The organism is Spirosoma radiotolerans (assembly GCF_000974425.1).
GTDB classification, from domain to species: Bacteria; Bacteroidota; Bacteroidia; order Cytophagales; family Spirosomataceae; genus Spirosoma; species Spirosoma radiotolerans.
This window is the reverse complement of sequence record NZ_CP010429.1, coordinates 4445172-4502842: the sequence shown is the minus strand read 5'-3', so window position 1 is coordinate 4502842 and position 57671 is coordinate 4445172. Positions and strand designations below refer to the sequence as shown.

Below are 57671 nucleotides of genomic sequence, written 5' to 3'. Positions count from 1 at the left end.
AGCTCCGAGTCAATGGTGCCTTCGGGAATGGCTCCACAGTTGATGGCAATAAATTGACCGTGCTTGCGGGCGCTCAGGCTGTGAATAATCTTGGAAAAAGACTCTTTACCACTGCCACTCTCGCCCGTGATGAGCACAGTCAGATCGGTCGCGGCTACCTGCATCGCCACGTTGATAGCGTAGTTGAGGCCAGCTGCATTACCAATTATACCGAAGCGTTGTTTGACGCTTTGAATTTCCTGTTGATTCATAAAAGTTTACGGTATTCGGTATTCGGTTTTCGGTGGGTTAATCATGTTAACCTGATTCACCGAAAATCGAATACCGTAAACACTAGACAACTTCTCCCCGGAGGGTTGCCGATGTGCATTCGGTTACTAACACGTTGACGTACTGGCCCTTCTGGTGATCTCCTTTCGGGAAAACGACCATTTTGTTCTGGTCGTTTCGGCCGCACAGGAAGTCGTCGGATCGTTTGGAGGAGCCTTCAATCAGCACGCGTTGTGTCTGCCCGATATGTCGTTGATTCCGTTCGGCAGAGTGCTCGAGTTGACGAGCGATAATTTCGTTCAAACGACGTTTCTTGATGTCCTCTGGAATATCGTCGGCGTATTTTTTGGCTGCCAGTGTCCCCGGCCGTTCCGAATAGGCAAACATGTAGGCGTAGTCGTAACGTACATAGTCCATGAGCGACAGCGATTCCTGGTGCTCTTCTTCCGTTTCGGTGCAGAAGCCCGAGATCATGTCGGTCGAGATGCCGCAGTCGTCACCCAGAATCTCACGGATGCGGTCGATCTTGTTGATATACCAGGGACGGTCGTAGGTCCGGTTCATCAACTTCAACACCCGGCTGTTGCCGCTTTGAGCGGGTAGGTGAATATACTTGCAGATGTTGTCGTACCGGGCCATGGTGTGTAGTACGTCATCCGTAATATCTTTTGGATGCGAGGTCGAGAACCGAACCCGAAGATCGGGGTGGATCAGGGCAACCATTTCGAGCAGGAGCGCGAAGGTGGTTGTAGTGGTAGTAGGCGCGAGGAGTGAAGAGTGAGAAGTTGCTCCTGCTACCTCTTCTACCCATTTATACGAGTCTACATTTTGCCCAAGCAGCGTCACTTCCCGATAGCCCTGATCGAAAAGGTCCTGGGCCTCACGGATAATGCTGTGTGGATCGCGGCTGCGTTCGCGGCCCCGCGTGAAGGGGACGACGCAGAAACTGCACATATTGTCGCAACCACGCATGATCGAAACAAACGCTGTTACGCCGTTGGAATTCAGTCGGATAGGAGCAATATCGGCGTAGGTTTCTTCGCGGGAAAGAAAAACATTGACGGCTTTTTGGCCTGATTCGGCTTCCTCAACCAGTTTAGGAATGTCGCGGTAAGCATCAGGACCTGCTACAATGTCCACCACTTTTTCTTCTTCGAGAAGTTTGGTTTTCAGGCGTTCGGCCATGCAGCCAAGTATCCCAACCATGAGTTCGGGTTTCTGGCGTTTCAGGCCTGTAAGGTGCTTCAGCCGGTGGCGAACCTTCTGCTCGGCATTGTCGCGGATGGCGCAGGTATTGAGGAAAATAACATCGGCCTCGTTGGCTGATGAAGTGGTTGCGTAGCCTGCATTGCGCATGACAGCCGCGACGACTTCGCTATCGGCAAAGTTCATCTGGCAACCGTAGCTTTCAATATACAGCCGTTTTTTGCCAATAGCCAACTCATCTTCCGATGTACGGGGAAGATCAATTTGTTCTTTATCGGCGGGTTGCAATATAGTCAGTTCGGGTATGAGCGTCATAATAGTGTAAAATCGATGATCAGGATCCGTTGATAATCAATGGTCGTGCTGCCTTGGTTGCCTACGGAGTTGTAAAATTACGAAGAAAGCCCCGATAATGCTGTCATTTTGGCAGTATTTGACGTTAAAATACCTTAACTGTGGGTTTTAGATGCAGCGTTCTTCAGGATGGAAAAAGTACACTGGTTGTTACACCACGGTCTGTATCCTCACGAACTGCTCCGCGCGTGAGCCAAATTGTTCCACCAGAGTGTGGTCCGTGAGGACACGGACCAGGGAATCGTAGAGACGATTTAATCACTCAGTATAAATGAGAATAATATCAATTAAAAAGGGTAGCCAATACCAAAGTTGATGACCAGCGGATTTGGTCCGCTGGTTAACTTAGCCAGCGAGAATTTCGGCAGAATGAATCGATTATCTACCGTTCCTTCTTTAGCATCATAGTATTTCCGGGCGGGGTCCCAGACCTTAATGCCTCCATCGAAACGAACGACGAAAAAGGAGAAATCAAGCCGTAATCCCACTCCTGTACCAACCGCAATCTGTGGGAAAAATGTATTGAACCGAAAAACAGAGCCCGGTCGGGAAGGGTTATCTGTCAGCGTCCAGACGTTGCCTGCGTCGACAAAAATAGCCCCGTTTACGTCTGCACCCAGGTGGAAGAGACGCCCGCGCAGTTCGGCTGAGCCTTCGAGGAGTACGTTGCCTGGCTGCTCGAATAGATAAATAAATTGACCATTACTGATGGCTGGTACCGTGGGGTCGGTTTGGTATGGAAACGCCGAACCCGGACCCAAACGCCGGGGCAACCAGGCCCGGACGCTGTTGCTTCCTCCCGCGAAAAATAATTTCTCATAGGGAACCGGCCCACCGTCCGGTCCATAGCCATAAGCCACACCCGTGTTGACGCGGAAAGCCACTGTGGTACGGTTCCGAATCGGAATGTAGTGTCGAAAATCGACATTACCCCGCAGAAACTTATAAAACTGCAAGCCGATGCCGGTTGCAGTGTCGCTCCAGCGAGAGATCGTTTTGTCCGAGACAAAGTTGAGCGTTGTTCCACCCGACTCAATAACGGTACGCAAAAAATTGGCTCGCCGGTTCTGTCCCGGAATATTCGTGTTGTATGTGTAGGCAAAACTAAAGCTTGAACTTAATGAGCGTCGAAAACTTAAATAGACAGTACTACCCTGCGCTGTTAGGTCTTTTAGCTGCTTGTTAAACGCTTCACTAATAACGGGTACACTGCCATTTCCTGCGTTAATGAGATTTATGTCAGCAATTAGAAAGCTAAACTGTTTGGTAGGTGTAGTCTGCCAGGTATAAGCCATTGTCGCCCGCAAAAGCGATCGCCGGAAGTCGGGCCGGAACGTATTGTTAAAGCTTAAACTGATTTGGGTTCGGGGTGCATAGCGGGTGAAGGCGAAGCGGAAACGTCCTGGAAAAAGAATTTGAGGGAATGTCAGGGAGCTACTAACGCCTAACTCCTGAGACGTATAAACGACCTGTTTCGGATTGTTCGGGTTAGGGACGAAGCCAGTCTGCGCTTCAAGTCCATACCGAAGCGTGGTTTCGAACGTTTCCAGGCCGCCAAACATATTACGCACCCTGAATATCAAACTGCCGAATCCACCTGGATACCCTGTACCCTGATAAAGTAACCCGGTGAACCCGCCTTCGGCAGTCGCTTCATACTTGTCTAATGGGGTGGCTGTTATCAGCGTTTTGAGTCGACGATTCGTGGTGTCAATAAAATTGAGATTGACAAATTTGAACTGGTTCAGCAGGAAGAGTTGCCGCTGAGTATCGCGATAATTGCTTTGACTGAATAGTTGATTGGGACGGAGCAGAATCTTTGAATCCAGCAAACGTACGGACAAGTTACGGCCGCTGAGTAAATACCTGACCCCGTTGCGATTGACCGTATCGAACTGGATAAAAGGCACAACCGGTAAACTTACCGCGCCCGTGGAATCTATGGGTCTATCGACTGGTGGCAGCGATTCTGCTGCGCTAATCTGCATCTCCACCTGGCCAATGTGATAAATTGGATGGGCCGACTGGCCCGGTGGATTCATGATTTGAAGCGTTACATCCACATTCCGCCGAGACGAGTCGCCCGGTTCGAGGCCGTCGCGAAAACGGCGGTCATTCCCCCGCCGAACGGTATCGACATCGGTGGCCCGAATGTATTGTCGGGAGAAGGTGTAATAGCCCTGATCGCGCAATAACGTTTCGATTCGAAGCCGCTCACCCGACATGTTGTCGAAATCAAACCGCTCGCCTACCTGGAGCTTCGATTTATCGAACGATTGGCGAACGATGGAGTCGACGCGCGGATCGGCTATTTCGTAAACGATATTTCGCAAATAAAAGCCCTCGTTTTCAGTAACCAGATAATTGACCCGAATCTGAATTCGGCGCAGCGTATCGAGCTTATAGGCCGTTTTTGCGTTGAAAAAACCTTTGTCGGAAAGGTACTTCTGCATCTTTACCACATTGGCCTGTGCGTCTTTTTCGGAGAAGTAGGAGGGGGGCTCACCCAGGTTTCGCATGACCCAGTTTCCCTCTTCGGCTTTCTGACGAAGGTGCTTTAACTGGCGGCCATAGCGCCGGTTCAGCTTCTTAAGTTCTTTGGGTTGATTGGCGACAAGCTGGCTTTGCTGTTCAAATTCATTAGTTTTGGCCTGTAAGTTGCGTAATGCTTGATCACGGTCGTATCGGCGCTGGCCGAGCTGGTACAGCCATAACTGGGTCGTAATGGGCAAGCCAAGTAGTCGTCGGTTGGGCTTTTGCGGAATCAGGCCCAACAGGTTTTCACTGGATATTTCCCGATTCCCCCGTACTGTTTGCGCGGTGAGGATGTATCCGTTCGTTTTCAACTGTTTTGAACTCAAACAGCCTGATAACGAAACGACCAGCAGCAATAGGCTTATTCGCAATGTAGCGTGTAGAGTATAGGATGCATAGCCCGCAAACCAATCAGACACCTTACATCCTAGATCATACATCTTAATCATGCTTTCTAAAAATCAACTTAAATATATTCAGTCGCTGCACCATAAAAAATATCGGCAGCAACATGGCGCGTTTCTGGTCGAAGGCGCCAAGAGCGTTCAGGAAGTATTACAGTCCGATTTTCAAACCGAACTGCTTGTAGCGACTGAAGAATTTTACAAAGAAAACGCTCGCCTGACAGACCACCAACGAACGCCCGTCGAAATCGCGTCAGTGGCCGACCTTCAGCGGGCCGGCACGCTCGAAAGTAACAATGCCGCACTGGCTGTGGTCAAAACGAAAGAGAACCGCCCGCTATTGGCTGAACCCGGTGAGATTGTCCTTATTTTAGATGATATTCGTGATCCGGGCAACCTGGGGACTATTCTCCGCATTGCCGATTGGTATGGCGTGCGTAAGGTGCTGTGCTCGGAAACGACGGCCGATGTCTATAACCCGAAAGTCATTTCGGCCAGTAAAGGGTCGTTTACGCGGGTAAGCTGGTGGTACGGCGCTATTGAAGGGGTTCTGCAACAGTCCGAGAATGCCGTGTACGGCGCTTTTCTGGATGGTGAAGACGTTCACACGCTGGATTTTGGTAGTTCGGGCTATTTGGTCATGGGAAATGAATCAAATGGTATCCGGCCCGAAACGGAGCGGTACGTAACCAAACGCGTGACGATTCCTCGCTATGGCGACGCTGAATCGCTTAACGTAGGCATTGCTACGGCTGTATTGCTGGATAACTGGCAGCGGACTGTTACAGCTAAATGAGTTTGAGGGAGATTCTAGTACCACAGAGCCATATATATTTCTCCGTGTTCTTTGTGGCTCTGTGGTACTAAAACGTAACTGAAATTCTATGTGTAAAAGAGCAGCTAAAGGACTCTATGTACCACATACTTCGTTTGCTTTTTCTGGTAGTAGGGAGTCTGGCTTTTTTGCCGACAGATGACGGATCGGTTGGGCCAGCGGTTCACAAACAGTTTCTGAACGATAAAGAAACGTTTCAGCAACAGTTGCAGCAATTAGCTGGGTATGTTGCTGCCGATGCACCTACCGATTCACTTAAGGCCGCTTTTGTCCGAAGTCGACTGGCTTACAAGCGGATAGAGTGGCTGCTGGAGTATTATCAGCCATTTCTGGCGAGTCACGTCAATGGGCCCCCGGTCATCGAAGTCGAAGGGACCGAGCCGGGGCAAACGCCCATCTTACCCACGGGGCTGCAAGTCGTTGAGCCGTTCCTGTTTCCGATTTATAATCACACCCGAAAAGCGGATTTAACTCACGAAATAACCGTGTTGCAAGCCTATGCATCGCGTCTGGAGCAGGGCATTCCCGCCGATCAGTTAACCGATACCAACCTGCTGGATGCCATGCGGCAGCAACTATTTCGACTGCTGACGGCGGGAATCACGGGCTACGATGCTCCGGAAGCCCGAACGGGGCTGTCGGAAGCCGCTTTAAGCATGTGTACACTTCAAAAGGCCTTTACCCCATACGCTAAACGCCTGTCTGCGCCCAGAGCCGCCCAACTTGACCAATGCTGGACAGCCGCCATTCGGGTATTGGAAAGGGCCTCTGATTTTACCAATTTTGATCGGGTTGGCTTTATCCGGAATCAACTTTACCCGCTTTGCCGGGCGCTGCAACAGGCCCGCCAGGAACTCGGTATTCCGGCCGCTACCACCGGCCGCTTTCTGTCGCCAACCGTAGCGACGCTGTCTGACTCGGGCGCTTTCCGGCCCGACTATCTGATTAATTTTGGTGCGTTTGCCAGCACTCCTCAGAAAGTAGCGTTGGGTAAAACACTCTTCTTTGAGCCGTTGCTGTCGGGCAACAACGCCCGGACGTGTGCGTCGTGCCACCAGCCCGAACGGGCATTTACTGATGGACGAAACAAAAGTCGATCATTCAACAGTCGGCAGCAGGTTCTTCGAAATGCACCTACGCTCATTAATGCTGGCTTGCAAAACGCTCAATTCTACGATTCACGCGCGTTCTACCTCGAAGACCAGGCTCATGATGTGCTGAGCAACGCGCACGAAATGCGTACATCGCCCGACGAAGTTGTACAAAAACTTGGAGCTAGTGCCGCCTATAGGGAAGCGTTCGCCAGCGCTTTCCCGGCCGGGTTGACCGCCCCAAACGTACGCAACGCCTTGGCGTGTTATGTCCGGAGCCTGACGGGGTTGAATGCCCGTCCAGATCGCTATTTGCGGGGAGAGCCGGTCGCGTTGACGGATCCAGAGCAGTTAGGTTTCAACTTATTTCTGGGCAAAGCCCGTTGTGCGACCTGCCATTTTTTCCCAATCTATAATGGGTTTGTGCCACCCCATTACGAAAAAACGGAGAGCGAGATTATTGGCGTACCTCGTCAACGAAAAACACAACATGCCGAACTTGACACGGATCAGGGGAAATACAATACGTACCAGAAAACCCGGCATCGGTTTGCCTTTAAAACGCCCACTGTTCGGAACGTAGCGCTGACCGCGCCGTACATGCATAACGGCGTTTATCAGACGCTGGAGCAGGTCGTTGATTTCTATAACCGGGGTGGCGGTCGGGGAATCGGTATCCAGCTTGATGAACAGACCCTGCCCGAAGCGGCACTCAATCTGACCAAAGGGGAGCAAAAGGCCTTGGTCGCTTTTTTGGCCGCATTGACGGACACAACGGGAATGACCCAACGCCCCAATCACTTGCCCGCTATCGATAGCAACACCAGCCTGAACCGCCGAAAAGTTGGTGGCCGGTATTAAGGTCGGGCCCTCAAACCAGGTGCGGGCTCGTTGCATTAGTCAATACGAGCGGCAAACTGATTATCTTTGCGGCAGATTTTCCGTAACAACCGATGAAAAAAGTCCGCAAATTCTACGATGATTACAAACCGTATATCTTCTCCGACGGTTGGTACTACGTGTTTATCGTCGTGTTTATTCTGATCATGTTTATCTTTTTTTCCTGAGTGGCTAATCGCTCGGCCGTTCTGGCCATTATAAATCCGCTGTCCGGCACGACGACCGTTGCCCAGAAAGCCCTGCTTCAGGACGCCTTCATGCGTCGGGCGGAGGAACTCGGCTTTGCGCCTGAAGCCATCTTTACCACTCATCCCAGCCATGCTACCGAACTGGCAAAAGCGGCCGTTGCTCGGGGCGTCAATCGGGTGCTGGCTATTGGGGGCGATGGCACCATCAATGAAACGGCCCAGGCGCTTCGGCGCTCGGCAACGGCGCTGGGCATTGTTCCCATTGGTTCGGGAAATGGGCTGGCGCGGCATCTGGGCATTCCACTGGTCCCCATAAAAGCCATTGAACGTGCTCTCAACGGCCGACCTGTGGTGATCGACAGCGGTGAAATCAACGAGCATCCGTTCTTCTGCACGGCCGGGCTGGGTTTCGAAGCCTATGTGGCCCATGCTTTTGCCCGGCAACCCGTACGAGGCCTGCCGACGTACATTCGCACAGCGTTTCAGGCGTTCCGACAATACAAACCCCATGCGTTTAACGTTGATAATCAGGAGCGGACTATATTTTCGTTAACGTTTGCCAACGCCGGGCAGTTTGGGAATAACGCCTGGATGGCGCCCACCGCCAACATTGCCGATGGTCGGCTGGAACAGTGCGAAATCCGCCCCTTTCCCATGCAGGCCGCCGGTATGCTTACTTGGCGGTTGTTCAATAAATCGCTCGACCAGTCAGCTTATTGGCGTGGACAGTCAATTACCAAAGCAACGGTGCAGGCTGAGGGGCCTTTATTGATTCATGCGGATGGGGAACCATTAACACTAGCGTCCGGTCAGGCTGACGTTCGGATTTTGCCGGGCAGTTTGCTGGTGTTGTTGTAACTCTCCTCAATTCATTCGTGCAACATAACGCTGAAAGCCCGATATTTGCCCCGCAAAAACCATTCTGACAACAGGCGTAAACGCGCCGGGTGTCTCTTCTTCTGATGTCTCAAAAAGTAGTTCTTGCCTTTAGCGGAGGTCTCGATACCTCCTTCTGCGTTAAATATTTGTCCGAAGATCGGGGCATGGATGTGTACTCGGTGCTGGTCGATACGGGCGGCTTCTCGGATGCCGAACTCAAAGCCATTGAGGAACGGGCGTACTCGCTGGGCGTAAAATCCCACGTAACGATCTCGAAAACGGACGACTACTACCAACAATGCCTGAAGTTCCTGGTGTTTGGTAACGTGTTGAAAAACAATACGTATCCACTCTCCGTAAGTGCCGAACGGATTTTTCAGGCTATTGCTGCCGCCGAATACGCCCGCGAAATTGGGGCGTCGGCCATTGCGCACGGAAGTACCGGTGCCGGAAACGACCAAGTGCGTTTTGATATGGCATTTCGGATTATAGCGCCCGACGCAGAAGTCATTACGCCTATTCGTGATTTGCGCCTGTCGCGCGAAGCCGAAATTGAGTACCTGAAGGCCAAAGGCGTTGATCAGGAGTGGCACAAAGCCGCTTATTCAATTAACAAGGGCTTGTGGGGCACATCGGTTGGCGGAAAAGAAACCCTGACGTCGGATCAGTTCCTGCCCGAATCAGCCTGGCCAACCCAGATAACCAAAACGGAACCAGAGACCATTACGCTCGTCTTCCAGCACGGTGAAATTAAGGAAGTAGCCGGTGAGAAGTTCGCGAATTCAGTCGATGCGATTCGGAAAGTTACCGAGCTGGCCGGTCCGTTTGGTATTGGTCGCGATATTCACGTTGGTGACACGATCATTGGTATTAAAGGTCGGGTTGGTTTCGAAGCACCGGCCCCGTTGATCCTCATCAAAGCACACCATGCACTCGAAAAACACGTGCTGGGCAAGTGGCAGCTCTACTGGAAAGAGCAACTAGCCAACTGGTATGGTACCATGCTGCACGAAGGTCAGTTTATGGACCCCGTCATGCGAAATATTGAAACCTTCCTGGCTGATACACAAGCGCATGTTTCGGGTAAAGTACACGTGCTATTGGCTCCTTATCGGTTTCAGGTGCTCGGTATTGAGTCGGATCATGACCTAATGTCGTCGAAATTTGGTTCTTATGGCGAAATGAACAACGCCTGGACCGGAGACGACGTGCGCGGCTTCTCAAAAGTTGCCTCCAATCAGGTAATGATCTATGAGAAAATCAATAATCAATAATTAGTGATCGGTAAGCCGAGAAAATATTGTGCGCCCCGAAGCGTATCGTATCCGTTGCAGCTGCTTGATGTGGTTGTTGATACGTATGCACGCGGTTATCATAAACGGCGGGAGACTGTCGAGGGTAACGCCGATGTTCCCCGATTTTTATTCATGACGTCAGGGCATCTGGGCGATGCCCTGACGTTGTCTTATCTGTTTCCACTCATTCAACGGGCACACCCGACCTGCGTCATCGATGTGGTTGCCGGAGACTGGTGCGATCCGATCCTGGCCAACAATCCATATATCCGCCGACTAATTCACCTCAATCATGCCAACACAAACCGCCGATCAATCAGTCGGTTTGCCAAGTGGCGTGATCACATTCACACGACAAAAGCGGCTATAGAACTCTTAAAAGAGGAGTCCTACACGGCCTCGATCGATGTCCGATTCTCGGATTCGCCCATGCATTTCCTGTTGCCTTCGATTAAAGTGCAGAAAGCGGTTGGGTTCGGTTCGCGGGGATTTGGTGGTTTGCTGGATGAAGAGTTCTTTTTGCCCGACGGCGAGTTTCATCACCTGGACGTCATGCTGGCTATGCTGCGCTCCATTGGCGTACACGCCGGTTTATCGGACATCGAGCCCTACTTCAATTTCCCGAAAGCTGCCCGACTGACGGTTCGGCAGAAGTTGCCCTTCCTGGATGGTCGCCCGCTGCTGGTTCTGTTCCCGGAGAGTGGGGAAATCAGCCGGTTTTTGCCCCATAGTTTTTGGCAACAACTGGTTGGAAAGTTACTCGACGAAACCGATTTTCTGCTGGTCGGTTGTGGTCAGTTGCCGCAGACAGCCCAGTTAATGGACCAGTTGGCCGACGACTACCCCGATCGGCGCGACCGGCTTCATAAAGCGGTCAACAGCCTGTCACTGTCGGAGGTGGCGGCTTTGTCGGAACTAGCAACGATTGCCTTTACGCTGGAATCGTTACCCGCCCATTTGTGTTCCATCTTTTGTCCGACCGTTTCTTTTTTCAAAAATGGCACCGGGCTACAATTTTTTCCACTGGCGAACTACCCAGATCTAGTATTTCACAACCACCAATTCAGCCGTGATTTGACCATCGACCGACCTGGTTTTACGAGCGTTTATGTTGACCAGTTTAATGAAGATGTGTCGAATCAGGCCCTGCAATGGCTACAAATGACCGTTGCGAAGAAAGCATGACAGATAAAATCTCAGTAGGTATCATTGGGGGAGCAGGTTATACGGGTGGCGAGTTGCTACGTATCCTGATTAATCACCCATTTGTGGAGGTGTCGTTTACCCACAGCAAAAGTCAGGCGGGCAAACCGGTCTGGTCGACGCATACGGACTTACTGGGCGACACCGACCTGACCTTTTCAGGTCAGGAAGTAGGTGAGTTACTGGCTCAGGAAGGGCTGGATGCTATTTTCCTTTGTTCAGGACATGGCGCTTCGGCTACCTTTATGGCCGAGCATGAGGTCTCCGACGATATTGCCGTGATTGACCTTAGCGCTGACTTTCGCGACGAGCAGGACGATTTCGTGTATGGTCTTCCGGAACTTAATCGGGAGCGGATTCAGGAAGCGATGCGCATTGCCAACCCCGGTTGTTTTGCCAGCAGTATCCAACTGGCCCTTTTGCCCCTGGCGAAAGCCGGAAAAATTACGGCCGATGTACAGGTGAGTGCCATTACGGGCAGCACGGGAGCGGGTCAGGCACTGGTACCGACAACGGGCTTTACGTGGCGCAATAACAACGTATCGATTTATAAAGCCTTCACCCACCAGCACCTGGCCGAAATTCGACAGAGCTTAACCCAACTTGATCCCGACTTCAGTCACGCGATCAATTTTGTGCCTTACCGGGGTGATTTCACGCGCGGCATTATGGCCAACGTATATACGCCCTTTGCCGGAACTCTGGACGAAGCCAAAGCGTTGTACCGCACCTACTACGAAGCGCACCCGTTTACGCACCTTAGCGATGCGCCAGTGGATATAAAGCAGGTGGTCAATACCAACAAATGCCTCCTTCATCTGGAAGTGCACGATGGACAATTGCTGATTACGAGCGTCATTGATAACCTAACGAAAGGCGCAGCAGGCCACGCTGTTCAGAACCTGAACCTTGTTTTTGGTTTACCCGAAGACACAGGCCTACGCCTTAAATCGGTGGCTTTCTAGCCCTTGTTGGAAGCCCCTTTTTGCCACTGCTTCTGCTGAGGCAGAGCCAGAGACAGGTCCAATAAACGGATGAACTAATCCCGTGTTGGGCTTGTCTTTTTAGATATGGCAAAAAAAGAAATTCCACACGCTGCCCCTGCTGATACGAAAGATCAGGTAAGCTGGCGCGAACGCTTTGCCGCTCTGGGTAACCTGCCTGCATTTTTTAAGTTAGTCTGGGAGGTTTCGCCTGGTTTGTTTCTGGGCAACGCTGCATTGCGCCTGATTCGGGCGGCCATTCCGGCGGCAACACTTTATGTCGGCAAACTAATTATTGATCAGGTCGTTGGCCTCTCTAGGCATGCAAACGACGATACCAACTATATCTGGTGGCTCGTTGGCGCTGAATTTGGGCTGGCGGTACTGTCGACGGCCCTGGCCAGGGCTGTAGCTCTGATGGATGGGTTGCTGGGCGATCTGTTTGCCAATCAGACCTCCATCCGCCTGATGGAACATGCTGCTACGCTCGATCTGGAACAGTTTGAAGACGCTACGTTTTACGACAAACTGGAACGCGCCCGACGCCAAACTACCGGCCGAACGGTGTTATTATCTGGCGTATTCGGGCAGGTTCAGGAACTGATTTCGGTAGGTTTTCTGGCGGCTGGTCTGGCGGTCTATAATCCCTGGTTATTGCTGCTGATTCTCCTGGCGGTTACGCCATCATTTATTGGTGATAATTATTTCAACCAGCGCAGCTATTCGTTGTCCCGTTCCTGGACACCCGAACGGCGCGAACTCGACTACCTGCGCTTCATTGGGGCAAGTGACGAGACGGCTAAAGAAGTCAAGATATTTGGGTTATCCGGTTTCCTGATTGATCGGTTTCGGTCTTTGTCCTGGGAATATTATCTGAAGAATAGGGTAATCGCCATTAGTAGGGCCGGGTGGGGAACGTTACTGACGGCGCTCGGTACAGCGGGTTATTATGGGGCTTACGTCTGGATTGTGATGCGGGCCGTCAGCGGTCAGATTTCATTAGGCGACCTGACGTTTCTAGCTGGGTCGTTCCGGCAGGTGCGGGCTTCTCTGGAAGGCATTCTGCTTCAGTTCAGCAGCCTGACACAGGAAGCAATTTACCTACAGGATCTGTTCGATTACTTCGCCATCAAGCCGTTGATCCATTCGCCCAAAACAACACGCGCCTTTCCAAACCCGATTCGGGAAGGATTCGTATTCGAGAACGTCGGCTTCAAATACACAAACTCCGAACGTTGGGCGCTGCGAAACCTCTCGTTTACGCTTCAGGCGGGGGAAAAATTAGCCCTTGTTGGCGAGAATGGTGCCGGTAAAACAACCCTTGTTAAATTACTGGCCCGGCTTTATGATCCGGCGGAGGGGCGCATACTACTCGATGGGTATGATTTGCGGGAATACGACCTGATGGAGCTTCGACGTAATATCGGCGTCATTTTTCAGGATTATACGCGCTTTAAAATGTCGGCCGGAATCAATATCGCCGTTGGCGATATCGACGAACGAACCAACCAGCCGCGCATCGAAACGTCGGCGCAACGCAGTCTGGCTGACACGGTCATTGCCAAACTCGCTGGTGGTTACGACCAGCAACTTGGTCGCTCGTTTGGCAAAGGCGTTGAACTGTCCGGGGGCGAGTGGCAAAAAGTCGCCCTTGGCCGGGCCTATATGCGCGATGCTCAACTAATCATACTCGACGAACCTACGGCCGCGCTCGACGCCCGTGCCGAGTATGAAGTTTTCCAACGCTTTGGCACACTGACGGATGGTAAATCATCGGTTATTATTTCTCACCGGTTCAGCACCGTCCGAATGGCCGACCGAATTTTGGTCTTAGAAAACGGCACCCTGCTCGAAATCGGAAGCCATTATGAGCTTCTGGAGAAAGATGGCCGGTACGCCGAGCTATTTGGCTTACAGGCCAGAGGATATCAATAGACGATTGACAGATGGCGCGAGGCTGGTGCCCATTATTACTTGGCCTCTGGCCGATTTATAAAAAATCAACTATCTTGACCAGCCGGAGAATAATGGGCACGAGGCTGGAGCCTCGCGCCATCTCGCAAAACCTCTAATTGACTATGAAAACATCCATGCTCTTTTTTGTTCTGCAAGCTGTAGTGGTTAAAACCTTGGCGCAGACACCCATAATTCCTTCTGCCGACATACAGATTAAAACGGCGGTGTTGGCCGCCCCGGCCGACAAGCGCGACGGAGCTACGGTGTATGGCTATTCAGATAAAAATCAATTTATCGTGTTGCGGAAGGGAACAAATGAGCTGGTGTGTCTGGCGGATGATCCAGCGCAAAAAGGATTAAGCGTGTCGTGCTACCACCGCGATCTGGATACATTTATGGAACGGGGACGGGTGCTGAAACAGGCAGGTAAAAAACCAGCCGAAATTCTGGCCACGCGCGAGCAGGAAGTGAAAGCGAAGAAACTGACAATGCCTACGCATCCGTCAACCCTGTTTTCATATACAGCAAAAGATGAAAACTATGACATGGCTACCGGTGAGGTGAAGGATGGCTACCTGCGGTATGTGGTTTATATCCCGTATGCCACTGCCGAAAGTACGGGTTTGCCGCTGAAGCCTGAAGCACCCGGTATGCCCTGGATTATGGACCCTGGTACACACCGGGCACATATCATGATCAATCCGCCCGTATCGACCACGGCTTCTCATTAACGGACAGCCTGGTGCATACCGTTGGCGGTCGAAGCGGCAGTAGGGCAGTGGGGAGAAAAAAGAGACATCGTATCTATCAGACCACAAATGAATTGCCTGTTCATGATCCGATCTAGTCAAAAGGCACTACTGACACTCGTGGTGTATTTTCTGCTTGTTGGCTCTGGTATGGTTCGAAGTCAGGCGATTGATTACTCCCGGATTAACGCATCAGGAGGTGCTCATCGACCGGCGCTGGCACCGATAAAGTCAGATTCTACCCGGAACAATAAACCCAGCCTGCTGACAATCAAGGTTTTTTCAGGTGATATTACTCAGCCGTTAACATCGGCGGTGGCAGTTATGACATCACGCGTTACCAATCGGACAGAACGTGTTGTCATCGCCAACGGGCAGCTTACACGAATATTCGAAAAGCCTGATAACCTGACTATTGAAGTGAGTGCAGCCGGGTATAGGCCCGCCCAACGTACCATGGCAATTGCTGTGTCTCCTCAGGGTAATCGGTACGAGTTCGATGCTCAGTTGGATCGGATGACCATCAGCCTCACTATGTCAGCAGTTGACAGGAGCACGAATAAAATTATTCCCGATGTTCGCTTTACCATTAGTAGTAAAATTAGTGGTATGACATCCACGACACTCACTCCCGATGCGACCACTGGTTTGTCTAAAATAGAACTACCGAGCAAGGGTACCTATGTGGTAAGTAGTATTGCCAAAGGATATGCTGACTTTGTAAAGCCGATAAAGCTGGACAGTGCACAAAATGAAGCCCGGTTTATTTTGACCGCCAGTCCGAAACCCGAGCCTGTTAAGCCGCAATCGTTACCGGAGATTTCAGTAGTCGGTAATGCAAGCCCACCAGGTCCGCCTATTGACAGGGCCAGGCCAACGGTGCCGGTAATAAGATCAACAATAGCAGGGCCCAGTGTGGCCGTCAAACAGCCCTTTGGTGTAATTGAGAAAGGAAAGCCTGTGCGGCTAAACGATATTTATTTCGATCAGAGCAGTCCCGTGCTACGCCCGGAATCTTTTACGGAGCTGGACCAACTTTCTTCCATTCTCCTGGCCAATCCGACTATGCAAATCGAGATCCGGGGCCATACGGATAACCAGGGCGATTTTGATCTGAACGTAAAGCTCTCGCGCGACCGATGTCAGGCAATCATAGACTACCTGGTTGGGAAGGGTATTCAAAAGATACGACTGAAAGCCGTTGGCCGTGGGCCCATTGACCCGATAGCCCCCAACAATACTGAAGAGAACCGCCGGAAAAACAGGCGTGTAGAGTTTGTGGTTATCTAAACCGCACAGGCGGCCCTGCGGAATTTATGTGATTTTACTGATTCGAATGAGTAGAGCGTTGAACTTTAACGTCAAAATCACCTGAATCAATAAAATCACACAAATCCTGGGTTAGCTAATCAGGCTGTTGGCTCGGGTCCCCGGAAGGCATCTTTTTTGCTCACCGCGGGCAGTTTTACGGGCTTGCCTTCTCGTGCCGACTGATAAATAGCTTCGATAATTTTCTGATCCTGAAGACCTTCTTCGCCCGGCGTAAACGGCACTTTGTTTTCCAGCAGGCACTCCGAAAAGTGATCCATCTCCGTGGAGAAATGATCTTTGTCGGCAATTTTATGCTGGATAATCTGGTTTTCGGTCCCCTGCGCCTGACTGGTTTCCAGTTGCAAACCCGTGTATGGAAAAGCCGGGTCCATTTTAATCCAGCCTGTGTCGGCCATCACTTTGTAGTTTTTATCGTCGTGGTGACCGTAACTGGTGGCGCAACTGGCCTGGACGCCACTCGGAAACTTCATGAGCCAGTTTACCTGCTCTTCGACTTCTTTAAACCGGGGGTCATCGGGTGTGCTGTGAACGTAAGCTACAACCTCTGAGGGTTCTTCGCCAAGCACAAACCGAATTGTATTCAGGCAGTATAAGCCAACATCGGGCAAGGCGCCACCGCCCGCCAATGCTTTATTGAATCGCCAGTGCTTGGGGTTATCCGAGTTCTGGCCGTTGTTGGCAATAATGCTTTTCACTTTACCAAATTGCTCTTTCTGGACCATGTCGCGCACCATCTTGTTGTGGGGCTCATACTGAATCCGGTAAGCGATCATCAATTTGCGGTCCGCTTTTTTACACGCGTCAATCATCGCCTGACATTCCTGGGCTGTGTTGGCCATCGGTTTTTCACAGAGAATATGCTTCCCGGCCTGCGCTCCCCGGATGGTGTATTCGGCGTGCATGCCGTTGGGCAGCACGATATAAATGGCCTGTACTTCTTTATTGTCACGCAGTTTGTCGTAGTCAGCGTAGCTGTAACAACTCTCTTTTTTGATGCCGTACTGGGTGGCCACTTTCTGCATTTTTTCGGGACTGCCACTGACTAAGGCCACTACTTTCGATTTGGTACAGGCCCCGAAAGCCGGTAAAATCTGGTTGAGCGTCAAGTGACCCAGGCCCACGATTGCGTACCCTATTCGCTGATCGTCGGACATGGGCGTTGGTGTAGGTCCTTCCTGCTGTTCAGTCTTGGCCTTAATTTGTTCCAGCTCAATGGGTTTGGTTGAGTCGGCGGGCACTTCGGCCGGGGGCGATGTGGCGGGTAATTTGGGCACTGGTCCGCTCGGGGTGCTGGCTGTTGACTGGGCAGCATTAGTCGCTTCAGGCTTTTTCTCGCACGATGCCAGCGCGGTACCCAGCGCACCAACAGCCAGACTACGCCCCGTTAGTTGAAGAAAGTCCTGCCGAGACAGCGCAGCGCTCTCCATTAGGTTAGTCACTAAACGATCAATCGGTTTCATAACGTTGTTTGTTTACGTCAGAAACCGATTGTCAGAAGGGGTTGTTTACCCTATTTATTTTATTGGCGAATAATCCGTCGGTTTCATGTAAACCGACTCAACTTTGGTTGTTAGTGAGCCACCCGCTTCCTTTTCCGATGCATCTTTGGCCGCAATCCATTTGGGATCTTTCCGGAACTCTTCGAAGTGGGCTTTTCCTTCGGCTTCGCTAGGGTGTGCCAGAATGTAAACTAATTTGGGCTGTGTATTCGGGTCCTTTTCTTGCGTAACCCAGTAAGCTACATTGGTCATCCCGTGTTTGCTGAATAGTTTGATCGTATGATCGCGGAATCGGGTCAACAGATTGGGTAATTTGCCGGGTGTTGCCGTATAAGTACGCAGTTCAAACGTCCGTTCCGGCGATTTCTGGCTCACTTTGATTTTTGGAGATATATCGGCCTCGGTCATGAAAATCTGATCGACATGGTCGACCAGTTTGCCATTTGCTTCCGTCTTCGCGACAACAGCCTTCCATTCGGGATCGCTACCGAAGGCTTTCCAGGAAGCATCGCGGGCTTCCTTGCTTGGATAAGCCAGAATATAGATCAATTCTTTCCGGGATGTATCGGTAGGCGTCCAGTAGCCAATGTTTTCCATGCCGTGCTTTTCGAAAATCTTGGTTGTATACTGGCGGAAACGGTCGACAATCTCCGCGTATTTTCCTGGTGTCGGGTAGTAAATACGTACTTCATAATATTTAGAGCTTGGCGCTGATTTATCCGGCGCAGGTTTGGCGGGCGTTGATGACTCCAGATTAGGCATTGCAAATGTGGCCGTACAGAAAAGCAGGCCAATTAGAAATAGTGAATACAGTTTGTCTGTCATAATATTGTAGAGAGGAAATAACAACGTGTTTCGTACCTAGAAGAGGATAAAGTCATTTTTCTAACCTCAACGACTAAGCGAAAAAAGTTTTATTCCTATCCGTTACTATAGGAACTGACCCTGAAAAACGGCTCTCTATTACAGCCTTTATTTGGTTATGAATCTATAATTTGTCCTATTTAGCTATTAAGCCGCTGAAATACCTTATTTTTGTTGGTCATCCACCGTTTTATCCCAATTTTATACGTTATGCTGAGCCGCGTTGCCAATTCTGTTTACTGGATGCATCGATATATTGAACGGGCCGAAAATTATGCCCGTTTCATGAGCGTAAACTTCAACCTAGCCCTCGATTTGCCCCCCAATGTCGATCAGCAGTGGGAGCCGTTATTAATTGCAACGGCAGATCATGATTTATTTACCAAGTATTATAAAGACCCCACACGGGAGAATGTCATTCAGTTTATGACCTTCGACAAGCGTAATCCAAACTCCATTGTGACGTGTTTGAGTTATGCCCGGGAAAACGCCCGCACCATCCGCGAAGTCATTTCGAAGGAAATGTGGGAGCATCTGAATCAGTTTTATCTGATGGTGCGCGATACGTCGCCACAGCAGCAGTGGGGCGAAATTCAAACGCAGAATTTTTTTACGGAAATTCGTAATAGTGTCCAGCTTTTTTATGGTATCATCGACGCGACCATTACGCGTAACGAAGCCTGGCATTTTGGCCGGCTGGGCCGCTTTCTGGAACGCGCCGACAAAACCTCCCGCTTCCTGGACGTAAAATACTTCACCTTATTACCACAGATCGACGCCGTCGGATCGACCATTGATCTCATGATCTGGTCGGCGGTTCTCAAGTCAGTGAGTGCCTATAACATGCACCGGCAGCAGTATCGGTCGCTGACCCCATCGAGCATTGTCGAATTTTTGATTCTGGATAAAATGTTTCCACGGGCAGTCGCGCATTGCATCCGGCAGGCTGAGTTGTCGCTTTACGAGATTTCGGGCAACAACATGGCCAATGGGTTTGGTAACTCGGCCGAGCGGACGCTCTCGAAACTTCGGACCGAAATTGAGTTTACCGAAACCGCTGATATTTTTCAATCCGGCCTGCATCAATACCTCGATAATTTTCAGACGCGGACCAATGAAATTGGCAGCGCAATCTTCGAAACATATTTTGACCTGAAGCCGATCGAAGTGTGATAAGAGGTTAAGAACGAAGGTACTATCAGCCTTTTGGCACTAGCTCATCTCCCATATATGGCTGGAGATGAGCTAGTTCGTTTTTACATGAACGAACTCATGGCCGACTCATTGGCGAGTTCTTCGGCATGTTCTTTCCCTAAATACCGATCAATGAAGTAATGGGCAATGTAGAGCAAAGGCGTGAGCACAACGGCCGACGTGGCTTTGTAGATGTAGTTGATAATGCCAACGGCCATTACCTGCGAGAGCGACCAGTTGCCAAAAACATAAAAGGCAATACCGAGCACAACAAATGAATCAACGAGTTGAGAAACAAGGGTTGAGCCGGTTGCGCGCAGCCAGATTTGTCGATTGCCCGTGATTTTTCGGAGGGAATGAAACACGTACACATCCAGGATTTGCCCGACCAGAAAGGCGGTAAGCGAGCCAATGATAATACCCAGTCCCTGCCGGAAGATCATTTGGAAGGCATTATCAATGTTGATGGGGTTCCCGGCTGCGTCTTTTGCATTCACATCGAGCCAGAATTGCGCGGGCGGGAGGTTAGTGACGGCATAAATGATCAGGAAGCTAAAGCCAACAAATCCGGCTGTCAGAAAGGAAATGCGCCGGACGCCTGCCTTGCCAAAATACTCGTTAATAATGTCGGAGGTGATAAAAACAAATGGCCAGATCACTGCACCCGCCGTGAGGTTGAAATCGAGGATAAAATCACTGAATAGATGAATTTGGGCGGGCTTGGTGCCCAATAAGGTTTCGACCGAAAAGATTTTAACGCCAATAATTTCGGCAACGAGCGCATTGGTCAGGAACACCGCACTCAGAAAAATATAAAGGTTTGTACGCTTATTGGTAAAGGAAGAAGCCATGAAGTTTACGGTTTGTAGTTTATGGTTTACGGTTTGTGGTTTACGGTTTGTCGTCTAGGGGTTGACTACAAACCATACACGACAAACCATAAACTACAAACTTTTATTCATTTTCGCTTATATACCCCGGCGGTGGCTGTTTTTTCATACCGCAGAGACAAAGCTGGAGCGCGTTGAAACAGTTTGTCCACTACGTTTTCCCGATCAATGATATAATCGGGTGGATCTTTTCGGAAATGGTCGAACACGTTAATGACCGATTCGTAGTTGTCGAGATTTTTAAGGTCGTATTTAGCCAAATCCCAGTTCAGGTAAGGCGTTGCCAACTGATTTTGACGGTAGGCGCTCAGGTCTTCGCCAATGATCAGCACGCGTTGGTTCGTAATGTTGTCTGGTAAGGGAGAAGGGCGTACCTGCAAACTGCTTAAACGCCCAAGGCCAGCCCCCGGAATGATACCCAGCGCGCCCTGGTAAAATAACAAAAGCATTAGTGAAAAAGCACTGATAAAAATGATCTCGGCCAACCAGGCTTTACGGATATTTTCGAAGTAGTAATACGCGAAATAAGCCATGGGAGGCACAAAACTCAAAAAGACCATTGGGGCCAGAAACGGCATCAGGGCGATGGTCAACACGGCGATCAGAAACCAGATTGCCATAATTTGCTGAACACGTTGCTGAAAGTTAACGTATCGGCCGGGCCGGTTAAACAGGCTCAGAAAGCCAAGTATTCCTAAACCCAGCGGAATAAAGAGCGAAGCTAAGAGCGATTTAAAATCGGATAGCGAATACTGCCGGACCCGAAAAACCGACGACAACAGGTTTCGGTTGAAATCGTCCAGACTGTCCCAGAGGTAATAAATCAATACGATAGCCGCAAAGGGAAATAAAAAGCCAAACAGCGACAACGAATACTGCCGAAACGTAGCCCCCGTGTAAAACAGCAGCGACAGAATAGCCCACAAAATAAACAGAGCCGACGGCAGGTAGAACAGGGCCGCAATGCCAATGTAAAAGCCTACTTCAAATACTTCGTCGGTTGCACCGCGACGGTCCATCTGTTTGATGAGCGTTCCGAAGGCCAGCAGCAGGAAGCTCGTTGACATCAACACGGGCGAGAGCGTCAGGCAGTCGAACGAGAGGTGCATAAACAGCATGTAAATCAGGCCGGGCCAGAACGATCGGTCCGGGTATACATCCCGATTATTCGTCAGGTAATTGAAGTAGACAATCTGAAATATTGACACGAGTGTTGCCGCTGCATGAAGCATTAGGGGCGACCGGCCGAAGACACTATGTATTCCCCAATAAACCAGCGCCGACAACGGGCTAACGCTGTCCCAGATATCCCTGTACAACAGATAGCCCTGGCTCATTTGCTCGCCAACGATCATCCAGTTCAGTTCTGGAATCAGCAGCGGAAATGGGTGAAGTAGTAGCGGCAGGCGAATAAGGACCAGCAAGCCCATCAGACTGACGTACTGGTAGGGGAAATAAGAGTGAAAAAAACGTAGCAAAGGCTAGTGATGCAGTTATCAGTGATCAGTTTCGTAGGAACCCTTGATGACAAATAGCGGCTGTGGACGCTACTAATCGGCACCTGTTCCCGGTAAAATTACAGTCAATTTCGGCAGAACGGAAAAATGAGCGGATATTTGCAGCATAGAGGCCCGAACGAATGTAAACCATTCACCCGAATGGACCGTTCAGGTAGTACCCAAGTACCGATAGTATGGAATCGAAACGACAGCAAAAAGTATCCCGGCAGTTACAGAAAGATTTGAGCGAGATCTTTCAACGGGAAGTGCCGCATTTGTTCAATGGCGCATTTATTACCGTAACCAGTGTCCGGGTATCGCCCGATTTGAGTGTCGCACGGGTATATCTTAGCTTTTTGGCGTCTAAGAACAAGCAACTTTTGCTGGAAACGATTCAGGAGAAGGGTAAAGTAATTCGGCAGCATTTGGGCGACCGCGTCCGGCACCAGCTCCGTATTGTGCCCGAACTCAACTTCTTTCTGGACGACACGGCTGAGTATGCCGACAAGATGGATAAACTTTTCTCCGGCCTTGACATTCCACCCGCCCCGGCGGAGGACGACGAAGATAATGAGTGAGAGAGCGAATGAGTGAAAGAGCGCGTTATTTATCCGCTCTTTCACTCTTTCACTTATTCACTCTTTCACTCATTAAAAAATGAACCTCCCCGCCTGGATTGCCCGTCGGTATTTTTTCTCCCGAAAAAAACGCAGTTTCATCAGCTGGCTATCTATTTTGTCGATGCTCGGCGTGGGCGTTGGCACCATGGCGCTGGTGGTGGTACTGTCGGTATTCAATGGAATGGAAGAGTTGAACCGGCAAATTTTTAAAACCTTTGAATCCGATATGACCGTAGCCCCTAAACAGGGTAAGCGGTTTATGGCTTCGCCGACGCTGCTCGCCCAACTGCGGGCAACGCCAGGTGTTAGTTTATTGACAACCATTGCGCAGGATAATGCGCTGGCCCGTTACGGCAATGCCCAGACCGTTATCCGCCTGAAAGGCGTGGATGATAATTACGTTCAACGGCAGCAGCTTGACTCCGCCATGCTTGAAGGCAAGCTACTCTTTCGTCGGAATGGGGTTAACTATGCCATTGTTGCGGATGGCGTTCGCAATGACCTGACCATTTCGCCCGTCGATATTCTAACGCCCTTGGAGATCCTGTATCCCGAAAGTGGGCAGACATTAAGTGTCTTGAATCCCGATGCATTCAACCGCGAGGCCCTGACGGTTGCTGGTGTGTTCTTCATCGAGTCGAAGTACGACAATTTTGTACTGGCGCCAATTAGTGTGGCGCGTGCCTTATTTGGCTATAAACCAAATGAAGTAACGAGTCTGGAAATCCAGCTCCGTCCGGGTACCAACGAAGAAAAAGCCAGGCAGGCTCTGCAGGAAGTAGTCGGGAAGGACTTGGTGGTTCAAAGCCGGGATGACTTGAATGTAGACCTCTACCGAGCCATCCGCGTTGAAAAGTTATTTGTAGCCCTGACCCTTTCGTTCATCATCCTGGTGGCGTCGATCAATATTTTCTTCTCACTGTCGATGCTGGTCATCGAAAAAAAAGCCGACATCCGGATTCTGTACGCGCTGGGGGCTACGAGGCAGATGGTACGCCGGATTTTTCTGACCGAAGGCGCCATCATCGCTCTGACCGGCGCATTGGCGGGCCTGGTTCTTGGGGTCGTTATTTGTCTGGCGCAGGAAAGTTACGGCTTCATCCGTATGGGCATGGCCAGCTCAATCGTTGATGCGTATCCGGTACGGCTCGATGCCAGCGACATTGTCATGACTGGCTTGCTCAGCATTGTCGTGACGGTTCTAACGTCCTGGTTTCCTGCCCAGCGAGCCGCCAATACATTGTGAGTTTGTAGTTCGTGGTTGACTAACGCCGGAGGAACTACGAACCAAAAACTACAAACTAACCACCGTCCCTTCATCTACCGAAATTACATAGGCTTTTCCGCCCTCCCGTTTAATAGCTTCGGCGACGACTTCGGGCTGTTCGGGTGCGTAGACAAACATGCAGCCGCCCCCGCCCGATCCGTTGATCTTTCCGCCTAATGCGCCCGCCGATAAGGCTGCGTCGAGCATGCGGTCAATTTTGGGCGTCGAAATGCGTAGGGCATCCCGGAGGTTGGCCTGGTGGTCGTTCAGGAGTTGGCCAAAACGAACGTGATCAAAGGTGTTCGCTGCATCGGACGAAGACCGCAGCAGACGCAGGGCATCGCGCAGAATAGCCCGGTTAGCCAGGTTACCCTTCAGCAGAATGTACTCATCTTTCGTCAGGAAGTCTTTAAATTTGGGTGCTTCGGTAGTTTCGGATGTATCCACCGAAAAGTGAGGGTCTATCGTTTTTAAATTCTTGATGATCGCCAGCATGCCAAACTTAACCCGTTGTAGAATACCGATGGTATCTTTAGGTTCCTGCGAATCGCCGAGTACAAACGTGCCCAAGGGTGGGTTAAGCGTTTCCAGTTTAATGGCCGGCTGTGATTCCAGGTAAATAACATCACCAACAGCGGTTGAATAGTGATCCATCATACCGCCAGGTTCGCCAAATTCCAGTACTTCAGCCATGTAGCCTAGTTCGGCAAGTTGTTCAGCCGAAAGTTGACGGGGTTGATCGGCGAGTTGAGTCAGTACAGTGAGCCACGTAATGAGCAGGGCCGATGAACTCGACGTGCCGGAGTTAATGGGTATGTTACCGTGCACATCCCCTTCGATGCCCTTGCTAAAGGTAAACCCCTCTCGGAGCAGCACATTTACCGCCGAGCGGAAATAATCCCGGGTTTGGGGGTAGGGGAGCGGCTCGCCGTTGAATGGAATGTTTACGGTGCTATGAATATCCGGTAGATCGAGTCGAAAGCCCCGTTGGTCTGATTGATGAGCAGCTACCTGAATTCGGCGCGAAATAGCGGCTGCGATAACGGGTAAGCCTAGATAATCCTGATGTTCACCAAAGAGGCAAATACGACCCGGTGTAGAAACGGTTATTCTGGAACTGTTCAATGGTGGAATCAAAGCGGTAAAACGTCTAATTGATGATTTTCTGACGTGCTTCGGACAGAATGTGCTTTAGTTGTTGTACTGTATCATTACCAATCCTTATCAAATGGCATTACCAGTCTGTCTTCTTGTGGCCAACAACAGCATAGTATAGAATATAACCAAACAGAGGTAACAATAAGGCGTAGGCCATTTTGGGACTAACCGCATCGGTTAAATACCCGTGCAGGAGCGGCAGTAAAGCGCCACCCGAAATACCCATAATGAGCAGAGCCGACCCAAGTTTAGTGAATTTTCCGAGCCGGTTTAAGGCAAGAGGCCATACGGCAGGCCACATCGGCGAGATGGCAAATCCAAGTAAGGCCACGCACAAAATAGAATCAAAGCCGTCAGTCAGAATAGCGCCTGTTGTCAGAATTAACGCCAGAATTGACCCCACGCGTAGCGCCATCTGTTGCGATATAAAGCGCGGGATGGCTATAATGCCAAGAATATAGCCCCCCAGTAGCCCATACAGCGTGTAGGTCGTGAAGTACTTGGCTTCGTCGTTGGAAAAGCCAAGAGCTCGTCCGTAGTTAATAATTGTATCCCCCGCTATCACTTCCGCTCCTACGTAGCAAAACAACGCCAGAACGCCCAGAATCAGGTTTGGAAACTGCCATACGCTGGTCCGCACGGTTGCGCTAACAGGCTCATCGTCCTGCTCTTCCGACACTTCCGGAAGGTTTGAGAATCGAATCAGAATAGCCAGTACGACCAGTACGCCCGTCAGAATCATGTACGGTGTCACTACTTTTTCCAGTGTGGCCGTGCCAGAAACAGCATTGGCACCCGTTAACAGCAACCCACCAAAAATAAACTGGCTGCAAATACCCGCCAATTTGTTGGCTACTCCCAGGAAACTGATGCGTTGGGCGGCACTCTCTCGAGGACCGAGAATCGTTGCATAAGGATTTGACGCTGTTTGTAATACGGTCAGACCAATGCCAATCAGGAACAAGCCTACCAGAAAAAGCGGATAGGAGAGCGCTTTAGCCGCTGGTACGAAAATAATTGTGCCGACAGCCATGACCAGCAAACCCATCGACATGCCATTTTTGAAACCGGTCCGCTTTAACAGGGCCGATGATGGAATGGCCATCAGCGTATAGGATATGAAAAAGGCAAACGCCACCAGGTTGGAACCGACGGTGCTTAGGTTGAACGCTTGCTTAAAAAACGCAATCAATACACTATTGACCCACGTGACGAAGCCAAAAACAAAGAAAAGGGCGCCAATAATCAGCAAAGGGCCGGTATAATTTTGGGTTTTAGGCGGAGCAGTTGGTGTCATTCGCTGATAGGAGGATTAAAGGCAGGGAAAGGATTTTAAAAATTTTTACAAAGTAAAATACAGAAATCGGTTTTTAGTCTATGAAGCAATATAATGTTTGTGCTTTCCTATGAATGAAAGATGAAATAATCTTAAAAGACTAAACGTACAATGTTTAATTACAAACGACTGAACGGATAGCCTTATGCATTAATAGTTATCATTCAGCCCAAAAATTGGCTTGTTCGTTTTCCATTTACCCCGGGTGAAATCAGGAATTTCAATGGGTTTGCTCCCTCCGGCAATACTCTGCTCCGATAGTGGGCTGATGGCACTCCAAACGGCAGCATCGTATACATCGATCGGCACGGGGCCTTTCGCTTTTATAGATTCGATGAACGCCCGGAGAACGAAGAAATCGATACCACCATGGCCGGCGCTTTCGGCTGTCTGCGCATGGCGTTTCCAGAGTGGGTGATCGTATTTTTCCTGATAAGCCGCGAAAGGCTCCCAGTTATGCGGCTTGGGCGAAACACCTTCCAGATAGATCATATCGTTGTCGTCCATCCAGATGCCATTCGTTCCCTGCGCTCTGAACCCGAGCGAGTAGGGCCGGGGCGAGTTGGTATCGTGAATGATCACGATATTTTCGCCATTGGCGCATTGGATGACCGTAGTGACGACATCACCAAGTTTGAAATTTACTTTTGCATTGGGGTGGTTGGGGCCACCTTTGTCGACCACATACTTATGGAGCCCCCGACTTTTTGTTGCTGTTGAGGTAAGGTGCATAAACCGATTGCCCCGGTTAATATCGAGCCAGTGCGCCACTGGACCGAGGCCATGGGTCGGATATAAATCTCCGTTTCGGTTTACCGAGTGCTGGGTGCGCCAGTGCGCTTCTGAATAGCCTTTTTCGCCAAACTCAGCACCGATCCCTGAAATCGATTTGCCATCATTGAATTTAATATTCCGCAAGTCGTGCTGGTAGCCACAGTGCGCATAAGTCATTTCGCCAAACATGCCTTTCCGAATCATGTTCAGGACAGCCAGTACATCACGCCGGTAACAAACATTTTCCAGAATCATGCAGGGTGACCCCGATTTCTCCGACGCATTCACCAAATCCCACGATTCTTTGAGCGTTACCGTTGCCGATACTTCTACGGCGGCATATTTGCCCGCGTTCATAGTAGCTACAGCCATGGGCACGTGCCATTCCCAGGGTGTGGCAATCACGACGCCATCAATATCGTCGCGTTTGAGCATGTCCTTGAAGGCTTCATCCCCTTTGCTATAGGCCACCGGTGCCTTCCGACCTGCCTTTTCAATCATGGTGGTTGTCCGGCTGATGGCTTCGGGAGCCGGGTCGCAAATAGCCACAATGTCGACATCATCGCGGTAGATAGCTTGCTCAACGTGACTGCGCCCGCGTGAGCCAACACCGATAAAAGCCAGGCGGACTTTAGAATCAGCTGGCTTTGCTCCGGTTAAAATAGCGGGAAAAACAGAGGTTGTTGCTACAGATGTGGCTGCGCCAGTGAGCGCGGCTGTACGGATAAATTGGCGCCGGGTTGGGGTCTGCATAACGAATGCGGTACGTAGAGTGGGGTTTACGTACCAAAGAACGCTGTTTCACGGCAGAAAACATACGCTATGTTAATTTTAGCTTATGCAGATTAAGTCGATGGCACGAAGCTATAGCCCCTGCCATCGATAGCTAGTAAACCCACCACCTGGACTTTGGGTATTGTGCCTCGACGACAACAGGCTCGCCAATCATTGGCGTCGTAAAGTCCAGCTTTTGTTCGGTAGCCCGTTTCGTAAACCGCTCAATAGGGTCTGTCCAGGCATGATTGGCCAGGGAGAACTTAGCCCAGTGCACAGGCAACACAGTTTTCGCTCGTAGGTCCTGGGCAGCCGTAGCAACCTCTTCCGGAAACATATGAATATTGGGCCAGTCTTTGCCATACTGACCGCATTCAAGAATGGCCAGATCGAATGGACCGTATTGATCGCCGATCGTCTTGAAATGTTTTCCATAGCCCGAATCGCCCCCCAGGTATAGCGAATAGCCATGAATTTTCATCACAAAAGCCGTCCATAGGGTTTTTCCGCGTGTAAGGCTACGCCCCGAAAAGTGGCGGGCTGGAACCGCCGTCAAGTCCAGATCCGTAGCCACATGATGACTTTCCCACCAATCGAATTCCACAATACGGTCGGCCGGAACGCCCCAGCGTTCGAGGTGAGCACCTACGCCCAGCGCTGTATAGAATTTTTTGACTTTGGGAATAAGCTTTGTGATCGTTTCATAATCGAGGTGATCGTAGTGATCGTGAGACAGGATCAACAGATCAATAGTCGGCATGTCTTCAACGCTGTACACGTTGGATCCCGCATAGGCTTTGCCAAAAAACGAAACGGGCGAAGCATAACCGCTAAAGACCGGGTCAACCAAAATGGTAGTGCCCTGCGATTTTATCAGGTAAGACGAATGCCCGAACCAGACAATTGTTGGTTTCTCATCGGGTAAGGCCTTCAGATCTGTTCGTACCGATGGCAGCGGTTTAGGTGGGACATTGTCTTTGTCTTTATTGATAAAATCGCGCATCATACCCAGGTAAGAGGTATTTTCAGACATCACCTCCGTCTTTTCCAGGTTCTGAAAAGCGCCATCTCTATAATAGGGTGAGCGTTTGATTCGCTCCAGGCGAGTGGCTGACGGGTTACTTCCGAATGGACTTTGTTGCAGGAAAAGGAAGGTAGTGGCAATCAGTCCGGTAACGATAAATAAAGTTAATAGCATAGGTTTACGTAAGCGTTTCATGGGGGCACAACCGCATCCTATATCATCTGGTTCCGTGCAGTCTAACGGAGTAGATGAGCGGGAACAATACCGGATAAGTGGATGTTATTGACCTGAAACGTTTCAGGTTTTGTTTAGCTTTTTTTAATAAACGTTGAACAAAATAAACTGAACGCTTGTTGATTGGTTAATTCATTGCATACGAAAGAGCGACTTAGCTACTCGCTCGACTGTCTGCCTGTGTTGTACACAACCTTTGTAACGACAGGTTGATCGAACCCTAATTTCAATTTGTTTCTATGATTGATTCTCGGGCAAATGCCCCACGAGTGGCGGTGTTTCGCAAGGAACATTTCAATGCTGCTCATCGTCTGAACAACCCAAACTGGTCAGACGAAAAAAACACGCGGGTATACGGCAAATGCAACAATCCTAATTATCACGGGCACAATTACGAATTAATTGTGCAGGTAACCGGCCCGATTGATCCGGAAACAGGTTATGTGATCGATATGAAACTCCTTGGTAATCTTATTCAGGAACACGTTACTGATCGCTTCGATCATAAGAACCTAAATCTGGATACCGAAGAGTTCGCTGATCTTAATCCATCGGCCGAAAACATTGCCATAGTCATCTACAACCTTTTACGCAACCAACTAAGCGAGGGCTTAGACCTTAAAATCAGACTGTATGAAACTGAACGGAACTTCGTCGAATACCCCGTCTACTAGTCAACCTACGACTGGTGGTCAACAGAACGGTCATGCGCTGGACAGTCATCGGACTGATTCAACGGGCCTGTCTGCCTGGGAAGTCGACGAATTAGTCGATGAAATTGGTGACGCTCATGGTGCATCGTCTATTGATACCCCCATGCGTCCCGATGCCTTTGCTATTGATGACGATCTTAAGATTGACCTTATCGAAGAACATTTTCGTGAAATTATGGGGATACTTGGCCTCGACCTCACCGACGATAGTTTGAAAGGGTCGCCCCGCCGGGTCGCTAAAATGTATGTAAATGAGATTTTTAGTGGCCTGAATCCAGCCAATAAACCCAAGCCTACCTTGTTCGATAATAAATTTCGATACAATGAGATGCTTGTTGAAAAAGACATCACCGTTCAGACGTATTGCGAGCACCATTTTGTGCCGATCATTGGCAAAGCGCACGTTGCCTACATCTCCAGCGGTAAAGTAATTGGCCTATCCAAACTAAATCGGGTTGTCGAATATTTCGGTAAGCGACCACAGGTTCAGGAGCGTCTGACAGTACAAATCGCCGAAGAGTTGAAGCGCGTACTTGAGACCGACGATGTGGCCGTTATTATTGACGCCAAGCATCTTTGTGTATCAACGCGCGGTGTTCATGACATTAATAGCTCGACCGTTACGGCATCATATGGCGGTAAGTTTGCTGACGAAGCGACCAAACAGGAGCTTCTCCGGTATATTGCCCAACCAAGTGTGACTATTTAGTTACCTATACGTTTGTGGTTTGTCGTTCGTAGTTGGCTGATGGATAACCACTTTTATACTAGCCAACTACGAACGACAAACCACAAACTCGTTTATGCAGGGTAAACAGATTCTTATCATTGGGGCTAGTTCAGGGATTGGTCACGCGCTGGCTCAACAACTTCAGGCTCAGGGCGCCATACTATTTACCGCTGGTCGTACAGAACCTGAAGGTATCCAGTCTACTCACATGACCTGGGACGTTACGCAAACGCCCGCCGTAGATGCGCTGAACCAACTACCCGATACCCTGCACGGTCTGGTTTATTGCCCCGGCAGTATTAACCTCAAGCCTTTCCAACGGCTCGCCCTGGATGATTACCGACGTGATTTTGAGATTAATGTGTTAGGGGCCGTAAGTGCTATTCATGCCAGTTATGCCGCCATCAAGAAGTCTAAATCGGCAAGTGTTGTCCTATTCAGTACGGTAGCCGCCAAATTGGGAATGGGAATGCACTCATCTGTGTCGGTAGCGAAGTCGGCGGTTGAAGGACTGGCTAAATCGCTGGCGGCTGAACTGGCACCCTTCAATGTTCGGGTAAATGCCATTGCGCCCTCGTTGACAGACACACCCATGGCGGGCTTCCTGCTTGGAGACGACACAAAACGGGAAGCGGCCAACAAACGTCACCCCCTAAACCGGTATGGTTCCCCTCAGGACATCGCCAGCATGGCGGCCTATCTACTCACAGATCAGGCCAGTTGGATCACTGGCCAGATTATTGGCATCGATGGCGGCATGGGGAGCTTGAAGTAGAAAGGAGCCAGGTTACTCAGATTCTATTTTTGTAATTCCTATGAAAAGTTAGGGGCAAGAAGATAGTACTATCTTCTTGCCCCTAACTTTTCATAGGAATTACCTTTACTTTTTCATCACTCCATCAACATTCCTCCAGATACCAAGTGGATTCGCGTTCTGCAAGGCAGGCGGTAATAGCTCATCAGGAAAGCTTTGATACGTTACAGGCCTGACAAAGCGCAGAATAGCGCCTGTGCCCACGGATGTCGAGCGGCTGTCGGAAGTGGCCGGGAAGGGGCCTCCGTGCGTCATGGCTTCACTAACCTCAACGCCGGTGGGGAAACCACCGAATAACACGCGTCCGGCTTTCGCCTGCAAGAGAGCAACCCAGTCAACAGAAGAAGCTTTTAACTCCTCAGCCGTGGCGTAAATTGTCGCGGTAAGTTGCCCTTCCAGCATGGTCAGGCAGTCGGCCAGTTCGGTTTCTGTTTCGCACACCACAATCAGCGACGATGGCCCGAAGACTTCTTCACTCAGAAATTCACTGCTTAGAAAAATAGGTGCCGTTGTACTGAGTACCGTGGGCCTTCCCTGCGTTTGGTTGCTATCGGCATCCGTGTCAGCTTCGGCCAGTACATGCACACCCGGGACGACTCTATTCTGTTGCACGCCTTTTTGATAGGCCTGACAGATACCCGCGTTCAGCATGGTTGCTGGAGCCGATGCCCGGATTTTTTCGGCAACTGTTTCCAGAAAAGTGGCTGTATTCGGGGAATCCAGCAGGAAAGTCAACCCCGGATTGGTGCAGAACTGTCCCACGCCAAGCGTCACCGAAGCGGCTAAACCAGCGGCTACAGCAGTCGCCGAATTGGGTCCATCGGGCTGGCTAATGGCGCCCGGAAGTACAACAACTGGATTGACGGCGCTCATTTCAGCATAGACCGGAATCGGTTCCGGCCGCCCCTGGGCTACGCGCAACAAGGCCAGCCCACCCGCCCGAGAGCCTGTAAAACCGACGGCTTTTATGGCTGGATGAGCGACGAGTTGCTGGGCTACTTCATTGTCGGCGTGGAGGAGCGAAAAAACGCCGTCCGGCATCCCCGTTTTTTCAGCCGCTGCCACAATAGCCTGTCCAACCAGCGATGAGGTGCCCGGATGAGACGGGTGCGCCTTAACGACTACCGGACAGCCAGCTGCCAGAGCCGAAGCTGTATCGCCACCCGCCACCGAGAAGGCCAGCGGAAAGTTACTGGCACCAAAAACCACAACTGGGCCAAGTGGCACCAGCATCCGGCGTAGATCCGTACGCGGCAGGGGCTGGCGATCAGGCAGAGCCGGATTGATGCGGGCATCCACCCACGAACCTTCACGCAGGAGGTTAGCAAACATGCGTAATTGCCCCGTTGTCCGGCCCCGCTCCCCCGAAATCCGGCCCGTTGGCAGACCGCTTTCGAGAACGGCCCGTTCAACGAGTTCGTCACCGAGGGCTTCCAGTTCGCTGGCAATTGTATCTAAAAATTCAGCGCGCTGGGTAGACGTTAGTTTTGCATAAACCGGGAAAGCGTCAGCCGCTTTCTCGACGGCCTGATTAGCCTGTTCCGCAGAAACATTGGCGAATTCATCCGTAAGGTTCTCGTGGCGGGCAGGGGCAAACGCGCGGAATAGGTTCCCGTCGCCCGAAATCGGTTCATGGCCAATAAAACTGACGTTGATGGATTGTTGCGTGGTTGGCATAAGGTTTCAACAATGAATTAAAGGAAACAGCGCGGACAGTTCACCATTGCGGTGAAAATCTAAGTGGCCGCCTGTTGTTTGTTGACAACACAGGATACAGCTATGTAGGTTTCCAGGGCAACGGCGAACCGTGGCAGCGGCCACTCGGCCGCGTCATATTAAATTTTAAACGGTTGGGCCGACCCGCTCCAGTAGCGCTTTGGATTTACGGATACCGTCGTACTCTTCGAGCTGGTTACCTTCGTATTCGATACCAATAATGCCTTTGAACCCGCTATCCTTCACAATTTTCATAGTGCGGTTGTAGTCGGTTTCAACACAGTTACCATTCGCGTCGAAGTCGTAGAATTTAGCCGATGCTCCTTTCGCAAAAGGCATCAGTTCAGCGGTTCCCTTGTAGCGGTCATACTCTTCGGCGCAGGTGTGGTTATCACCACGTTTGATACAGAAGTTTCCAAAGTCGGGGAGCGTACCCACGTTCTTCATGCCCACCTGCTTCATCACGCCCGAAAGCCATTGCCCATTGGAGGAGTAACTACCGTGGTTTTCAACGATGACGTTGATGTTCATCGTCTTGGCAAACTCGCCAAGTTTGCTCAAGCCATCAACGGCCGATTTAGCCACCTCTTCGGCCGTACCTTGTCCAGCGGCATTGACCCGAATGGTTTTACAACCGAGGTACTTCGCGCATTCGACCCATTTGTGGTGATTTTCAACGGCTTTTGCCCGTTCGGCGGCATCCGTTGCCCCCAGGTTTCCTTCCCCATCTATCATGATGAGGTTGTTCGTAATGCCATTATCTTTACAGCGGGCCAGCAGGTCGTTGAGGTAGGTTTTATCCTGCGCTTTGTCTTTAAAGAATTGATTTACGTACTCAACAATGCTGATATCGAACTCTTTACGGGCAATGCCGGGGAAATCTAAATTTGTGATTTTCTTGCTAAACAGGGCTTTGTGCAGCGACCACTCAGCCAGCGAAATATCGAAGAACATCTTTTTCATGGGCGCTTCGGCAAAAACAGTCGGCATGAGAGCCATGCCAGCCAGAGAGCCAGCAGCTTGTTTCAAAAACGAACGACGATCGGTGGTCATAACGGAACGGGTTTACAGAACATGAGTTTTGGGGAAGCAAACGACTGCTTACCTGACAAAGAAACAAACCAAAGATAAATTACTCATTCGATTTACGGACAGACGAATGGTTTAGCGGAAAGCGAATTGTTTTCTTCCGTAATTTGCCCACATCTCTATCACTCGACTAAATGATTACGTTCGATACCATACAAGGCGCCCACGATCGGATCAGACCCTATATTCATCGTACAGCCGTGCTGACAAATCAAACAATCAACGACCGGGCAGGCGCCGAGTTGTTTTTTAAATGCGAAAACTTTCAAAAGATTGGGGCTTTTAAGGCACGAGGGGGACTGAACGCTGTGTTGCAGGTTGCCCAGAACAACGAAGGTTCAGCTATTACAACCCACTCATCCGGCAACCACGCTCAGGCGGTGGCTTTTGCGGCCCGGCAGGTGGGTATGCCTGCTTACATTGTGATGCCCCGCACGGCTCCGCAGGTGAAAAAAGACGCTGTTCGGGGGTACGGTGCCGAGGTCATCGAGTGCGAGCCCACGCTCGACGCTCGCGAGGCTGGTGTCCGCGAAGTGATGGCCCGTACAGGTGCCGTGTTGGTTCATCCATTTGATGATGACCGGGTGATCGCTGGTCAGGCCACAGCCGCGAAAGAATTAATTGAAGATGCTGCACAAGATCGTCCGTTTGATGTTATTCTGGCACCGGTTGGTGGGGGAGGGCTCCTGAGTGGTACCGCTCTATCGACACATTACTTATCACCAACAACCCGCGTTGTTGCCGGAGAGCCTGAAGGCGCTGCCGATGCTATTCTGTCGTTTCAGACGGGGCGCGTGGAGAAAGCGCCTTACATCAACACCATTGCTGATGGATTAATGACAAGCCTCAGCGAACGGACGTTAGCCATTATTCGTACGCACGTCAGTGATATTCTGACCGTCTCTGATCCAGAAATTATTGCAGCCATGCGGTTGATCTGGGAGCGGATGAAAATCATCATTGAGCCATCCTGCGCGGTGCCGCTGGCGGCTGTACTTAAGCGCAAAGAGCAATTTGCCAGGCAGAAAATCGGCATCATACTCACCGGTGGAAACGTTGATTTAGGAAAGCTGCCGTTTTAACATGCTTACTATTCAATCCATTACAGCCGAACAGACGTACCCGCTGCGTCATTCGGTGCTTTGGCCTGACAAACCGCTCGAGTATGTAAAAGTCGACGATGATGCGGCCGGCTATCATTTTGGTGCGTTTCAGCATGAGGAGTTAATTGCGGTGATTTCCCTATTTGTTAATGGACAGGAAAGTCGCTTTCGGAAGTTTGCGACCCATCCTGATTTCCAGCGGAAAGGTGTTGGCACGTTATTGCTGAACCATGTGATTGCCGAAGCCCGACGTTTGGGTGCCACTCTGCTCTGGTGCGATGCGCGTCTGGATGCGGCCGATTTTTACCGGCGGTTCGGGATGAATGCCGTTAGCGAGGTATTTTATAAAGGCCCGATTCCATATGCAAAATTTTCGCTTACCTTGTGAGCGCCTTGTGCAAGGCATATCCTAAACCGCTATAAACGAATGAAATCACTTCTTACTCTTCTACTGGCCGGTAGCCTGTTCATGATGGCAACCGGGGCAAAAGCCCAAACGGCTTCGGCTGACTCTGTGAAGGCCTACACCGGTTCGTACACCTTTGCGAGTGGCAGTCCGATTCAAAAATATGTGATTACGACCGAGAAAGGCGATCTGTTTGGCGAAGCCGATAGCTATGGCAAAAATAAGCTGGTTAAGCAGGCAAAAGCGGATACGTATCAGTCTACCAGTTCATACGGGTCGATCATCACATTTGTTCGGGATGCGGCTACAAAAGCGGTTACAAGTCTGACTATGGCTATTCAGGGAACTGAATTAACCGCAAAGAAAGACAATCCATAACCAAACGATTGCACAGTGAGTTGACTACGGATACAATCAACTCAACCATGAAAACATCAACACTTTTCGTTACGGCCACCACACTGTTAGTCAGCGCCTGGTCGTGCAGTCAGAAAAAGAACACGGATCAAACAGGCGAGACAGTTGCTACGGTTGATACCATAATCAGCCTGCCTGCGCCATACGCCACAAAATCAAGCCAGAAATTTAGTAACATTATTGAATGGCCTGCCGGCAAAACACCTCAGGCACCAGCAGGGTTTACGGTGACTGAATACGCCCGCGATCTGCAAAGCCCACGCTGGATATACGTTGCTCCCGACGGCGATATTTTCGTTGCCGAAGCCAATACCGAACGAAAAGGTATCAAAAACGCCGTTGTCAACGCGGTTACGGGGAAAAGCAAATCAGAACGTACGGAAGCCAGCGCCAACCGTATTACGCTTTTGCGTGACACTAATAAGGACGGAAAGCCTGACCTTCGGGAATCATTCCTAACAGGTTTGAATCAGCCTTTTGGTATGCTGGTGCTGGGTAATAAATTCTATGCAGCCAATACCGACGGATTGATGCAGTATGACTATAAACCCGGTCAGACGAAGATCGGTACGGCTGGAAAAAAGATTCTGAGCTTACCGGCTGGCGGCTATAACAATCACTGGACACGAAATTTATTGGCCGGACCCGATGGTAAGAAAATATTCGTTTCTGTTGGATCAGGTAGTAACGTGGGCGAACACGGCCCTGAAAATGAAATCCGCCGGGCCAATATTCTGGAAATCAACCCCGACGGAACCGGCGAGCGTATCTACGCCAGCGGCTTACGAAATCCAGTTGGGATGGGTTGGGAGCCAACGACCAAGACGCTTTATGCGGCTGTGAACGAGCGCGACGAACTTGGCGATGACCTGGTGCCCGACTACCTCACCAGTGTGAAAGAAGGTGCTTTTTACGGATGGCCCTACTCATACTACGGCCAGAACGAAGATCCGCGCCGGAAAGGTGAACGGCCTGATCTGGTGAAGAAAGCAGTTGTACCGGATGTTCCTCTTGGAGCGCATACAGCGTCGTTGGGATTAGCCTTTTATGATAAAACGGCCTTCCCTGAAAAGTATCGCAACGGCGCCTTTGTAGGGCAGCATGGTTCCTGGAATCGATCACAATTTTCGGGCTATAAAGTCGTTTTCGTTCCTTTTCAGGGCGGAAAGCCTGGCAAGCCCGAAGATTTTCTGACGGGTTTTCTCACCGGGAAGGATAAAGATGCTTATGGTCGGCCAGTAGGGATCGCTGTCCTTCCTGATGGATCAATGCTTGTTGCTGATGACGCGGGTGGCCGAATATGGAGGATAACGGCTAGTAAGTCATAAGAAAAAGAAGAAAATAATACCTTACAAGTGGTAAGGGGCTAACGTACTATTTGCGTCAGCCCTTTACCACTTTTGACATTATAATCTATGCAGTTTCTAAAATTGATAATAAACCCGAGCCCGTAGCCCAAGTGTTGTCTTTGTCTGCCAGTTGGGGTCAGGTTTCATGGGCAGCTGCTCTGTTTGAAGAGGCAGCGTTAAGACGGGGCTGCCTTGCAAAACCCAATGCCGATTTTGCCATTCCAAACTAGCACCGAACGCAACATTCGTAAGCAGGTCAATTGATCTGGAGTTACTGAAACTAAACTCGTCGTAGCTCCGCTGGGGAATCAATAATGAGCAGTAAAAGGTCGCATTCTCAGTACTTGTTAAATTAAGCAATGTGCCAACGGATGGTGAAAATGTCAGGCTTTGGTTAAGCGGAATTCGATAGCCAAGATTGATCGGGATCTGTATACGAGTTGTGCGTGTATCAATGTTGATAATGCCGCGACGAGGATCAATATTATGGGCAAATTCTTTTCGGAAATCCCGTTTCATCCGCGAATCGAAATCAACATCGTCGATGAATCTACCGTTGTAGGTAGCCTGGCTAAGACCGATGCCTACTGACCAGTTCCTTTTTGGACCTACCAAAACCTCTGTAAAAACGCCGGCACCGAGTACTTTAGAGGCAATCTCGCCACCCACCCCAGCCCGAAAACGGCCAGCCAGGTGTTTAATTGGTTGGCTTTCCGGGGCCTGCTCTACTGCACCTGAGACCACGGTAGTACGTGCGGGCCGTATTCGTTTTGCCCGTTGGGCAAGTTGACTCGCCCAGTTGATCGTCGGCGTTGACACAGACGGCATGTCGATTAGCTCATAATTAGCCGATACAAATGCCTCAGTTGGTGCAAGGCTTGTCCTGGCGATAGCGTTGTCCTGATTATTTTCTGCCTGGGTAGCCGGATTTTTCTGAGACACACGCTGGTCAGTATATACGCCCCTCTCGTTCGTCTGCTGATTCGTACCATACTGGTCCGACAGGCGACGCTCTTTCTGGCGCTTAACCTCTGCTTTGGTTACTGTTTCTGATGAAATGCCGGGGTTTTTACTCGTTAAAGAAGAAGTAGAGGGTTTACCATACGCGTCTGTTTTCGGGTTATTGATTAAATTATCCGATTGATTAGGTTGAGCCGTTGAGCCTGATGTGTGTTCCGTTGTTGCGTATCGCTGATCCGTTGGTTTTTCTGAACGGTCAGTTGAGCGCTCGTCTTCTGGAGGAACCACGTGCGAACGCGACGGCACAGAAACATAGCGGGTGATATAAACTGTGTCCCGCTCATGTTGATGAACTGGTTTGGTATCGGTCGATGTAAGCAACTCTTCTTTGCCTCCCTGAGTCTGCTTCTCCGTTGATGGGATCGACGCCATTGGAGCGGTATCAGGAGCTGAGAGCGTCGGTTGTTTGGTGGCCATTTGTTGCGTTGGCCGCTTGCTCAACTGGCCGATTGTCTGGCGCAGGCGATTGATTTCGTTGTGCTGCCAGAAACCGTACCCCACCAGCACAACCGCGCTTACGGTAGCCGCAGCCATCAGCCAAGGCTTGGCTGTCCATAAACCACCGCTAAAGGGGTTGCCAGACGGGGGCGTGCCCGGTTGTGGGATTCCGGTTTGCAGCGATGACTGCATGCGGGCCCAGTCTTTTTCGGAAAATTCCGGCCGAATACTTTCCAGTTTTCGCCGGATAATATCGGAAAATCGGTCAGTTTTCATGATACGGAATAGAGGGTGTTTTACTGTAATGAGCTTGTTTGATGAGCACTTGTAATTTTTGCCGGGCACGGGCAAAGTTAGAACGAACAGTTGCTTCGTTATGGCTCAGGATACCCGCAATCTCGTGGAGACTGTATCCGTCGACAACGTGCATCATAAACACAGTACGGTAGGTTGGCGTCAATTGCTGGACCAGGGCGAGTATTTCCTCGGCCGCAATCTGATCCACTACGTCATCATCGAAAGCAACCTGCTCACCTGATTCCAGCGAAGCATGTTGTTCAAAACGATGGTTCTTGCGGTAGTGACTGATGGCGGTGTTGACTAAAATTGTTCGTAACCAAGCTTTAAAAGGTAACGTCTCGTCATAACTGTCCAAGTGTTGAAATGCTTTCAGGAATCCTTCGTTCAATACATCTTCTGCTTCTTCAACGCTCGATGTGTAGCGCAGACAGATACTCTTGGCATATCCAAAAAATTGCTTGAAGAGCGTTCGCTGTGCACGCGGGTCGCTGGCACGGCAGGCCCTAATGACGCTAACCAGGTCATTTTCGGCGAACGGAGATGATTTTCGAAAAAACAAAGTTCGGTCGGATTTTTACGTACACATTCCTGATTATAGTTGTAGTACGCATTTCTATGATGTAATGTTGCACCTAATAGTCAAGTTATTAACTATTTTTTTTAGCGGAGAGCAACACTTGTATTAAATAGTACGTACAGGTGTTAAATGGGTTTACTCATCCCATTTTTTGCTTGGCTAATGAACGTTTTAGTGATTGGCGACGAACATACCTACGGCTATGGGCTGTCGGAAGGAAATCTTAGTTATATCGGTCATTTTATCCGGAACATCAGCCGAGCCGGGCAGGCGGTGTCTGTTGAAGCCTACGCGCATCTGACAATGGCACAAACGATCGCTACACTGGCTCAATTGCCGCTGAATCGGTATGATCTGATTATCCTTCAACTAGACCATACACTCATTCAGACGGCTACAGCTCAAGTTGCTCATTCGTCGGGCCTTCCTATGCCCGTTCTTCCGGCTTCAGCTACCTTTTCCCGGAAACTAGCCGCCCGAAAAATCAGCGATCAGTTGAAAACGTTGGGGAATTCTTTGCTTTCGCTCGTCCTGCCTAGTCGCACTACTTCGTCAATTTCCGTATTACTTAATCAGTTAAGACCTTACCGCCATAATGTGTTGTTATTAACCCCTTTTTCGCACCTGGAGCCGATCAAAAACTGGCTGCGTAAGCGAAGTCGGGCGGTGCTGATTCAGGAAGCCGATAAACGACTGGTCAGTGTTTTCGATACGGATTCAGTCATTCGGCCGAGCGAGGAATACTTCCTGCCAAACGATCAGGAACACTTGAATGCAGTGAGCCATGAGCTTCTGGGGCGGTCCCTGTTTGACTTTTACCAGTCAGCGCCAACCATCGTTACAATTCAGGCTTTCCGCAGGGAATAAAAACAAGTAGCTGGGTTGGACAAAGTCTCCAGCATTTTTACAGTCGATTGATAATACGTTTTGGTTGATGGCCCATCATAGGCGCAGAGCTCCAGCCCAAAAAAGGGTGATTTGCCTAAACAAATCACCCTTTTTACGTCATGCAAGTATACTCGTTAAGCGTGCAATTCCAGTTCCTCTGGTTTTGCTTTGTCATCCGTTTTAATTGTCTCTGGCTGAACGTCTTTCCGGCGTGTCATGTACGTATAAATCACTGGAACCACGTAGAGGGTAAGCACGAGTGAGAACATTAAGCCACCCACGATAACAATACCGAGTGGAATACGGCTTTTAGAAGCCGATCCTAAGGCAAGAGCCAGCGGCAACGCACCAAAGGCGGCTACAAGCGTTGTCATCAGAATCGGGCGCAGGCGAAGGGCCGCCGATTCGGCTGCGGCTTCAAACTTGTTTTTGCCGGTCAGGCGTTGTTCGTTAGCGAACTCCACGATCAGGATTCCATTTTTCGTGACCAGACCAACCAGCATGATGATACCGATCTGACTAAAAATATTCAGCGTCTGGTTGAACATCCAGAGCGAGAATACCGCACCAGCCAAAGCCAGCGGTACAGTGATCATGATGATGAGCGGATCAATAAACGAATCGAACTGCGCTGCCAACACGAGATAAACCAGAATCAGCGCCAGACCAAACGCAAACAGCGTGTTGGATGAACTTTCGGCGTAGTCGCGAGAAGGGCCGGACAGGGCGGTTTGAAAACTCTCGTCGAGCGTTCGGGCGGCAATGGCCCGCATGGCTTCTACGCCATCGCCAACGGTTTTGCCAGGTGCCAGACCGGCCGATACGGTAGCCGATTTAAAGCGGTTGTAATGGTACACCTGGGGAGGGCTACTGACTTCCTGGAATTTTACCAGGTTATCCAACTGAATCAGCTGTCCCTGGCTGGAGCGGACGTAGAACGAGGCCAGGTCAACAGGCGCATCCCGGTCAGCCCGGTCCACTTGCCCAATAACCTGGTATTGTTTACCGTTCATCAGGAAGTAAGCTAATCGCCGGTTACTGAGGGCTAATTGCAACGTTTGAGCCACATCCTGTACCGAAATTCCCAGATTCGTCGCTTTTTCGCGGTCAATGCTGATGTTTAGTTCAGGCTTGTTGAATTTTAAATCAACGTCGGAGTTCTGGAACGTCGGATCTTTCTGTACTTCGTCGAGGAACGTTGGCAGCTTTTCGCGTAACTTTTCAAAATTAAGGTTCTGGATCACGAACTGAACCGGCAAGCCTCCGCCCCGGCCAACCTGAATCGTTTGATCCTGGGTGGCAAACATCCGCGCTTCACTAAATTTCTTCAGGTTTTTGTTGAGGTAGTCCACAATATCCTGCTGTGATCGTTTTCGGTCGCCGGGATCGGTCATGTTAATCATCACGAATGACGAGTTAACAGCCCCCGCTCCCGAAAAACCAGGCGCTACGACACTAAAAGCTAGTTTTGTTTCAGGAATGGAATCCATTACCAACTGCATAACTCGGTCGGTGGTGGCGGCCTGTGCTTCATAGCTGGTCCCTTCCGGCGATGTAATCGCAACGCGGGTACGGCTACGGTCTTCGAGGGGAGCCAATTCGGATTTGAGTAAGGCCCCCAGTCCGAAAATCAACAGCAAACAAGCACCAATCATGACAAATGCCCAGCCCCGCTTCCGCATAAAGGTATCGAGCGAGGAACGGTAAGAATCATCCAACCACTCGAAGAAGGGTTCGGTTTTTCGGTAAAACCAGGAACGGCCGTGATTTTTGCTGGTCAGTTTAACGCTCAATACAGGCGTTAGGGTAAGCGATACAAAGGCTGAGATCAAAACGGCTCCGGCCACCACAATACCAAATTCGCGGAACAACCGCCCTACGAAACCTTCCAGGAAAATAATCGGCAGGAACACAATGGCCAGTGTGATGGAGGTAGCCAGTACGGCAAAGAAGATCTCATTGGAACCTTCCCGGGCGGCCTCCTTGGTATCCATTCCCTGCTCAATCTTCTTGAAGATATTCTCCGTAACAACAATACCATCATCCACAACAAGGCCGGTCGCCAAAACGATTCCCAGCAACGTTAAGACGTTGATACTGAAGTCGGCTACATACATGATGAAAAACGCACCGATGAGCGATACCGGAATATCAATCAATGGCCGGAACGCAATGAGCCAGTCGCGGAAGAAGAAATAGATGACCAGTACGACCAGCACGAACGAGATCAGCAGGGTTTCGCCCACCTCTTCGATAGCCCGCCGGATGAAGATACTGCGGTCGATACCGATGCTAACGATAATGTCGTCGGGCAGGTCTTTTTTGAGCTGATCGAAGCGTTTATAAAACTCATCGGCGATACTGACATAGTTGGCACCGGGTTGCGGAATCAACACCAGAATAACACCCACGGCGCCGTTTTGCTTCGAGATGGTTTCTTCGTTCTCAGCACCCAGCGTGGCGTAGCCCACGTCTTTAAACCGCACAATCTGATTGCTCGTCTGACGTAGAATCAGGTTATTGAAGTCGTCCTCCGTCGTCAGTCGGCCAACCGCTTTAACAGTCAGTTCCGTGTTGTTACCATACACTTTACCACTTGGTAACTCAACGTTTTGCGCATTTAGAGCCGCCTGGATATCCTGCGATGTGAGCCGATACGCTGACAATTTGATGGGGTCGATCCACATCCGCATCGCCTGCCGTTTCAGCCCATAGATGTTTGCCTGACTGACACCGGGAATGGTTTGTACCCGCTCCTGAAGCACGTTTTCGGCATAGTCGGACAACTGTGTCGGGTTGCGCGTAGTACTCTGAACGGTCATGAAAATGATCGGTTCCGAGTTCGCATCGGCCTTTGTTACCACCGGTGGCGCATCGATATCCTGCGGAAGTTGGCGTTGGGCCTGCGCCACTTTGTCCCGCACATCGTTGGCCGCCTGTTCCAGGTTGGCATCCAGGTTAAACTCAATCGTGATGGTGCTGGCACCAAGGGCGCTATTTGAAGAGATCGTCCGAATGCCTTCGATGCTATTCAGCGACTTCTCGATAGGCTCGGTGATCTGCGATTCAATGATATCAGGGTTGGCACCCGTATAGTTAGTCCGCACCGAAATTACCGGCGGGTCAATAGCTGGGTATTCGCGAACGCCCAGAAAGGTAAAACCAATGACACCGAAAAGCACAATGATGATAGACATCACCATGGCGAATACGGGTCGGTTTAAACTAAGCTCGGGTAGACTCATCTTTTGTTGAGTTTGAGGTTTTCAGTTTAGGGTATACGGTTTGTGGTTTGTGGTATTTAGTTTACGGTTTGTGGTTGGCTGACCGGCGGAAGCAGTCCATGCGTCAGCCAACCACAAACCGTAAACAAATACCACAAACCAAAACCATACACTCAGTTACTTGCTACTTTAGGACCAGTGCCTGGTATGGTTATAACCTTGCCAATCTTGACGGGGGCGTCCTGCTTAAGGAACAGCAAGCCCGTTGTAGCAACGGTATCACCTTTTTGCAGACCTGACAGAATCTGTATCGTGCCTGCAGTCCGGAGACCCGTTTTTACGTCTTTGAACGTCGCTTTGCCATTTTTAACCACAATGACCTGATTGGTTCGGGTTTGTGGAATAACAGCTTGTGTAGGCACCACTAAACTCTGCTCATTCTGAATGGTTAGTGTAACGCGGGCAAATGTACCAGGCCGGAATAAAGGCTGGCCGTTACCTGCTGTGGCGTTGTTGACCCGCGCCCGAATGCGTAAGTTACGTGTCTGCTCATCGACACCCGGTTCGATTGCGTAAACAACTCCCTGGCTTTGTTGATTACTCCCATCTACCACAAACGAAATCTTACTGCCTGTATGTACAGACGGGCCGTATTTTTCAGGAATAGAGAAGTCGAGTTTAAGCGATGAAATCTGCTGAAGACGCGCAATAAGTGTATTCGGAGAAACGACAGCGCCCGAGCTTACGTTACGAAGACCAATTACGCCCGAAAAAGGAGCCCGGATTTCCGTTCGTTGCAGATTCGCTTTGACCAGCTCAATATCGGCCAATGATGAGCGAAGATTCGTGGTAACAATGTCATATTCCTGCTGACTGATACCACCCCGCTCCAGCAGTTGTTTGTTCCGTTCTTCAGTCCGACGGGCGTTGTCGGCCTGCGCCTGAAGCTTCTGAAGCTGTGCCCGTAGGTCCGTATCGAAAAGCTTTACCAGCAAGTCTCCTTTTTTGACCGGCTGACCTTCCTGGATATTAAGTTGTATAATACGAGCCGAAATTTCGGGATAGATATCGACCTGTTCAGATGCCAGCAGGGATCCGCTGGAAACCACATCTTCCCGAAGTTGCTGCGAAATAACTACAAACCCATTTACGCTGGCTGGCCCACCACCACCGGGGCCACCTTTACCGCCACCAGGGCCACCTTTACCGTCTGCTGCACCCTTACCGCCACTACCTCCACCACCAGGACCTGACGCACCAGGAGCTGGATGTAAAATCTTATTATACACAATTATCCCGCCGAGTACCAGAACGACGAGGCCGATAGCAATCCATCTTTTCACAGGAATATTTTGTAGAAGGGGTCTTTAGTTTTAACGACCGAATGATCGCATTTGTTCTCTAACTGCAAAGCTATCAAGGTTAATGACTATATCAATCGTCAGATAGCTGATTCTGAATGGTTTTTCTGCGAATTATTTAAGCGGATTACGCCGACGTTTATGAATTTTTTCCGTAGAAATGCTTACGATTGTTGTAGAAACAACTTCGCTTATTTTACTGTATAGCCATTTTTTATACTGGTTATGAGCCATATATTGGAATTAACTATCCTGAAAAAGAGAAAGAACGCTATATATACGTTTCAGGAAGTACTTACCTGCACGCAGCAAAAAATATATCTCTGGCAATAAGACTAAGTCTTGCGGAGTAACGTGCCGGCTGGTCAGGAATCCAGGACCATCAGTAGTTCGCTGATCATCATGGCTGTAGCCCCCCAAACCCGGTAACCCTGGATCTGGTAAAAGGGCGCGTCGACCATAATACCCCGAACTTCGATTTGACTGTCGCCAACAATTGTCTCGTCCAGAAGCGTATCCAGACTTACCTCCACAACCGCTTCTACTTCGCGTGGGTCGGGGTAAAAATCAGGCCGGTAGGGAAGTACGCCGACAACTGGTTGTACGTAAAAATTGCTGGGTGGAATATAAAGCTCCGTCAACAGGCCGAGCACTTTCACGTCCGACACGCGAATACCAACTTCTTCCTGGGCTTCGCGCAGTGCCGTACGAGTTAAGTTTTCGTCGATCCGCTCCATTCGGCCACCCGGAAACGCCATCTGACCAGCATGAACGCCATCGTATTGAGGCCTCAGAATTAAGGGAAGATAAATGGAATTCTGGTAGGGATAAAAACAAATCAACACGGCACTCCGGCGCGTTCGCTCATTCGGCTTGATACCAAGCCGAAACCGCGCTGTCGACGCCATCTTTTTATGAGCAACCTCGCCTGGCAATGGCCTTTGTAGCCGTTGGCGGAGATGGTCGGCGAAAGTATGGAATGAAGTGTCGATCATTTTCGATAGTCGGTTTATAGTTTACGGTTTAAGGCAATGCTGTTACGATTCATGCGCCAGCCCACCGAAAACCCTAAAGCCTAAACCTATTTATACAACTTAACTAATTCTTCGGCGCATCGTTCACCATCCATCGCTGCTGATACAATACCGCCTGCATAACCGGCCCCTTCGCCACAGGGAAACAGGCGACTTACCTGCACATGCTCGCAGGTTTCGCGGTGACGCGGAATCCGCACCGGCGACGACGTCCGGCTTTCAACACCTATTACCTGGCCATCATTACTGAGATAACCCCGCATTTTTCGACCAAAATCACGCAACCCCTGCCGAAGTGGCTGTGCAATATGATCGGGCAATACCTCGCTCATATCGACGGATGCCAGCCCTGGCTGATAGGACGTTGGGAGTAATTGGGTGGAAACCCGACCGTCCACAAAATCAGCTACGCGTTGGGCAGGAGCCGTCTGTCGACCATCGCCCATTTTGCAGGCCCATCGTTCCAGATCCTGCTGCAACGCCAATCCCGCCAGCGGTCCTTCGTCAGCATAAGGAAGAAGGTCTTCATCGGCAATGGCAACCACCAGGCCCGAGTTCGCAAATGGCGAATCCCGACGTGATGGCGACATCCCATTAACGACCAGCTCGCCCGGTGCTGTTGCGGCTGGCACAATAAAACCACCCGGACACATACAAAACGAAAAAACGCCCCGTTCTACCCCCTTAAATCGGGTTTGCGCAACCAAACTATAGGAAGCCGCCGGTAAATAATCGCCCCGCTGTGGTCTGTGGTATTGGAATTGATCGATCAAACGTTGCTGATGCTCAATGCGAACGCCCATCGCAAACGGCTTGGCTTCGAGACGAACCTGACGAGCCTGAAGCAGGTAAAAAATGTCTCGTGCCGAATGTCCCGTTGCCAGAATGACGCCGATTCCCTCTACCGTTTCGCCCGTAGCCAGGACAACGCCCTTTATGGCAGTAGGCCCAGCCGGCGATTCGTTCAGGATCAGGTCGGTAACTCTGGTATCGAACCGAACGTCGCCCCCCGCCTTCAGAATACTTTCGCGGAGGTCGGTAACAACATTTGGTAATTTGTTGGTACCGATGTGCGGGTGTGCATCGACCAGAATCTGCTCGGTTGCCCCGTGAGCTACAAAAATTTCCAGAATGCGCCGTACATCGCCCCGTTTCGTCGAACGGGTGTAGAGCTTCCCGTCGGAGTACGTTCCGGCCCCGCCTTCACCGAAGCAATAATTGGATTCCGGATTGACGATATGGTCTTTGTTAATGGCGGCCAGATCGCGTCGGCGAGCACGCACATCGCTGCCTCGCTCCAGCACGATGGGTTTTATCCCCAATTCAATGAGCCGAAGGGCCGCAAAAAGCCCTGCCGGACCAGCGCCCACAATGATAGCCTGCTTTGCCTGACTGACATCCGTTTGCGGTTTTTTATACTGGATGAGCGGGGGCGGGGTTTCGCCCGCGTAGATATCGGCATCCACTTTTACGCGTACTTGCCGGTTGCGCGCATCAATCGACTGCCGACGCTTTCGCACCACAATATCGGCGGTGTTGGGTAGCGAAAGATGATCTAAAGCCTGTTCCCGAAAGGCAGGTTCGTCAAAAGCCAGTTCGGGCGGGAGGTTAAGTGAAATCTGGTGAATCATCGTCAAAAAAGGCCGTTACGGCTTGTCAGCAAAGAATCAGGCAATAAGCTGTTTTGTTACGAAACCGGTTCCTTAAACCCGACTTGCGAGGTCAAACAGCTCGAAATCAACGAGGTTTTTATAACCGTGTTGGTTTCTGCAATTTGGTAACAGGTATGCATCTGTTTGGGTTCTTTTCAGACTATTTCAATAGGATTCATTAGGGTAAGGGTATCTACTCAATGATGTTTAGCGAGTTGCCTTCTGAGCAATAGGGTAGAATTTATGCCAGACGGCCTATAATAAGGTAATTAACGAGAGAAAATAACAATGAGATTTAGTCTTTTCGGCTGGCTACTATTGATCAGTCAGAGCATACTGGCTCAGTCAGCGACGACCCTACCCGAACGCGGAACCCCCTGGTCGCAACGCATGGTCGCAACCATTATGGCTAACAATGCCGATTCTATTGCCTACGTAAAAGAAGGGAAAGATGCCCATTGGGAGTATGAAATGGGCGTTATTCTACAGGCAATCGAGCAGGTTTGGTACCGCACCGCCGACGACCGCTATTTCCAGTACATCCAGAAGAATATGGATCGGTACGTGACTGATACCGGCGACATCCGAACCTACAAAATGGATGAGTACAACATTGATTATGTCACACCCGGCCGGTCGTTGTTATTGATTTCCCAGCAGACATTGCCCGGTAAGGAAAAATACCGGAAGGCGGCCGACTTGTTGCGGAAACAGCTCGCCCAGCAGCCACGTACCAACGAAGGGGGGTTCTGGCATAAGAAACGGTATCCATATCAGATGTGGCTCGATGGCCTCTACATGGCCGAGCCGTTTTATGCTGAGTATACCCGTTTATACGGGAAAGCCAGTGATTTTGATGACATCGTCAACCAGTTTGTGTGGATGGAAAAGCACGCCCGCGACGAAAAGACGGGGCTGCTGTATCATGGCTGGGACGAAAGCCGGGAACAGAAATGGGCCAATAAACAAACGGGTAAATCACCTAATTTCTGGAGCCGGGCAATGGGCTGGTACGTTATGGCCCTGGTCGATGTGCTGGATTATGTGCCGCAGTCGTATGCTCGTCGGGGCGAATTAATAGCCATTCTCCAACGGACGTTGCCCGCCATTGTCAAGTATCAGGACCCAAAATCAGGTTGCTGGTATCAGGTAACGGATCGGCTTGGCGATAAGGGCAATTACCTGGAAGCATCCGGTACGGGCATGTTTGTGTATGCGTTGGCAAAAGGCGTTCGAATGGGATACCTGCCCGCTACCCTGTTATCATCCGCCAGGAAAGGCTACGACGGTATGCTCAGGAACTTTATCTCGACCGATGCCAATGGCCAGATTCATCTGGAGAAGACGGTGCTGGTGGGTGGTTTAGGCGGTAACCCGTATCGCGATGGGAGTTATGCCTATTACCTGAGCGAACCGCTGCGGCAGGATGACTTGAAAGGCGTTGGCCCGTTTGTGATGGCCAGCGTCGAGATGGAGATTGCCAATGAACGGACAATTGGTCAGGGAAAAACCGTGGCCGTTGACAATTACTTTAACCACGAGTTTCGTAAGGGGACTAATGGCGAACAGGAACCGTTTCATTACACCTGGGAAGATCGGCAGCACTCCGGTTTTTTCTGGTGGGGAAACATCTTTCGGAATCTGGGTGCCAAAACCGCAACCATTGCAGGAGCTCCAACAGCGGCTTCGCTGAAAGGCGTAGACATTTATATTATTGTTGATCCCGACACGCCCAAAGAGACGGCCAAACCGAATTATGTGAATGAAGCAGATATAAAGGCCATTGCCAGTTGGGTAGCGGCCGGTGGTACGCTGGTGCTGATGGCTAATGATACGTCAAACTGCGAACACACGCAGTTTAATAAACTGGCCGATCGGTTTGGCATGCAGTTTCTGCCGAAAAACCGGAACATGGTTCAGGGAACGCAGTGGGATCAGGGCCAAATATTGATACCTGCCAGAAACGGGATTTTCCCCAAAACACGGACGGTTTATATCAAGGAATTAGCCCCGCTAAACATCACATCGCCGGCAAAAGCAGCCGTGACCGATGCCGGAGATGTGATTATGGGGATAGCCTCCGTTGGAAAGGGGCGTGTTTTTGCCGTAGGTGATCCCTGGCTTTACAATGAATACGTAGACGGACGGCGGATTCCCGCCAAATTTGAAAATTTCGGAGCCGCTAAGGAACTGGCTAGCTGGTTGTTGGGGCGTAAATAGACGGGCTTCTGTAATACCGGCGCTTAATTCAGGTAAAATCCATCTTAGAGCCTATCGAGTCTGTTTTTTTAACTATGGGCAGATGTTGCTGACGCGTATGTGGTCTGTGTCTGCACGGACCAAGGAGTTAAGCTGCTATTCTCGTCTGTGCTTTCACTGAGGAAAGGATTGGCTGTATTTAGTAAACGACTAAGAAGCGCTCGCAGCTTTATGGTTGATAATTAATTGGATACGTAGTCATACATTGGCATAAATGAAAAATATGCCTGGTTCTGATTGCCTTATAAAAATCAATACTTTGGTAACAAGCCCTATCTTTTTGAGTTAACCCAGTATGCAATCTCCCTCCCTGAATCCGTCCCGAAATAAGGTTGACTCGTTTGAGTCGCCCGATTTCTACTGTCTCGATGATCTGCTGACCGCCGAACATAAGTTGGTTCGGTCGGCTGTTCGCAACTTTGTCAAGCGTGAGATCACGCCCATCGCTGAGGAATACGCACAACGGGCCGAATTTCCGCGGCATATCGTACCAAAATTCGGACAGATTGGCGTCTTTGGCGCCACCATCCCGACCGAATACGGTGGGGGTGGGCTCGACCAGATTTCCTACGGCTTGATGACGCAGGAAATAGAGCGGGGTGACTCCGGTATGCGCTCCTGTGTATCGGTACAGAACTCGCTCGTGATGTATCCCATCTGGGCGTTTGGGTCGGAGGCTCAACGGCAAAAATACCTGCCTCGTTTAGCCACGGGCGAACTGATTGGGTGCTTCGGACTGACCGAAGCCAACCACGGGTCCGATCCGGGTGGTATGGAAAGCAATTTTATTGAGCGAAGCGACTATTTCCTGTTGAACGGCTCGAAACTCTGGATTACTAATGCCGACATTGCCGACATTGCCATTGTTTGGGCCAGAAACGATCAGGGTAAAGTGCGCGGCCTTATTGTGGAGCGGGGCATGGAAGGATTTACCACAGCCGAAATAAACAACAAATGGTCGCTGCGGGCCAGTACAACCGGCGAATTGACGTTTCAGGATGTGCAGGTGCCCAAAGATAACCTGTTGCCCGAAGCATTTGGGCTGAAAAGTGCTCTCAAGTGCCTGGAGCAGGCTCGATACGGCATTTGCTGGGGCGCCCTGGGGGCCGCTATGGAATGTTATGAAGTAGCCCGGCGGTACGCGCTCGAACGTATCCAGTTTGGTAAACCCATTGCCAGCTTTCAGTTAGTACAGAAAAAACTGGCCGAAATGCTAACCGACATTACGCAGGGGCAATTACTTTGCTGGCGACTTGGAGTGCTCAAAAATGAAGATCGAGCGACGGTAGCCCAGATTTCAATGGCCAAGCGCAACAATGTTGAGATGGCCCTTCGGGTAGCCCGCGAAGCCCGCCAGATTCTGGGAGCTATGGGTATTTCAGGCGAATATCCAATTATGCGTCACCTGATGAATCTCGAATCTGTAAGCACGTATGAGGGTACACATGATATACAACTGTTGATTTTAGGGGCTGAGATAACAGGAATTCCAGCGTTCAAATAGATGGTCAGGTCGGCTACTGGGATGTCAAATGGGTAAATCTGAAGCCACAGTAGTCGTCAGCGCTAATTAATTTTAGCTTATCTTAGCCAGCTAAAAGAGGAATCAAATGGGTTCGATGACTGGCACAGCGGCTCTTTCTATCTCTGAGGTGGCTCTTGAAAATGAGCAGCTTCGGCTTGCTCTACAAGCGGCTCAGGTAGGAACCTGGGATTATAATATGGAAACGGGCCAGGCGGAATGGTCAGTAATTTGCAAGCGGTTATTCGGATTACCCGAGGATGCTTCTGTCACACCTGCCGTATTGTTGGAACAAGTGCATCCAGATGATCGGGAACGGGTCGCTCACGCCAACGCCCGTGTATTAAGTCCACAAAGTGATGGTGACCACAACGTTATTTTTCGTACGCTTAGAGAAGGGAGCGCTCCCCGCTGGGTGCAGGCCAAAGGCAAAACCATTTTGAATGATGAGGGCCGGATTCTACGCTTCAATGGCGTTGTGATCGACGTAACTGAGTTAAAACAGGCCCAGGAAGCGCTGCAGCAAAGCGCCGAAGTGCTGGAACAGCGGGTTGCTGAACGCACACAGGAACTTAAAGAAGCCAACCTGCAACTCAAAAAATCGAATGAGAACCTGGCCGAGTTTGCTTACATAGCCTCGCACGATTTACAGGAGCCGTTACGCAAGATTCAGTCGTTTGGGGATATCCTAAGAGATCAGTACGAATCGCAGTTGGGGGAGGGTATTATGTACCTCGAACGGATGCAGAGCGCGGCCCGCCGAATGTCGACACTCATTAAAGATCTTCTTACGTTTTCCCGTCTTTCAACCCGTCAGGAGAATACAACAACGGTATCGTTGACCGATATTCTCTCTCATGTGCTCCACGATCTGGAGCTAGCCATCCAGGAAACGGGAGCCGAGGTTACGGTCGAGTCGCTGCCAAGCGTAAAAGGTGATGCATCACAACTGGCTCAGCTCTTTCAGAATTTAGTGAGTAATGCCATTAAGTTTGGCCATCCGGGAACAAAACCAGTCATTGAGATACGTACAGAACGTATAACGGCCACTGATCTGCCGCTTACCATACGGCCCGTCCGGGCAGTTGCGGCCTACCAGCGCATTGATGTATCCGACAACGGGATTGGTTTCGACGAGAAATATATTGAGCGCATATTTCAGGTTTTTCAGCGATTGCACGGTACCAGTAAATACGCGGGCACGGGCATTGGTTTGGCTATTTGTGAAAAGGTGGTCGTGAATCATGGCGGTTCCATTACCGCCCGGAGCCAACCCGGCAAGGGAACTACCTTCAGCGTATATTTACCGCTTTGAGTAGTATATGACTGCCCAAATAAATCTGTCTTGAACTTAGCCGTTGGAGAGCATCAAATCGGTCGTGCCAATACGGTTGCGCTACATGTGCCAATGAGCCAGATGATGCGTTTCGGCTCGTTGATTCGTTCTTTTTGTAGCCTGCCCATTTCGTCAACTTACCTTCAGTTCCACTTCATCGGCGCGCCGGGCTTTTTCCCAAATGCCTGATGTATTACCGCGCCAGTAGCGTAGAAAGCCTAAAATGGCGCAGACATTCATGAAGGTGAAGTAAAAGGGAACGAACAACGCTTTCACCCGAATTCGGCGGTGTTCTAATCTATACCCTAGGTAAGCGGCTGCGTAAAAGAGACATTGTCCGATAAAGAATGTCAGCCAAAATAGATAGCTAGGCGTTATCGTTTGCGGAACAGGCAGCAGGAGCGCCAGGTTGGCCAGCCAGATCAGGGGTAGGCAAAAGGGAGTTACCGCCCAGCGCAATACCCGGTGTGATACATATTGAAACGTAAGCCAGCCATACCGAACAACGTTCAGTAAATAAAGCAGTCGCATAATCGACTGAAAGCCACCGGCGGCAATGCGTACCTTACGCTTTTTCTCCTCATCGATGGAGAAGGAAGGGCGCTCCAGTGCATACGCATCAGGTTCATACTCGACCCGGTATCCTCTTCCGGCAATTCGGAGCGAGATGATAAAGTCGTCCAGCAGCGTATCTGGCTCGACCGTTTCGTATAAATTGGTTCGTACCGCAAACAACTCGCCCGCAGCGCCCACAACGGTATGGAGCTGAGCGTCTTTTCGTTTCAGATAAGACTCGTATTTCCAGTATAAACCCTCGCCCGAGCCCGCAGCCGATTCACTATCGAGCACCTCAATGCGTTTTTCACCGGCTACCGCGCCTACTGACTCGTCCCGGAAATGACGCACAAGGTTGCGGATTGCCCGGCTGTTGAGTTGCGTGTTAGCATCGCTGAAGATGACGATTGGGGTACTAACGTGCGTTACGGCTCTATTCATCGCGGCCACTTTGCCGGCTCGTTCGTCACCGCCCAGCACGTCAATCTGGCGGTCGCCACCCAGGCGTAGTGCGTCCAGATAGGCCGTAGATCCATCCGTTGACCCTTCGGTAACAAATAAGAGCTGAAGTTTTTCGACCGGGTAATCCAGCTCACGGGAGTTTTGAAGCTTGGCGGGCAGGCATCCCATTTCGTTATAGGCCGCCATGACCAGTGTTACCGTGGGCTCATAAGCATCGTCATCCGCCAGTAGTCGAGGCCCCTTAAGTAGGGTTCGGATCTTGACCAGTAACGTAATCAGAATGCCGTAGCCAAGGTAAGTGTACGCTACAATGCCCAGACAAAGGAGAAGAAAAAACTGCATCATTCGTCGCAATTGAATAATAGGGAGCCGTCGTTTGCTGCTTTTCCGAAGGCCATTGCTTCTAAAATGGATAACGCGAAGCCTTCATGAAGGAATGAAAAGGAAAATTTGAGCTATAGTAGACAGGTTAATTTGGATGAAGAATGATTCGCCAAACAACGGGGGCGAATATCATACATTTTCTTTTTGAAATACCGCCTTTACGGTTCTGAGCAAAATAATTAAATCCGTTTTAAACGAGTACGTTTTCGCATACAGCGCATCCAGTTGAATCCGTTCCTGATCAGACACGCCCGCTTTGCCTCGTTTGGTTACCTGCCATAGTCCTGTTAAACCGGCTGGAGCGGCAAAGCGACGGGCATAGGCTTTTGTCGTCAGCTTTTCGGCTTCGTAGGGTGGGAGAGGCCGGTTGCCGACAAAGGACATGTCGCCTTTCAGGATATTAAAAAACTGGGGCAATTCGTCGATGCTGGTATTGCGCAAAAACTTACCAAGCCGGGTTACCCGAGGGTCTTCCTTGAATTTCATGAACATAGCCTTCGAATGGCGCATGCGCTGAACCTGGATTTCACAGACTTGCATGTTGTCCTGAAACAAAGGCCGCTGGCAGCTTGTATTCGCCATTCGGCAGGTTTCGCACAGTTCGTCGGGGGCTTGTTCGGGTTGAGCTGATTTGTACATATTCTGCGAGGCCATACCCGCAATCAGCTTATCGGCTCCGGTGCGCATCGTCCGGAACTTGTACATATCGAATAGTTTGTAGCCCATACCAATTCGCCGGGACTTGTAAAAAATTGGTCCTTTTGAATCAAGACGAATGAGGATCGCAACTACGATCAGGATGGGCGATACGGCCAATAGAAGGCTAAACGACAAGGCAATATCGAAAAGGCGCTTACCCAGCGGAATGCGTTGTTTTTTCGCATTGTCCAGTTCGTGCCCGATCTCGTTGTATTTTTTTCGTCGGATCAGGTACGTTAACCGGTTGCGGAGGGAGGTTTCATCAAATTCAAGCGGAAACACATCAATGGTTGGCCTGCCCTCTGCCTGAATGTTGATGTCCGTTTCGGCATCGGCGCTGAGCAGCATCGTTGAGAACTCATACTGGATTCGGTTCGAATCGATAGTATTTAAAAACTTGAGTCCTCCCAGCGCATCATTCATGACGACTAAATCGACAGTTTCTCCTTCCTGTAACCGTTTCAGGGCTTCTGCCCGGCTGGATACAACCGTCAGATGGACCATTTTTGAAAAAGTCTGATGAAAGTCAAACGATCTCTGTGGATCGCTTTCGACAAACATGACGCGGAAATCACTTTCCTGAGTTGTGGATTCCGAAAACATACTAGTTTAGGAAGATGAAAAAGATCCTATCGAAGTGGGCTTAAACGCGTTGAGTCAAAGTCGGAACGAAAGTTCTGGCGTTCAGCGGTTCGACGCAGAAGAGCTTTGATTTTAGCTTTTACTTCAAGCGGGTTGAATGGTTTTACAATAAAATCATCTGCTCCCTGTTCGATGCAGCTAATTTTTAAGGCACTGTCTTCCATACTCGACAGCACCACAATGGGCACATTACGGTATAGCGAACTAGCCCTAATCAGACTGATCAATTCCTGGCCATCCAGATGAGGCATCCGTAAATCAGTGAGAATAATGTCCGGAAGGTTTCCTTTTTCCAACCAGGCCATTGCTTCAATGCCATTTGTACAGGAACTTAACTCAAAGTCTGCACTGAACGTATGCTGAATAATCTTTCTTATATACACGTCATCATCGACGTGCAAGATGTGATATCGGTTTTCCATCAGGATGTAGTTTATTAGATAATACGAGGATTACTTCCAAATATAGTTAACTTATAGTTTATAAAAACATAAATGCATAAATAAAATAGACTATTATTGATTAGTGGGTGTTTTTTGATCGACAAGGTAGTTTCTTTCATATGTAAGTTACATAGATTGTGTAAATTCATATATACGAATAAATTAGAGTCAGCTATTTACTGGAAATAAGATCAGAATAGTATAATTTATTGCATAGCAATTAGTACATATTGGCACATATTTTGTAAGGGCTAATCATCGACCTTCTAATCAATAGTTTAGTTTAATTATTCAAAAAAACAACTATGTAAACTAATGATTATTATATTTGGATATTGGTAACTATTTGGTGAGTGCCTATTTAGTTTGTCAACAGATGTCTGAGCCACTTTTCAGATAATACGTACGAATAAGAGCGGTTGATTGAATAGTAGAGTAGAAAAAATATGGTTTGGAAGTTATATAAAATGATGGCTCAGGTCCTGTTCCGATGTGTTATCGTAGCGTGTTTTGATCGGACCGATTCCGGCCAACTAGAATTACAAATTAATAAGCTTCATCGGCTTAAGCGAATCATTGCCTGTGTTCGGGACTGTTATGGATTACATCCTAATTTTGTTAAAGACACCTATGGCACGATGGAGAATTATCTCAGGCAACATCTATCGGAGCATGATTGGGTTTTATTGACTCATTTGCAGGTGGTCAAGCTGAATCAAGGCACCATTCTTCACAATTCAGTTTTAGATATAGCTTAACCCATAGAGACGGGCATGCCTCTGATTGCGGTTTTTATCCGTCATTCAGAGGCATAATAATGTTTGAAAACGGCAAGTCGTTCGGTCTATCGTTTTCGCCAGTTGAACAACACTGTACACCCCTCGCCAGGAGCCGTAACTACTTTAAGCGCTCCGCCTTGCTCTTCCACCAGCATCTTAAGGATATTGAGGCCAATGCCCGTACTGCTCTCCCGTTGCGAATGGCCGCTTGGCTGAAAAAGTCGAAAGAGTTTCGTTTGTTGTTCGCTCGTCATGCCAGGCCCATTATCGCGGACATAAAATTCAACAGAGTCTCCTTTCTCGGTACAGCCAATATCGATCCGACCCTGGGCTTTGTCGTTGTATTTGATGGCGTTACTCAACAGGTTTTGGAAGACTTGCTGCAACTTCACTTTTTTGGTGAAAAGCAGTGGCATTGGCTCGATTATATTTATCTGTATGTGTTT

46 protein-coding genes (2 of these 46 cut by a window edge) are annotated in these 57671 nt (G+C 50.0%); 23 read left to right on the top strand and 23 right to left on the bottom strand.

Going from position 1 to position 57671, the window contains the following annotated elements; all coding sequences use genetic code 11:
• From SD10_RS18325 to tamL, 3 genes are all read right to left on the bottom strand, one after another.
• Positions 1-251, bottom strand: the 5' portion of a protein-coding gene (locus SD10_RS18325; RefSeq protein ID WP_046575726.1) for a sigma-54 interaction domain-containing protein. The gene continues 1126 nt to the left of window position 1, outside the view; 251 of the gene's 1377 nt are visible here — the first part of the coding sequence; it begins with the start codon at positions 249-251; its stop codon lies off the left edge, out of view.
• An 82-nt stretch (positions 252-333) separates the two neighbouring features.
• A complete protein-coding gene (miaB, locus tag SD10_RS18320; RefSeq protein WP_046575724.1) occupies positions 334-1791 on the bottom strand; it encodes a tRNA (N6-isopentenyl adenosine(37)-C2)-methylthiotransferase MiaB in 1458 nt (485 codons plus the stop codon).
• Positions 1792-2117: 326 nt separating this feature from the next.
• Positions 2118-4814 (bottom strand): translocation and assembly module lipoprotein TamL, encoded by a 2697-nt coding sequence (tamL, locus tag SD10_RS18315; protein WP_046575722.1) that lies wholly within the window; start codon positions 4812-4814, stop codon positions 2118-2120.
• On the opposite strand from tamL, the gene SD10_RS18310 reads away from it, so the two are divergent.
• From SD10_RS18310 to SD10_RS18270, 9 genes are all read left to right on the top strand, one after another.
• A complete protein-coding gene (locus SD10_RS18310) occupies positions 4813-5565 on the top strand; it encodes a TrmH family RNA methyltransferase (protein ID WP_046575721.1) in 753 nt (250 codons plus the stop codon). The two genes, tamL and SD10_RS18310, sit on opposite strands and share 2 nt — an antisense overlap.
• 116 nt (positions 5566-5681) lie before the next feature.
• The gene (locus SD10_RS18305; RefSeq protein WP_046575719.1) at positions 5682-7556 is read left to right on the top strand and encodes a cytochrome-c peroxidase; all 1875 of its coding nucleotides are present in this window, start codon (positions 5682-5684) and stop codon (positions 7554-7556) included.
• 206 nt (positions 7557-7762) lie between these two features.
• The gene (locus SD10_RS18300) at positions 7763-8641 is read left to right on the top strand and encodes a diacylglycerol/lipid kinase family protein (RefSeq protein ID WP_046575718.1); all 879 of its coding nucleotides are present in this window, start codon (positions 7763-7765) and stop codon (positions 8639-8641) included.
• 104 nt (positions 8642-8745) lie between these two features.
• A complete protein-coding gene (locus tag SD10_RS18295; protein ID WP_046575716.1) occupies positions 8746-9936 on the top strand; it encodes an argininosuccinate synthase in 1191 nt (396 codons plus the stop codon).
• Between the two features lie 54 nt (positions 9937-9990).
• Positions 9991-11142 carry a glycosyltransferase family 9 protein gene (locus tag SD10_RS18290; protein WP_227699006.1) on the top strand — a complete coding sequence of 384 codons (1152 nt, stop codon included), beginning with the start codon at positions 9991-9993 and terminating at the stop codon, positions 11140-11142.
• Complete coding sequence (gene argC, locus SD10_RS18285; RefSeq protein WP_046575714.1) at positions 11139-12125, top strand: N-acetyl-gamma-glutamyl-phosphate reductase; 987 nt, start codon at positions 11139-11141, stop codon at positions 12123-12125. The genes SD10_RS18290 and argC overlap by 4 nt, the downstream gene beginning before the upstream one ends.
• A gap of 105 nt (positions 12126-12230) precedes the next feature.
• On the top strand, positions 12231-14078 hold the full coding sequence (locus SD10_RS18280) for an ABC transporter ATP-binding protein (RefSeq protein WP_046575713.1): 1848 nt from the start codon (positions 12231-12233) through the stop codon (positions 14076-14078).
• Between the two features lie 143 nt (positions 14079-14221).
• On the top strand, positions 14222-14830 hold the full coding sequence (locus SD10_RS18275) for a hypothetical protein (RefSeq protein WP_046575711.1): 609 nt from the start codon (positions 14222-14224) through the stop codon (positions 14828-14830).
• 102 nt (positions 14831-14932) lie between these two features.
• Positions 14933-16138, top strand: coding sequence for an OmpA family protein (locus tag SD10_RS18270; RefSeq protein WP_046579750.1), 1206 nt, complete (start codon positions 14933-14935; stop codon positions 16136-16138).
• Between the two features lie 119 nt (positions 16139-16257).
• Here SD10_RS18270 and SD10_RS18265 read toward each other — a convergent pair whose 3' ends face one another.
• Positions 16258-17640: a Gfo/Idh/MocA family protein gene (locus SD10_RS18265; protein ID WP_046575710.1), complete on the bottom strand. Its 1383-nt coding sequence runs from the start codon at positions 17638-17640 to the stop codon at positions 16258-16260.
• Between the two features lie 54 nt (positions 17641-17694).
• Positions 17695-18504, bottom strand: coding sequence for an NIPSNAP family protein (locus SD10_RS18260; protein WP_046575708.1), 810 nt, complete (start codon positions 18502-18504; stop codon positions 17695-17697).
• Positions 18505-18753: 249 nt separating this feature from the next.
• On the opposite strand from SD10_RS18260, the gene SD10_RS18255 reads away from it, so the two are divergent.
• Positions 18754-19716 carry an alpha-E domain-containing protein gene (locus SD10_RS18255; RefSeq protein ID WP_046575707.1) on the top strand — a complete coding sequence of 321 codons (963 nt, stop codon included), beginning with the start codon at positions 18754-18756 and terminating at the stop codon, positions 19714-19716.
• 83 nt (positions 19717-19799) lie between these two features.
• Here the strand turns inward: SD10_RS18255 and SD10_RS18250 are convergent, their stop codons facing one another.
• Together SD10_RS18250 and SD10_RS18245 are read right to left on the bottom strand one after the other, a co-directional pair.
• Complete coding sequence (locus SD10_RS18250) at positions 19800-20588, bottom strand: queuosine precursor transporter (protein ID WP_046575705.1); 789 nt, start codon at positions 20586-20588, stop codon at positions 19800-19802.
• Positions 20589-20695: 107 nt separating this feature from the next.
• On the bottom strand, positions 20696-22105 hold the full coding sequence (locus tag SD10_RS18245) for a hypothetical protein (RefSeq protein ID WP_046575703.1): 1410 nt from the start codon (positions 22103-22105) through the stop codon (positions 20696-20698).
• Between the two features lie 215 nt (positions 22106-22320).
• Here SD10_RS18245 and rbfA point away from each other — a divergent pair, with 215 nt between their 5' ends.
• Together rbfA and SD10_RS18235 are read left to right on the top strand one after the other, a co-directional pair.
• Entirely contained in the window at positions 22321-22704 is a 384-nt protein-coding gene (rbfA, locus tag SD10_RS18240) for a 30S ribosome-binding factor RbfA (protein ID WP_046575702.1), read from the top strand.
• 79 nt (positions 22705-22783) lie between these two features.
• Positions 22784-23992 (top strand): ABC transporter permease, encoded by a 1209-nt coding sequence (locus SD10_RS18235; RefSeq protein WP_046575700.1) that lies wholly within the window; start codon positions 22784-22786, stop codon positions 23990-23992.
• Between the two features lie 48 nt (positions 23993-24040).
• On the opposite strand, the gene SD10_RS18230 is transcribed toward SD10_RS18235, so the two are convergent.
• From SD10_RS18230 to SD10_RS18215, 4 genes are all read right to left on the bottom strand, one after another.
• Positions 24041-25138, bottom strand: a complete 1098-nt coding sequence (locus tag SD10_RS18230) for a mevalonate kinase family protein (protein ID WP_046579748.1) — start codon at positions 25136-25138, stop codon at positions 24041-24043.
• A gap of 109 nt (positions 25139-25247) precedes the next feature.
• Positions 25248-26468 (bottom strand): sugar MFS transporter, encoded by a 1221-nt coding sequence (locus SD10_RS18225; protein ID WP_046575699.1) that lies wholly within the window; start codon positions 26466-26468, stop codon positions 25248-25250.
• 189 nt (positions 26469-26657) lie between these two features.
• Positions 26658-28034, bottom strand: coding sequence for a Gfo/Idh/MocA family protein (locus SD10_RS18220; protein ID WP_046575697.1), 1377 nt, complete (start codon positions 28032-28034; stop codon positions 26658-26660).
• Positions 28035-28167: 133 nt separating this feature from the next.
• Positions 28168-29253 carry an MBL fold metallo-hydrolase gene (locus SD10_RS18215; protein ID WP_082111744.1) on the bottom strand — a complete coding sequence of 362 codons (1086 nt, stop codon included), beginning with the start codon at positions 29251-29253 and terminating at the stop codon, positions 28168-28170.
• Positions 29254-29552: 299 nt separating this feature from the next.
• On the opposite strand from SD10_RS18215, the gene SD10_RS18210 reads away from it, so the two are divergent.
• The 3 genes from SD10_RS18210 (at position 29553) to SD10_RS18200 (ending at position 31531) form a co-directional block, all read left to right on the top strand.
• Positions 29553-29987 (top strand): 6-pyruvoyl trahydropterin synthase family protein, encoded by a 435-nt coding sequence (locus SD10_RS18210; protein WP_046575693.1) that lies wholly within the window; start codon positions 29553-29555, stop codon positions 29985-29987.
• Entirely contained in the window at positions 29947-30735 is a 789-nt protein-coding gene (gene folE, locus SD10_RS18205; protein WP_046575692.1) for a GTP cyclohydrolase I FolE, read from the top strand. Before SD10_RS18210 ends, folE begins: the two co-directional genes overlap by 41 nt.
• Positions 30736-30829: 94 nt before the next feature.
• Positions 30830-31531 (top strand): SDR family NAD(P)-dependent oxidoreductase, encoded by a 702-nt coding sequence (locus tag SD10_RS18200; protein ID WP_046575691.1) that lies wholly within the window; start codon positions 30830-30832, stop codon positions 31529-31531.
• Between the two features lie 105 nt (positions 31532-31636).
• On the opposite strand, the gene SD10_RS18195 is transcribed toward SD10_RS18200, so the two are convergent.
• Positions 31637-33247 carry an aldehyde dehydrogenase (NADP(+)) gene (locus SD10_RS18195; RefSeq protein ID WP_046575689.1) on the bottom strand — a complete coding sequence of 537 codons (1611 nt, stop codon included), beginning with the start codon at positions 33245-33247 and terminating at the stop codon, positions 31637-31639.
• A 165-nt stretch (positions 33248-33412) separates the two neighbouring features.
• Complete coding sequence (locus SD10_RS18190; protein ID WP_046575687.1) at positions 33413-34339, bottom strand: sugar phosphate isomerase/epimerase family protein; 927 nt, start codon at positions 34337-34339, stop codon at positions 33413-33415.
• Positions 34340-34509: 170 nt separating this feature from the next.
• On the opposite strand from SD10_RS18190, the gene SD10_RS18185 reads away from it, so the two are divergent.
• From SD10_RS18185 to SD10_RS18170, 4 genes are read left to right on the top strand one after another with little or no spacing between them, the layout of a single operon-like run.
• Positions 34510-35457: a threonine ammonia-lyase gene (locus SD10_RS18185; RefSeq protein ID WP_046575684.1), complete on the top strand. Its 948-nt coding sequence runs from the start codon at positions 34510-34512 to the stop codon at positions 35455-35457.
• Between the two features lies 1 nt (position 35458).
• Positions 35459-35866: a GNAT family N-acetyltransferase gene (locus SD10_RS18180; protein WP_046575683.1), complete on the top strand. Its 408-nt coding sequence runs from the start codon at positions 35459-35461 to the stop codon at positions 35864-35866.
• A 39-nt stretch (positions 35867-35905) separates the two neighbouring features.
• Positions 35906-36262 (top strand): hypothetical protein, encoded by a 357-nt coding sequence (locus SD10_RS18175; protein ID WP_046575682.1) that lies wholly within the window; start codon positions 35906-35908, stop codon positions 36260-36262.
• A gap of 47 nt (positions 36263-36309) precedes the next feature.
• Positions 36310-37629 (top strand): PQQ-dependent sugar dehydrogenase, encoded by a 1320-nt coding sequence (locus SD10_RS18170; protein ID WP_046575681.1) that lies wholly within the window; start codon positions 36310-36312, stop codon positions 37627-37629.
• Positions 37630-37725: 96 nt separating this feature from the next.
• On the opposite strand, the gene SD10_RS18165 is transcribed toward SD10_RS18170, so the two are convergent.
• Both SD10_RS18165 and SD10_RS18160 read right to left on the bottom strand, forming a co-directional pair.
• Positions 37726-39384 (bottom strand): hypothetical protein, encoded by a 1659-nt coding sequence (locus SD10_RS18165; RefSeq protein ID WP_046575680.1) that lies wholly within the window; start codon positions 39382-39384, stop codon positions 37726-37728.
• Positions 39374-39967, bottom strand: a complete 594-nt coding sequence (locus tag SD10_RS18160; RefSeq protein WP_046575679.1) for an RNA polymerase sigma factor — start codon at positions 39965-39967, stop codon at positions 39374-39376. Before SD10_RS18160 ends, SD10_RS18165 begins: the two co-directional genes overlap by 11 nt.
• 180 nt (positions 39968-40147) lie before the next feature.
• On the opposite strand from SD10_RS18160, the gene SD10_RS18155 reads away from it, so the two are divergent.
• Positions 40148-40852: a hypothetical protein gene (locus tag SD10_RS18155; protein WP_046579747.1), complete on the top strand. Its 705-nt coding sequence runs from the start codon at positions 40148-40150 to the stop codon at positions 40850-40852.
• 155 nt (positions 40853-41007) lie between these two features.
• Here SD10_RS18155 and SD10_RS18150 read toward each other — a convergent pair whose 3' ends face one another.
• The 4 genes from SD10_RS18150 to SD10_RS18135 form a co-directional block, all read right to left on the bottom strand.
• Complete coding sequence (locus SD10_RS18150; RefSeq protein WP_046575677.1) at positions 41008-44118, bottom strand: efflux RND transporter permease subunit; 3111 nt, start codon at positions 44116-44118, stop codon at positions 41008-41010.
• Between the two features lie 152 nt (positions 44119-44270).
• Positions 44271-45440 carry an efflux RND transporter periplasmic adaptor subunit gene (locus SD10_RS18145; protein WP_046575675.1) on the bottom strand — a complete coding sequence of 390 codons (1170 nt, stop codon included), beginning with the start codon at positions 45438-45440 and terminating at the stop codon, positions 44271-44273.
• Between the two features lie 383 nt (positions 45441-45823).
• Positions 45824-46453, bottom strand: a complete 630-nt coding sequence (locus SD10_RS18140; protein WP_046575674.1) for an NUDIX hydrolase — start codon at positions 46451-46453, stop codon at positions 45824-45826.
• An 86-nt stretch (positions 46454-46539) separates the two neighbouring features.
• Positions 46540-48123, bottom strand: coding sequence for an NAD(P)/FAD-dependent oxidoreductase (locus SD10_RS18135; RefSeq protein ID WP_046575672.1), 1584 nt, complete (start codon positions 48121-48123; stop codon positions 46540-46542).
• Positions 48124-48432: 309 nt separating this feature from the next.
• On the opposite strand from SD10_RS18135, the gene SD10_RS18130 reads away from it, so the two are divergent.
• From SD10_RS18130 to SD10_RS18120, 3 genes are all read left to right on the top strand, one after another.
• Positions 48433-50364 carry a DUF4350 domain-containing protein gene (locus SD10_RS18130; RefSeq protein ID WP_046575670.1) on the top strand — a complete coding sequence of 644 codons (1932 nt, stop codon included), beginning with the start codon at positions 48433-48435 and terminating at the stop codon, positions 50362-50364.
• 334 nt (positions 50365-50698) lie between these two features.
• Complete coding sequence (locus SD10_RS18125) at positions 50699-51907, top strand: acyl-CoA dehydrogenase family protein (protein ID WP_046575668.1); 1209 nt, start codon at positions 50699-50701, stop codon at positions 51905-51907.
• Positions 51908-52013: 106 nt separating this feature from the next.
• A complete protein-coding gene (locus SD10_RS18120) occupies positions 52014-53240 on the top strand; it encodes a sensor histidine kinase (RefSeq protein WP_148562469.1) in 1227 nt (408 codons plus the stop codon).
• 153 nt (positions 53241-53393) lie between these two features.
• On the opposite strand, the gene SD10_RS18115 is transcribed toward SD10_RS18120, so the two are convergent.
• The 4 genes from SD10_RS18115 to SD10_RS18095 all read right to left on the bottom strand — a co-directional run.
• A complete protein-coding gene (locus tag SD10_RS18115; protein ID WP_148562468.1) occupies positions 53394-54623 on the bottom strand; it encodes a glycosyltransferase family 2 protein in 1230 nt (409 codons plus the stop codon).
• 168 nt (positions 54624-54791) lie between these two features.
• Positions 54792-55964: a sugar transferase gene (locus SD10_RS18110; protein ID WP_046575666.1), complete on the bottom strand. Its 1173-nt coding sequence runs from the start codon at positions 55962-55964 to the stop codon at positions 54792-54794.
• Between the two features lie 26 nt (positions 55965-55990).
• On the bottom strand, positions 55991-56425 hold the full coding sequence (locus SD10_RS18105) for a response regulator transcription factor (RefSeq protein WP_046575665.1): 435 nt from the start codon (positions 56423-56425) through the stop codon (positions 55991-55993).
• Positions 56426-57290: 865 nt separating this feature from the next.
• Positions 57291-57671: the 3' portion of a hybrid sensor histidine kinase/response regulator gene (locus SD10_RS18095; protein ID WP_046575659.1), read on the bottom strand. Its footprint extends 738 nt past the window's final position; the window shows 381 of its 1119 coding nt (coding positions 739-1119); its start codon lies off the right edge, out of view; its stop codon occupies positions 57291-57293.

Bases quoted from the DNA above. Each gene is read 5' to 3' on its own strand.
- miaB (WP_046575724.1), bottom strand. From the start codon at position 1,791: ATGACGCTCATACCCGAACTGACTATATTGCAACCCGCCGATAAAGAA.
- SD10_RS18310 (WP_046575721.1), top strand. From the start codon at position 4,813: ATGCTTTCTAAAAATCAACTTAAATATATTCAGTCGCTGCACCATAAA.
- tamL (WP_046575722.1), bottom strand. From the start codon at position 4,814: ATGATTAAGATGTATGATCTAGGATGTAAGGTGTCTGATTGGTTTGCG.
- SD10_RS18305 (WP_046575719.1), top strand. From the start codon at position 5,682: ATGTACCACATACTTCGTTTGCTTTTTCTGGTAGTAGGGAGTCTGGCT.
- SD10_RS18295 (WP_046575716.1), top strand. From the start codon at position 8,746: ATGTCTCAAAAAGTAGTTCTTGCCTTTAGCGGAGGTCTCGATACCTCC.
- argC (WP_046575714.1), top strand. From the start codon at position 11,139: ATGACAGATAAAATCTCAGTAGGTATCATTGGGGGAGCAGGTTATACG.
- SD10_RS18280 (WP_046575713.1), top strand. From the start codon at position 12,231: ATGGCAAAAAAAGAAATTCCACACGCTGCCCCTGCTGATACGAAAGAT.
- SD10_RS18275 (WP_046575711.1), top strand. From the start codon at position 14,222: ATGAAAACATCCATGCTCTTTTTTGTTCTGCAAGCTGTAGTGGTTAAA.
- SD10_RS18270 (WP_046579750.1), top strand. From the start codon at position 14,933: ATGATCCGATCTAGTCAAAAGGCACTACTGACACTCGTGGTGTATTTT.
- SD10_RS18265 (WP_046575710.1), bottom strand. From the start codon at position 17,640: ATGAAACCGATTGATCGTTTAGTGACTAACCTAATGGAGAGCGCTGCG.
- SD10_RS18260 (WP_046575708.1), bottom strand. From the start codon at position 18,504: ATGACAGACAAACTGTATTCACTATTTCTAATTGGCCTGCTTTTCTGT.
- SD10_RS18255 (WP_046575707.1), top strand. From the start codon at position 18,754: ATGCTGAGCCGCGTTGCCAATTCTGTTTACTGGATGCATCGATATATT.
- SD10_RS18250 (WP_046575705.1), bottom strand. From the start codon at position 20,588: ATGGCTTCTTCCTTTACCAATAAGCGTACAAACCTTTATATTTTTCTG.
- rbfA (WP_046575702.1), top strand. From the start codon at position 22,321: ATGGAATCGAAACGACAGCAAAAAGTATCCCGGCAGTTACAGAAAGAT.
- SD10_RS18235 (WP_046575700.1), top strand. From the start codon at position 22,784: ATGAACCTCCCCGCCTGGATTGCCCGTCGGTATTTTTTCTCCCGAAAA.
- SD10_RS18225 (WP_046575699.1), bottom strand. From the start codon at position 26,468: ATGACACCAACTGCTCCGCCTAAAACCCAAAATTATACCGGCCCTTTG.
- SD10_RS18220 (WP_046575697.1), bottom strand. From the start codon at position 28,034: ATGCAGACCCCAACCCGGCGCCAATTTATCCGTACAGCCGCGCTCACT.
- SD10_RS18215 (WP_082111744.1), bottom strand. From the start codon at position 29,253: ATGCTATTAACTTTATTTATCGTTACCGGACTGATTGCCACTACCTTC.
- SD10_RS18210 (WP_046575693.1), top strand. From the start codon at position 29,553: ATGATTGATTCTCGGGCAAATGCCCCACGAGTGGCGGTGTTTCGCAAG.
- folE (WP_046575692.1), top strand. From the start codon at position 29,947: ATGAAACTGAACGGAACTTCGTCGAATACCCCGTCTACTAGTCAACCT.
- SD10_RS18200 (WP_046575691.1), top strand. From the start codon at position 30,830: ATGCAGGGTAAACAGATTCTTATCATTGGGGCTAGTTCAGGGATTGGT.
- SD10_RS18195 (WP_046575689.1), bottom strand. From the start codon at position 33,247: ATGCCAACCACGCAACAATCCATCAACGTCAGTTTTATTGGCCATGAA.
- SD10_RS18190 (WP_046575687.1), bottom strand. From the start codon at position 34,339: ATGACCACCGATCGTCGTTCGTTTTTGAAACAAGCTGCTGGCTCTCTG.
- SD10_RS18185 (WP_046575684.1), top strand. From the start codon at position 34,510: ATGATTACGTTCGATACCATACAAGGCGCCCACGATCGGATCAGACCC.
- SD10_RS18180 (WP_046575683.1), top strand. From the start codon at position 35,459: ATGCTTACTATTCAATCCATTACAGCCGAACAGACGTACCCGCTGCGT.
- SD10_RS18175 (WP_046575682.1), top strand. From the start codon at position 35,906: ATGAAATCACTTCTTACTCTTCTACTGGCCGGTAGCCTGTTCATGATG.
- SD10_RS18170 (WP_046575681.1), top strand. From the start codon at position 36,310: ATGAAAACATCAACACTTTTCGTTACGGCCACCACACTGTTAGTCAGC.
- SD10_RS18165 (WP_046575680.1), bottom strand. From the start codon at position 39,384: ATGAAAACTGACCGATTTTCCGATATTATCCGGCGAAAACTGGAAAGT.
- SD10_RS18155 (WP_046579747.1), top strand. From the start codon at position 40,148: ATGAACGTTTTAGTGATTGGCGACGAACATACCTACGGCTATGGGCTG.
- SD10_RS18150 (WP_046575677.1), bottom strand. From the start codon at position 44,118: ATGAGTCTACCCGAGCTTAGTTTAAACCGACCCGTATTCGCCATGGTG.
- SD10_RS18140 (WP_046575674.1), bottom strand. From the start codon at position 46,453: ATGATCGACACTTCATTCCATACTTTCGCCGACCATCTCCGCCAACGG.
- SD10_RS18135 (WP_046575672.1), bottom strand. From the start codon at position 48,123: ATGATTCACCAGATTTCACTTAACCTCCCGCCCGAACTGGCTTTTGAC.
- SD10_RS18130 (WP_046575670.1), top strand. From the start codon at position 48,433: ATGAGATTTAGTCTTTTCGGCTGGCTACTATTGATCAGTCAGAGCATA.
- SD10_RS18125 (WP_046575668.1), top strand. From the start codon at position 50,699: ATGCAATCTCCCTCCCTGAATCCGTCCCGAAATAAGGTTGACTCGTTT.
- SD10_RS18120 (WP_148562469.1), top strand. From the start codon at position 52,014: ATGGGTTCGATGACTGGCACAGCGGCTCTTTCTATCTCTGAGGTGGCT.
- SD10_RS18115 (WP_148562468.1), bottom strand. From the start codon at position 54,623: ATGATGCAGTTTTTTCTTCTCCTTTGTCTGGGCATTGTAGCGTACACT.
- SD10_RS18110 (WP_046575666.1), bottom strand. From the start codon at position 55,964: ATGTTTTCGGAATCCACAACTCAGGAAAGTGATTTCCGCGTCATGTTT.
- SD10_RS18105 (WP_046575665.1), bottom strand. From the start codon at position 56,425: ATGGAAAACCGATATCACATCTTGCACGTCGATGATGACGTGTATATA.